Source organism: Burkholderia sp. MSh2 (assembly GCF_000731655.1).
Lineage (GTDB): Bacteria > Pseudomonadota > Gammaproteobacteria > Burkholderiales > Burkholderiaceae > Burkholderia > Burkholderia paludis.
Window position 1 is genome coordinate 113837 of sequence record NZ_JPGM01000009.1, and the last position, 56966, is coordinate 170802.

At 66.3% G+C, this 56966-nt stretch carries 52 protein-coding genes and 1 pseudogene (2 of these 53 running past the window's edge); 30 read left to right on the plus strand and 23 right to left on the minus strand.

All coding sequences use genetic code 11. The features are described from left to right. Positions 1 to 430, plus strand: the 3' portion of a protein-coding gene (locus tag GQ57_RS07845; RefSeq protein ID WP_031398075.1) for a glutathione S-transferase family protein. 215 nt of this gene lie to the left of the window's left edge; 430 of the gene's 645 nt are visible here — the last part of the coding sequence; its start codon lies beyond the left edge, outside the window; the stop codon is at positions 428 to 430. A gap of 187 nt (positions 431 to 617) precedes the next feature. Then, a complete protein-coding gene (locus GQ57_RS07850) occupies positions 618 to 1724 on the plus strand; it encodes an acyltransferase family protein (RefSeq protein WP_235215039.1) in 1107 nt (368 codons plus the stop codon). Here GQ57_RS07850 and GQ57_RS07855 read toward each other — a convergent pair. From GQ57_RS07855 to GQ57_RS07865, 3 genes are all read right to left on the minus strand, one after another. Beyond that, a complete protein-coding gene (locus GQ57_RS07855) occupies positions 1707 to 2192 on the minus strand; it encodes a hypothetical protein (protein WP_034197557.1) in 486 nt (161 codons plus the stop codon). The two genes, GQ57_RS07850 and GQ57_RS07855, sit on opposite strands and share 18 nt — an antisense overlap. Before the next feature lie 106 nt (positions 2193 to 2298). Continuing rightward, entirely contained in the window at positions 2299 to 2967 is a 669-nt protein-coding gene (locus GQ57_RS07860; RefSeq protein ID WP_031398072.1) for a hypothetical protein, read from the minus strand. Positions 2968 to 3124: 157 nt separating this feature from the next. Further along, positions 3125 to 4117 carry a LysR substrate-binding domain-containing protein gene (locus GQ57_RS07865; RefSeq protein WP_034197558.1) on the minus strand — a complete coding sequence of 331 codons (993 nt, stop codon included), beginning with the start codon at positions 4115 to 4117 and terminating at the stop codon, positions 3125 to 3127. Positions 4118 to 4174: 57 nt separating this feature from the next. Here GQ57_RS07865 and GQ57_RS07870 point away from each other — a divergent pair, with 57 nt between their 5' ends. The 3 genes from GQ57_RS07870 to GQ57_RS07880 all read left to right on the plus strand — a co-directional run bounded on the left by GQ57_RS07870 (position 4175) and on the right by GQ57_RS07880 (position 7259). Then, on the plus strand, positions 4175 to 5074 hold the full coding sequence (locus GQ57_RS07870) for a DMT family transporter (protein ID WP_031398070.1): 900 nt from the start codon (positions 4175 to 4177) through the stop codon (positions 5072 to 5074). A gap of 640 nt (positions 5075 to 5714) precedes the next feature. Beyond that, positions 5715 to 6869, plus strand: coding sequence for a branched-chain amino acid ABC transporter substrate-binding protein (locus GQ57_RS07875; protein WP_031398069.1), 1155 nt, complete (start codon positions 5715 to 5717; stop codon positions 6867 to 6869). Between the two features lie 87 nt (positions 6870 to 6956). Beyond that, positions 6957 to 7259: a hypothetical protein gene (locus tag GQ57_RS07880; RefSeq protein WP_031398068.1), complete on the plus strand. Its 303-nt coding sequence runs from the start codon at positions 6957 to 6959 to the stop codon at positions 7257 to 7259. A gap of 93 nt (positions 7260 to 7352) precedes the next feature. Here the strand turns inward: GQ57_RS07880 and ydiJ are convergent, their stop codons facing one another. Continuing rightward, on the minus strand, positions 7353 to 10412 hold the full coding sequence (gene ydiJ, locus GQ57_RS07885) for a D-2-hydroxyglutarate dehydrogenase YdiJ (protein WP_034197559.1): 3060 nt from the start codon (positions 10410 to 10412) through the stop codon (positions 7353 to 7355). Positions 10413 to 10565: 153 nt separating this feature from the next. Between ydiJ and GQ57_RS07890 the strand changes: the two genes are divergently transcribed. Continuing rightward, on the plus strand, positions 10566 to 11456 hold the full coding sequence (locus tag GQ57_RS07890) for a LysR substrate-binding domain-containing protein (RefSeq protein ID WP_031398066.1): 891 nt from the start codon (positions 10566 to 10568) through the stop codon (positions 11454 to 11456). Positions 11457 to 11475: 19 nt separating this feature from the next. Here the strand turns inward: GQ57_RS07890 and GQ57_RS07895 are convergent, their stop codons facing one another. Then, positions 11476 to 12327: a LysR substrate-binding domain-containing protein gene (locus GQ57_RS07895; RefSeq protein WP_031398065.1), complete on the minus strand. Its 852-nt coding sequence runs from the start codon at positions 12325 to 12327 to the stop codon at positions 11476 to 11478. 109 nt (positions 12328 to 12436) lie between these two features. On the opposite strand from GQ57_RS07895, the gene GQ57_RS07900 reads away from it, so the two are divergent. After that, entirely contained in the window at positions 12437 to 13084 is a 648-nt protein-coding gene (locus tag GQ57_RS07900; RefSeq protein WP_031398064.1) for a LysE family translocator, read from the plus strand. 91 nt (positions 13085 to 13175) lie between these two features. On the opposite strand, the gene GQ57_RS07905 is transcribed toward GQ57_RS07900, so the two are convergent. From GQ57_RS07905 to msuE, 4 genes are all read right to left on the minus strand, one after another. Beyond that, positions 13176 to 14624 (minus strand): APC family permease, encoded by a 1449-nt coding sequence (locus GQ57_RS07905; RefSeq protein WP_052001163.1) that lies wholly within the window; start codon positions 14622 to 14624, stop codon positions 13176 to 13178. Between the two features lie 121 nt (positions 14625 to 14745). Beyond that, entirely contained in the window at positions 14746 to 15975 is a 1230-nt protein-coding gene (locus tag GQ57_RS07910; protein WP_031398062.1) for an SfnB family sulfur acquisition oxidoreductase, read from the minus strand. Between the two features lie 136 nt (positions 15976 to 16111). Next, entirely contained in the window at positions 16112 to 17215 is a 1104-nt protein-coding gene (gene sfnG, locus GQ57_RS07915) for a dimethylsulfone monooxygenase SfnG (protein WP_031398061.1), read from the minus strand. Positions 17216 to 17250: 35 nt separating this feature from the next. After that, positions 17251 to 17811, minus strand: coding sequence for an FMN reductase (msuE, locus tag GQ57_RS07920; RefSeq protein ID WP_034197597.1), 561 nt, complete (start codon positions 17809 to 17811; stop codon positions 17251 to 17253). Between the two features lie 481 nt (positions 17812 to 18292). Between msuE and GQ57_RS07925 the strand changes: the two genes are divergently transcribed. Together GQ57_RS07925 and GQ57_RS07930 are read left to right on the plus strand one after the other, a co-directional pair. Beyond that, complete coding sequence (locus GQ57_RS07925; RefSeq protein WP_425322006.1) at positions 18293 to 19525, plus strand: acyl-CoA dehydrogenase family protein; 1233 nt, start codon at positions 18293 to 18295, stop codon at positions 19523 to 19525. After that, positions 19522 to 20610, plus strand: coding sequence for a sigma-54 interaction domain-containing protein (locus tag GQ57_RS07930; protein ID WP_034197561.1), 1089 nt, complete (start codon positions 19522 to 19524; stop codon positions 20608 to 20610). Before GQ57_RS07925 ends, GQ57_RS07930 begins: the two co-directional genes overlap by 4 nt. A 120-nt stretch (positions 20611 to 20730) precedes the next feature. Here the strand turns inward: GQ57_RS07930 and GQ57_RS07935 are convergent, their stop codons facing one another. Then, a complete protein-coding gene (locus GQ57_RS07935) occupies positions 20731 to 22029 on the minus strand; it encodes an MFS transporter (protein ID WP_081896619.1) in 1299 nt (432 codons plus the stop codon). Between the two features lie 668 nt (positions 22030 to 22697). Between GQ57_RS07935 and GQ57_RS07940 the strand changes: the two genes are divergently transcribed. After that, positions 22698 to 24398, plus strand: coding sequence for a dihydroxyacetone kinase family protein (locus GQ57_RS07940; RefSeq protein WP_034197563.1), 1701 nt, complete (start codon positions 22698 to 22700; stop codon positions 24396 to 24398). Positions 24399 to 24494: 96 nt separating this feature from the next. Further along, entirely contained in the window at positions 24495 to 24902 is a 408-nt protein-coding gene (gene mchS3 / locus GQ57_RS38130; protein ID WP_052001164.1) for an MchS3 family protein, read from the plus strand. Between the two features lie 159 nt (positions 24903 to 25061). Here mchS3 and GQ57_RS07950 read toward each other — a convergent pair whose 3' ends face one another. The 5 genes from GQ57_RS07950 to GQ57_RS07970 all read right to left on the minus strand — a co-directional run bounded on the left by GQ57_RS07950 (position 25062) and on the right by GQ57_RS07970 (position 28166). Then, positions 25062 to 25517, minus strand: coding sequence for a hypothetical protein (locus GQ57_RS07950; protein WP_152603216.1), 456 nt, complete (start codon positions 25515 to 25517; stop codon positions 25062 to 25064). A 58-nt stretch (positions 25518 to 25575) separates the two neighbouring features. Beyond that, a complete protein-coding gene (locus tag GQ57_RS07955) occupies positions 25576 to 25863 on the minus strand; it encodes a DUF1330 domain-containing protein (RefSeq protein ID WP_031398054.1) in 288 nt (95 codons plus the stop codon). 213 nt (positions 25864 to 26076) lie between these two features. Then, positions 26077 to 26817 (minus strand): hypothetical protein, encoded by a 741-nt coding sequence (locus tag GQ57_RS07960; protein ID WP_063934562.1) that lies wholly within the window; start codon positions 26815 to 26817, stop codon positions 26077 to 26079. Between the two features lie 74 nt (positions 26818 to 26891). Beyond that, positions 26892 to 27641 carry an NAD(P)H-dependent oxidoreductase gene (locus GQ57_RS07965; RefSeq protein ID WP_034197565.1) on the minus strand — a complete coding sequence of 250 codons (750 nt, stop codon included), beginning with the start codon at positions 27639 to 27641 and terminating at the stop codon, positions 26892 to 26894. A gap of 123 nt (positions 27642 to 27764) precedes the next feature. Further along, entirely contained in the window at positions 27765 to 28166 is a 402-nt protein-coding gene (locus tag GQ57_RS07970; RefSeq protein WP_052001168.1) for a c-type cytochrome, read from the minus strand. 518 nt (positions 28167 to 28684) lie between these two features. Here GQ57_RS07970 and GQ57_RS07975 point away from each other — a divergent pair. After that, positions 28685 to 29380, plus strand: a complete 696-nt coding sequence (locus tag GQ57_RS07975) for a TetR/AcrR family transcriptional regulator (RefSeq protein ID WP_031398050.1) — start codon at positions 28685 to 28687, stop codon at positions 29378 to 29380. A 16-nt stretch (positions 29381 to 29396) separates the two neighbouring features. On the opposite strand, the gene GQ57_RS07980 is transcribed toward GQ57_RS07975, so the two are convergent. Next, positions 29397 to 30257 carry an FAS1-like dehydratase domain-containing protein gene (locus GQ57_RS07980; RefSeq protein WP_034197566.1) on the minus strand — a complete coding sequence of 287 codons (861 nt, stop codon included), beginning with the start codon at positions 30255 to 30257 and terminating at the stop codon, positions 29397 to 29399. Between the two features lie 309 nt (positions 30258 to 30566). Between GQ57_RS07980 and GQ57_RS07985 the strand changes: the two genes are divergently transcribed. From GQ57_RS07985 to GQ57_RS41455, 8 genes are all read left to right on the plus strand, one after another. Next, positions 30567 to 31037, plus strand: a complete 471-nt coding sequence (locus tag GQ57_RS07985; RefSeq protein ID WP_031398048.1) for a MarR family winged helix-turn-helix transcriptional regulator — start codon at positions 30567 to 30569, stop codon at positions 31035 to 31037. Further along, complete coding sequence (locus GQ57_RS07990; RefSeq protein ID WP_031398047.1) at positions 31034 to 33166, plus strand: FUSC family protein; 2133 nt, start codon at positions 31034 to 31036, stop codon at positions 33164 to 33166. The genes GQ57_RS07985 and GQ57_RS07990 overlap by 4 nt, the downstream gene beginning before the upstream one ends. A gap of 34 nt (positions 33167 to 33200) precedes the next feature. Further along, positions 33201 to 33413, plus strand: a complete 213-nt coding sequence (locus tag GQ57_RS07995) for a DUF1656 domain-containing protein (RefSeq protein WP_031398046.1) — start codon at positions 33201 to 33203, stop codon at positions 33411 to 33413. Between the two features lies 1 nt (position 33414). Continuing rightward, positions 33415 to 34389, plus strand: a complete 975-nt coding sequence (locus tag GQ57_RS08000; protein ID WP_034197567.1) for an efflux RND transporter periplasmic adaptor subunit — start codon at positions 33415 to 33417, stop codon at positions 34387 to 34389. Then, positions 34386 to 35885 (plus strand): efflux transporter outer membrane subunit, encoded by a 1500-nt coding sequence (locus GQ57_RS08005; RefSeq protein WP_034197568.1) that lies wholly within the window; start codon positions 34386 to 34388, stop codon positions 35883 to 35885. The genes GQ57_RS08000 and GQ57_RS08005 overlap by 4 nt, the downstream gene beginning before the upstream one ends. A gap of 295 nt (positions 35886 to 36180) precedes the next feature. Further along, entirely contained in the window at positions 36181 to 36606 is a 426-nt protein-coding gene (locus GQ57_RS08010; protein WP_034197569.1) for a TOBE domain-containing protein, read from the plus strand. Positions 36607 to 36681: 75 nt separating this feature from the next. After that, positions 36682 to 37281 (plus strand): nitrogen fixation protein NifQ, encoded by a 600-nt coding sequence (locus GQ57_RS08015; RefSeq protein ID WP_425322007.1) that lies wholly within the window; start codon positions 36682 to 36684, stop codon positions 37279 to 37281. Positions 37282 to 37412: 131 nt separating this feature from the next. Continuing rightward, on the plus strand, positions 37413 to 37763 hold the full coding sequence (locus tag GQ57_RS41455; RefSeq protein WP_152603217.1) for a hypothetical protein: 351 nt from the start codon (positions 37413 to 37415) through the stop codon (positions 37761 to 37763). Between the two features lie 41 nt (positions 37764 to 37804). On the opposite strand, the pseudogene GQ57_RS43630 reads toward GQ57_RS41455, so the two are convergent. Both GQ57_RS43630 and GQ57_RS08025 read right to left on the minus strand, forming a co-directional pair. Beyond that, positions 37805 to 38005: pseudogene (locus GQ57_RS43630) on the minus strand (EamA family transporter); the annotation flags it as partial. A 626-nt stretch (positions 38006 to 38631) separates the two neighbouring features. Beyond that, positions 38632 to 39312: a ProQ/FinO family protein gene (locus GQ57_RS08025; RefSeq protein WP_031398040.1), complete on the minus strand. Its 681-nt coding sequence runs from the start codon at positions 39310 to 39312 to the stop codon at positions 38632 to 38634. Positions 39313 to 40073: 761 nt separating this feature from the next. On the opposite strand from GQ57_RS08025, the gene GQ57_RS08030 reads away from it, so the two are divergent. Then, on the plus strand, positions 40074 to 40658 hold the full coding sequence (locus GQ57_RS08030) for a DUF2889 domain-containing protein (protein WP_034197571.1): 585 nt from the start codon (positions 40074 to 40076) through the stop codon (positions 40656 to 40658). A gap of 113 nt (positions 40659 to 40771) precedes the next feature. On the opposite strand, the gene GQ57_RS08035 is transcribed toward GQ57_RS08030, so the two are convergent. Next, positions 40772 to 41263, minus strand: coding sequence for a flavodoxin family protein (locus tag GQ57_RS08035; RefSeq protein WP_031398037.1), 492 nt, complete (start codon positions 41261 to 41263; stop codon positions 40772 to 40774). Between the two features lie 208 nt (positions 41264 to 41471). After that, on the minus strand, positions 41472 to 42125 hold the full coding sequence (locus GQ57_RS08040) for a TetR/AcrR family transcriptional regulator (protein WP_031398036.1): 654 nt from the start codon (positions 42123 to 42125) through the stop codon (positions 41472 to 41474). Positions 42126 to 42208: 83 nt separating this feature from the next. Between GQ57_RS08040 and GQ57_RS08045 the strand changes: the two genes are divergently transcribed. Both GQ57_RS08045 and GQ57_RS08050 read left to right on the plus strand, forming a co-directional pair. Continuing rightward, positions 42209 to 43333, plus strand: coding sequence for an MBL fold metallo-hydrolase (locus GQ57_RS08045; RefSeq protein WP_034197572.1), 1125 nt, complete (start codon positions 42209 to 42211; stop codon positions 43331 to 43333). Between the two features lie 132 nt (positions 43334 to 43465). Next, positions 43466 to 44479 carry an AraC family transcriptional regulator gene (locus GQ57_RS08050; protein ID WP_031398034.1) on the plus strand — a complete coding sequence of 338 codons (1014 nt, stop codon included), beginning with the start codon at positions 43466 to 43468 and terminating at the stop codon, positions 44477 to 44479. Between the two features lie 509 nt (positions 44480 to 44988). Here the strand turns inward: GQ57_RS08050 and GQ57_RS41460 are convergent. Next, entirely contained in the window at positions 44989 to 45198 is a 210-nt protein-coding gene (locus tag GQ57_RS41460; RefSeq protein WP_152603218.1) for a hypothetical protein, read from the minus strand. A 1080-nt stretch (positions 45199 to 46278) separates the two neighbouring features. Here GQ57_RS41460 and GQ57_RS08055 point away from each other — a divergent pair. Together GQ57_RS08055 and GQ57_RS08060 are read left to right on the plus strand one after the other, a co-directional pair. Then, positions 46279 to 46974, plus strand: coding sequence for a ParA family protein (locus GQ57_RS08055; RefSeq protein WP_031398033.1), 696 nt, complete (start codon positions 46279 to 46281; stop codon positions 46972 to 46974). Beyond that, positions 46967 to 47998, plus strand: a complete 1032-nt coding sequence (locus GQ57_RS08060) for a ParB/RepB/Spo0J family partition protein (RefSeq protein WP_034197573.1) — start codon at positions 46967 to 46969, stop codon at positions 47996 to 47998. Before GQ57_RS08055 ends, GQ57_RS08060 begins: the two co-directional genes overlap by 8 nt. Before the next feature lie 93 nt (positions 47999 to 48091). Here the strand turns inward: GQ57_RS08060 and GQ57_RS08065 are convergent, their stop codons facing one another. Beyond that, entirely contained in the window at positions 48092 to 49408 is a 1317-nt protein-coding gene (locus GQ57_RS08065) for a replication initiation protein (protein WP_031398031.1), read from the minus strand. A gap of 1471 nt (positions 49409 to 50879) precedes the next feature. On the opposite strand from GQ57_RS08065, the gene GQ57_RS41465 reads away from it, so the two are divergent. Both GQ57_RS41465 and GQ57_RS08070 read left to right on the plus strand, forming a co-directional pair. Further along, complete coding sequence (locus GQ57_RS41465; protein WP_152601677.1) at positions 50880 to 51200, plus strand: hypothetical protein; 321 nt, start codon at positions 50880 to 50882, stop codon at positions 51198 to 51200. 778 nt (positions 51201 to 51978) lie between these two features. Next, complete coding sequence (locus GQ57_RS08070) at positions 51979 to 52290, plus strand: hypothetical protein (RefSeq protein ID WP_031398030.1); 312 nt, start codon at positions 51979 to 51981, stop codon at positions 52288 to 52290. A 180-nt stretch (positions 52291 to 52470) separates the two neighbouring features. Here the strand turns inward: GQ57_RS08070 and gcvA are convergent, their stop codons facing one another. After that, positions 52471 to 53376: a transcriptional regulator GcvA gene (gene gcvA / locus GQ57_RS08075; protein WP_034197574.1), complete on the minus strand. Its 906-nt coding sequence runs from the start codon at positions 53374 to 53376 to the stop codon at positions 52471 to 52473. Positions 53377 to 53516: 140 nt separating this feature from the next. On the opposite strand from gcvA, the gene GQ57_RS08080 reads away from it, so the two are divergent. From GQ57_RS08080 to GQ57_RS08090, 3 genes are all read left to right on the plus strand, one after another. Further along, a complete protein-coding gene (locus tag GQ57_RS08080) occupies positions 53517 to 54815 on the plus strand; it encodes an adenylosuccinate synthase (protein WP_034197575.1) in 1299 nt (432 codons plus the stop codon). A 290-nt stretch (positions 54816 to 55105) separates the two neighbouring features. Continuing rightward, positions 55106 to 56047 (plus strand): LysR family transcriptional regulator, encoded by a 942-nt coding sequence (locus tag GQ57_RS08085; RefSeq protein WP_034197576.1) that lies wholly within the window; start codon positions 55106 to 55108, stop codon positions 56045 to 56047. 258 nt (positions 56048 to 56305) lie between these two features. After that, on the plus strand, positions 56306 to 56966 hold the 5' portion of the coding sequence (locus tag GQ57_RS08090) for an aliphatic sulfonate ABC transporter substrate-binding protein (RefSeq protein WP_034197577.1). It continues 311 nt past the right edge of the window; only the first 661 of its 972 coding nucleotides appear in the window; its start codon is at positions 56306 to 56308; the stop codon falls past the right edge of the window.

The window sequence follows — 56966 nt, forward strand, 5'->3', positions numbered from 1 at the left end:
CCTCGCCGCGCGCTACGGCGCGCCCGCCTTCTGGCCCGCCGATCCGGCCGAGCGGTCGCGCGCCGACCGCTGGATGGACTGGTCGCAGACCACGCTGCAGCCGGCGTTCCTCAACGGCGTGTTTCGCGGCTATTACCGGACGCCGCCCGAACAGCGCGACACCGAGCGCGTCGCGCAGAGCATCGCGCAGTGCGCGCAGCATTTCCGGCAGCTCGACGCGGCGCTGGCCGGGCAGGCGTTTCTCGCGGGCGACACGCTCTCGCTCGCCGACATCGCGGCCGGCACGCATCTGTATCGCTATTTCGAACTCGACATCGCCCGGCCGGACCTCCCGCACGTGCAGGCATGGTACGAACGACTGCAGGCGCGGCCCGCGTACCGCACGCATGTGATGATTCCGTTCGACGACCTGCGCGGGCGGCTCGACTAGGCATCGCGCCGGCCATCGAACGACGGGGCGTCATGGCGGCGGCGCAGGTTGCCGAGCGCGACGCCCGCCGGATGTACACCTCTCGTCGCAATGCGGGTCGTGACCGGCCCGCCCCACTACGGGCCATGCCATGCGCACTCAGGATCTTGCGGTCGATTCGGTCTTCCGGCCGGACAACTTGGTTGCCGTGTCTCGCAACGCCGGGCTGGACGCATTGCGCGCCTGCCTGACGTTGCTGGTGGTGTTTCACCACTGCGCGATCACCTACGGTGCGGTCGGCGGCTGGTACTACCACGAGGTCGCCGCGGGCCCGTCGGTGCAATCCGCGCTGCTGACGCTCTTCTGCGCGATCAACCAGGCGTTCTTCATGGGCCTGTTCTTCTTTCTCGCGGGCTACTACACGACGGGCTCCCTCGACCGCAAGGGCCCCGCCCGTTTCCTGGCCGACCGGTTCCTCAGGCTCGGCCTGCCCCTGCTGGCATACGGCTTCCTGATCGGCCCCGCGACGATCGCGCTGGCGCAAGCCGGCGCGGGGCACCCGTTCGCGGCGACGCTGGGCCGCCTGTGGCGCAGCGGCACGTTCGAGAACGGCCCGATGTGGTTCGCCGAGGCGTTGCTGATGTTCAGCGTGGCCGCGGCGCTCTGGCGCACCGCGTTCCCGCGCACCGGGGCGCGCGGTGCGAACCGGCCCGCTCCGCCACGCTTCCCGTCGGACCGGACCCTGGCCGCGGCGGCCCTGCTGACGGGAGGCGCGGCGCTGGCGCTGCGGTCCCGATGGCCGGTCGGCGTCAACGTATCGGGGCTCCAGCTCGGGTACTTCGCCAGCTACGTCGTGTTGTACGCCGCCGGCTGCCGGACGGCGGGCGGACGCTGGATCGAGCGCCTTCCGGCGCGGCAGGTCGCCCTGTGGTGGCGCATCGCGTGGCTGGCGCTGCCGGTCCTGCCGCTCGCCTACCTGCTCGCGAAGCACGTGCCCGCGCTGCGCGGCCGTCCGCAGGCGGTGATCTATGCGTTCTGGGAGCCGCTGGTTGCGTGGGGCGCGATACTGTTTCTCGTCAGCCGTTTCCAGCGCCGCTTCGAACGGCTGAAGGGCGTGTGGCAACCGCTGTCGCGACGCGCCTACACCGTCTACGTCATCCATCCGCCCGTGCTGGTCGCCGTCGCCCTCGCGTGGAGAACCGTGCCGGCCGCCCCGTTCCTGAAGTTCGCCGTGACCGGCTGCATCGCGTGCGTCGCGTGCCATCTGATTGCCGGCCTGCTGCTTCGCGTGCCGAGGCTAGCGTCGATCCTGTAGCGCCGTTGCGCCCCGCCGCGCGGCGATACGCCAGACCGCCGCGGCCGTGATGCCGAATACCAGGTGAGCCGCCAGCGTGATCGCGCCACGCACCGGAATGAACCACGGAAAAATCGCGGTGAACCCGTACAGGTTGACGCCGTACAGCACGAGGCCGAACACGCCGCCCGCGAGTAGCGCGGCCGCTAGCGACAGGCGGCGGATCATCGTCGCCAGCACGGCTGCATAGGCGAGCGACAAGCCGAGATGCACGAGGGTCGCCGCGCCCAGGATCGACGCATCGAGGCCGGCGGCCGGGACGAGCACGTGACGCCCCATCACGATGACGGCCGTGAGGCGCGTGTCGCGCCACAGGTTCCCGATCGCGTCGTCGCCCACGGCCGACCAGAGCAGCAGTTCGGCGACGGTCGATCCGGTCGCGGCGCCGAAGGCAGCCCAGAGAACCGGAATCGGACCGGCCCGCTTCAACGGATCCTCCCATCGGGACCGGCACCCGCATCGAAACGGCAGGCACCCCGTTCGCCCGGAACGCGCGGCGTACGCGCGCGATACCGGATCGGGCGATCGCGCAAACTTACGCGCCGCCTTCGCAATCCGTCCAGTACGCGAAAGGATCGCGATGTTTCGGATAGTTCTCGTCCAGCCATTTCAGCAACGTCGCGCGGGCGTTGTCCATGTCGGCCTTCAGCGACGAGGTGGTCAGTTCGTGCACTTCGATGGATTTTTCGCGATCGACCACGAAGCAGTTCCAGTCGGGGCCGTCCAGATCCGGATCGTCGGACGCCTTCGACGACTTGCCCCAGCCGAACCCCTTGCGGGCGTCGATGTAGTAGCGCGGATGCACTTTCAGATACGACATCTCGCCGCCCTGCAGGCTGCTCTCCGCACGCAGCACGTCGTGCGTGTCGACGATCTGCGTGACTTCCGGCAGCCGGCGCGATCGCCATCCGGCCGGCAGCGTGGCGATTGCCTTGACGCTGTCGTACATGCCCCACTCCAGCCCCCAGGCTTCTGCCATGCGCTTCATGAAGGCGTCCGCGTTCGGATAGCCGCGCAGCTGGATCCGGGTCGACAGCGTGACGTCAACCCCGCGGCGCCCGCCCGGGCCGGCGGACGCCACGTTGCCATCCGTTTCGAACGGATTGCCCGGCCGCGACGCGCGCGTCGCTTCCGCGGGCGCCATGCCCGAAAACAGCTGGTCGAGCGCCGCACGCGCCTTCGACGACTTGTCCGGCCTGTTCATCGCTGACCTCCCGTGCATCCGCACGGCTGCAAACATGTTCGATTCTCGTTCATTTCTCTCCACCTCATCGTTTTTCGCGGTCGCATTGTCGTCGATCCGGCGGCCCAAGCCTAGCGCCGCGCATTGCGCGCCGTTTCCCGCGCCCCGGCCGGGGCGCCTAGCCGCCGTTCCCCAACGCCGCCCGCATCCTGTCCATCAACGCCAGCACCTCCGGCCGGTTTTCTCCCTTCGCATGCACGAAGTAATACCGGAGCACCGAATCGACCTCGTGCCGGCTCACGCGCACGAGCCCGCTGCGCGCGAGATAGGCGTCGGCGAGCGGCACGCGCGCCAGCGCGACGCCGAGCCCCGCCTCGGCCGCGGCCAGCACGAGGTTGTAGTCCTCGAAACGGCGGTCCTGCGCGCGCGGCTTGAACGGCACCCCCAGTGCATCGAACCACGTGCGCCAGCCGGTCACGTCGGAGTCGTGCAGCAACGGCATGTCGAGCAGCGCGGCATCGCCGCGACGGCGGCGCTCCCCTGCCAGTTGCGCGGCGAGCCGCGGATGCGCGACAGGATATAGCCGCTCGGGCATGAACGCGCGCGTCTCGAGCCTACGCCAGTTGCCGCGCCCGTACCGGATCGACAGATCCGCTTCGCCGCCGGCGATATCCACGTTGCGAAGCTCGATGCCGAGCTCGATCCGCAACGCGGGCGCCGCGTGCTCGAGCGCATGCTGCCGCTCGAACAGCCACAGCTGCGCGAACGCGGGCACCACGCTCAACCGGACCAGTCGCGGCGTGCGCGGCGAGCGCCACTGATCGGCCGCGCTGTCGATGATCGCGAATGCCTGCTCGATCCGGCCGACGAAACGCTGCCCGTCCGGTGTCAGGCGCACGCCGCGCGCATGCCGCTCGAACAGCATCAGGCCAAGCCAGTTCTCGACGGCGGCCACCCGGCGGCTGATCGCGCCGTGCGTGACGCCGGAGACTTCGGCGGCCGCCAGGAACGATCCCTCGCGCGCGACCGTGCACACCGTCTCCAGGCTCGCGAGCGGCGGCCGCGAGCCCGGCGCCGACGCCGGCACCGCGGCGGACACCGCCTCCGATCCCTGCTTCGCGCGGGCCGACGCACCGGCCGGCCGCCGGCTCGAGCTGTGAATCATGGTCATATCCGTGTGCTGATCTGTGCGCTAGCTTAACATCTCGCCGCGCCGCATCATGGCCGCATGAACACGCTCTCCAACCCTTCGCCGCGCACTGCGCGGCAGCCGCTGGCAGCGGCCGGCGCGGTCGCCTTCACGATCGTCTCGTGGGCGTCCGCCTTCCCGTTCATCCGGATCGGCCTGCACGGCCTGACCCCGCTCCAGCTCGCGGCGGCGCGCTTCGCCACCGCGGCCGTGCTGATCGCCGTCTGGCTGGCGGTGCGGCGGCCGAGCCTGCCGACGCGGCGCGACACGCGGCGCTTCCTGCTGTGCGGCTTTCTCGGCATCGCGCTCTACAACGCGCTGCTCAATACCGGCGAGCAGACCGTGTCGCCCGGCGCGGCCAGCTTCATCGTGAACACGCTGCCGATCTTCACGGCGCTGCTGGCATCCGTGTTTCTGGGCGAGCGCTTCAATCGCTGGGGCTGGCTCGGCTCGCTGGTCAGCCTCGCCGGCATCGCGGTGATCGCGAGCGGGCAGCCGGGCGGCCTGGTGCTCGGCGCGGGCAGCACGCTGATTCTCGGCGCGGCCCTGTGCTCGGCCAGCTACTTCGTGCTGCAGCGGCGGCTGATTCCGGTGTACGGCGCGCTGGCCTGCACCGCGTACACGCTGCTGGCCGGCGCGCTGCTGCTCACGCCGTGGCTGCCCGGCGCGCTCGTCGCGCTCGGCGGCGGATCGCGCGACACGCTGCTGGCGGTCCTGATGCTCGGCATCTTTCCGGCCGCGCTGGGCTACGCGACGTGGACCTTCGCGCTCGGCTACTTCGGCGCGGCGCGCGCCGCCAATTTCCTCTATCTGACGCCGGCGGTCGCGACGCTCCTGTCGATGGCGCTGACGGGCGAGCGGCCCGGCATCGAGACGGTATGCGGCGGCCTGCTGGCGATCGCCGGCGTGATCTTCGTGGCGTTGCGCGGACGCTCCTAGGATCGCGGCGACAGCGGCCGGCCCCATCGCTGCCCGATACCTTGCCGGCGAGCGGTCGAAGTGTACCCCGGCTTCCGCAAGACCGGATGCATCGCGCAGGCAGTTGCTTCGCGCCCGTTCGCAGGCGCGGCCGGATTTGACCGTTAGTTGCATAAAACCAGGAGATCGATCTCGATGAAACGCGGCTGCGCCATCGGCGGCACGATCGTGGGGTCCGAACTGTGCAGACAAATCGACCGAACAGTTCCGGATTGACCGCGCGTCAGTGTCCATGGCTTCGCCGCGTCGACCGGCCGAATAATGGATGCGTCCGTAAGGCCGCCGACAGCGAATCGCAGCCTGCAGTCCGCTGCGGCGCACGATTTCCGGCCTCCGCCGCGTACTGCATCGGGGCGCCGGGCGCGCCGTGGCCGCCTCGCGACGCGATTCGCTGCAGCGCGCCAATCCGGCTTCATATATATTCATACGAATTGCACGGCGCCGGGCGCCCGTCCACCGGCTCGACCGGGCGGCGCGGCGAGCGGCGGAACGCCGTGCAAGTGAAGCCCGTGATGGGTATGGAGACGCGTCCGATCGCCCCGACCTCGCCGTCGGCCGGTCGAGACGTCAAGAGAAAGATCATTCAATTCGGAGATGGCAGATGGAACGAAGCACTGTCGGCATGCGCTGCAAACCCCTGATCACCGTCGCGCTGGCTGCAGCCGCATTCGCGGCCGCATCGACCGCGATGGCCGACCAGGTCGTCAAGATCGGCAGCGTCGAACCGACGACGGGCGGCATCTCGCACCTCGGCAAGGACAACGAGAACGGTGCGCGCCTCGCGGTCGAGGAAATCAATGCGAAGGGGCTCACGATCGGCGGCAAGAAGGTCACGCTGCAGCTCGACGCGCAGGATGACGCGGCCGACCCGCGCCAGGCCACGCAGGTCGCGCAGAAGCTCGTCGACGACAAGGTCGTCGCCGTCATCGGCCACCTGAACTCGGGCACGTCGATCCCGGCGTCGAAGATCTACAGCGACGCGGGCATCGTGCAGATCTCGCCGTCGGCCACGAACCCGACCTACACGCAGCAAGGCTTCAAGACCACGTACCGCGTGGTGGCCACCGACGCGCAGCAAGGCCCGGCACTCGCGAGCTACGCACAGGCGAAGGGCGTGAAGAGCGTGGCGGTGGTCGACGATTCGACCGCCTACGGCCAGGGCCTCGCGAACGAGTTCGAGAAGAAGGCCAAGGCGCTCGGCCTGAAGGTGGTGTCGCACGACGCGACCAACGACAAGGCGGTCGACTTCCGCGCGATTCTCACGAAGATCAAGGGCGAGAACCCGGACGCGATCATGTACGGCGGCATGGACGCCACCGGCGGCCCGCTCGCGAAGCAGGCGAAGCAGCTCGGCCTGCGCGCGAAGATCCTGTCGGGCGACGGCGTGTGCACCGACTCGCTGGCCGAGCTGGCCGGCCCGGCGGCCGACAACGTGCTGTGCTCGCAAGCCGGCGCGGCGCTCGAGAAGATGCCGGGCGGCGCGGCGTTCGTCGCGAAGTACGAGAAGCGCTTCAACCAGGGCATCAAGTTCGACGCACCGTTCGCGTACGACGCGGTCTACATCGCGGTCGACGCGATGAAGCGCGCGAACTCGACGGATCCGGCCAGGATCCTCGCCGCGATGCCGGCGACGAAGTACGACGGCGTGATCGGCACGACGACCTTCGATTCGAAGGGCGACCTGACGCACGGGATCATCTCGATCTACGGCTACAAGAGCGGCAAGAAGACCTTCCTCGACCAGGTCAAGATGTAATCCGCCGCGGCGCCGGCACGACGGGAACGCCACCCGTCGGCGCCGGCGCCGCGCCGGCCGATTTCTGATTCACGGAGACGAAGCATCATGTGTGCAATGGCGTATGCGGAATTTCAACAGGAGTTGAAGAAGGCACAGTTGACGGCGCGCGAGTTCGCCCGCCTGATCCGGATGAATGAAAGTTCCATCACCAACTATTCGAGCAAGGGCACCGTCCCGTCCCACCTCGCGGTCATCGCGAAACTGATCGGCACGCTGGCCGCGCACGAGATCGACTTCCGGCGCGTGATCCGGCAGATGCGGATCGAACCGAAACGGCCGCGCGGCGTCGGCGTGTTTCCCGCGGCGGACAAGCCGCGCACCCGCAAGACGGTAAAAGCCGACGCCTGAGCCCGGCCATGCGTCGGCCGCGTCGGGACGCCCGCCGCGCGACGCCGGAATGGCTGTCGTCTCGCGGGCCGCGCGCTACGCGCCGCCCGATCGTCACCCCGCCGCGCGAACGTGGTCGAGCAGCGCCTGCAACGGATGGCGCACCCGCGTCGACGACAGGCGCTTCACCTGGCTGCGGCACGAATACCCGGTCGCCAGCGCCTCGCCTTCCGCGTCCGGCCCGTCGACGTGCGCCGCCCACGACTGCGCATAGATCGTCTTCGACGTCGCGAGATTGCGCGCCTCGTGCCCGTAGGTGCCCGACATCCCGCAGCACCCGGTCGCCTGAACCTGCAAACGCAGCCCGCGTCGCGCGAACACCTGCACCCATTGCTTGCCGCTGTCCGGCGCATTGGTCTTCTCGGTACAGTGCGGCAGCAGCCGGTACGAACCGGCCGCACGCGGCACGCCGCCGCCCGCCCCGGCCTCCGGCAGCGCCTCCAGCAGCCATTCCTGCGGCAGCGCGACCTTCGGCGCCTCGGAAAGCCCCGTCACCTTCAGGTATTCCTGCCGGTACGTGAGCGTCATCGCCGGATCGAGCCCGACCAGCGCAACGCCCGAGCGCGCCAGCGCGGCCAGCTGGGCGGCATTGCGGATCGCCGCCCGTTCGAACGCCCGCAGGAAGCCCTGCACGTGCAGCGCCTTGCCGTTCGGCGCGAGCGGCGCGAGCCACACCTGGAAACCCGTGCGCGCGGCCAGCTCGATCAGCGTCGCCAGCTGCTCGGTGTCGAAATAGCGCGTGAACGTGTCCTGCACGATGACGACGCTGCGCGCGCGCTGCGCATCGTCCAGCGCGGCAAGCGCGTGCGGATCGGCCGGCTTCACGCCCCACCGGTGGATCACCGCCGCGAGATCGAAGCGGCTCAGGAGCGGGCTGTCGACCATGCCGACGTGCCGCTCCAGCAGCGTGCGCACCCATCCCGCACGCATCAGCCCGTTGTACAGCGCGGGCACCCGCGCCATCCACGGCATCGTGAATTCGAGCGAGCCGATCAGGTAGTCGCGCAGCGGCCGCAGGTAACGCTGGTGATACAGCTCGAGAAACCGCGAGCGGAACTCCGGGACGTTCACCTTCACCGGGCACTGCCCCGCGCACGACTTGCATGCGAGGCAGCCGGCCATCGCGTCGTACACCTCGTGCGAGAAGTCGGCTGCGCCGCCGCGCGCCGCGCGGCTGTTGCGCCAGCGCCGGGCAAGGCCGCTCAGGAACGGCTGGCGCGCGCGCGCCGCCGCGACGACGTCGACGCCGGCCTGCCCCTGCAGGCGCAACCATTCGCGCATCAGCGACGCACGCCCCTTCGGCGAGTGCACGCGCTCGCGGGTCGCCTTCCACGACGGACACATCGCGTCGTCCGGATCGAAGTTGTAGCACGCGCCGTTGCCGTTGCAGTGCATCGCGGTGCCGTAGCTTTGCCACACGCGCTCGTCGATCTGCCGGTCGTGATCGCCGCGCGTCGGCACCTCGTCGATCTTCAGCAGCCGCATCGCGGGGTCGGGCGGCGTCGCGATCTTGCCCGGGTTGAACTGGTTGTGCGGATCGAACGCGGCCTTCAGCTGCTGCAGCGACGGATACAGCTCGCCGAAGAACGCCGGCGCGTATTCGGAGCGCACGCCCTTGCCGTGCTCGCCCCACAGCAAACCACCGTGCCGCTGCGTGAGCGCCGCCACCGCGTCCGACACGGGCCGCACCAGCGCCGCCTGCTTCGGGTCCTTCATGTCGAGCGCCGGGCGCACGTGCAGCACGCCGGCATCGACGTGCCCGAACATCCCGTACTGCAGCCCGTGGCCGTCGAGCAGCGCGCGGAATTCCGCGATGTACGCGGCGAGATTCTCGGGCGGCACCGCGGTGTCCTCGACGAACGGCTGCGGGCGCGCCTCGCCCTGCACGTTGCCGAGCAGGCCGACCGCGCGCTTGCGCATCGCATAGACGCGCTTCACCGCATCGTCGCCGGCCGCGAGCGTATGACCGAGGCGCTCCACGCTCGTATCGGCGCGCAGATGCGCGACGAACGCGCCGACGCGCGCATCGACTTCGTGTTCGTCGTCGCCGCTGAATTCGATCAGGTTGATGCCGAGCGTCGACCGCCGGTCGTCCTGCGGAAAATACTCGGCCACGCCGCTCCACACGAAATCCTTCATCGCGAGCATCAGCACCTTCGAATCGACCGTCTCGATCGACAGCGGCCGGTGTTCGAGCAGCGCGCGCGCGTCGCGCAGCGCGTCCATGAACCCCGCGTAGCGCACGTTCACCAGCACCGAGTACTTCGGGATCGGCAGCACGTTGAGCTTTGCCTCGACGACGAAGCCGAGCGAGCCTTCCGCGCCGCACAGCACGCTGTTCAGGTTGAAGCGGCCGTCGGCTTCGCGCAGGTGCGCGAGGTCGTAGCCGGTCAGGCAGCGGTTGAGCTTCGGAAACTTCGCGTCGATCAGCGCCGCCTTGTCGTCGCTGATGCGCCGCGCGGTGCGATACACCTTGCCGACGCGATCCTGCCGCGCGCAGCGGCGCGCCAGTTCCTCGTCGTCGAGCGCATCGCTGTGCAGATGCTCGCCGCCCATCAGCACGAAATCGAGTTCGAGCACATGATCGCGCGTCTTGCCGTACGTGCAGCTGCCCTGCCCGCTCGCGTCGGTGTTGATCATCCCGCCGACGGTCGCGCGGTTCGACGTCGACAGTTCCGGCGCGAAGAACAGCCCGTGCGGCTTCAGCGCCGCGTTGAGCTGATCCTTGACGACGCCCGCCTGCACGCGCACCCAGCGGCCTTCGACGTCGATTTCGAGGATCCGGTTCATGTTGCGCGACAGGTCGACGATCACGCCGTCGGTCAGCGACTGCCCGTTGGTGCCCGTGCCGCCGCCGCGCGGCGCCACCGCGACGTCGCGATGCGCGGGCTCGGCGAGCAGCCGCGCCAGCAGCCGGACGTCGTCCGCATGCGCGGGGCAGAGCACCGCTTGCGGCAGGCGCTGGTAGATCGAATTGTCGGTGGCCTGCACCGTCCGGTTCGCATGGTCCGTCCGAATTTCCCCGGCGAATCCGGCGGCCCGCAGCGCGGCGAGAAACTCACGGTAAGCATTCGCGGGCGGGCTGGCGGGGCGGGGCAACGGGGCGATCGACATGGGAGGGACGCGCATTAGGGGTGGAGCCGGCGGATTCGCGCGTACCGAAACATGAGTTTTGAGCAAGTTTCCACGCGACCGGGAATTCCAGTATCTTTGGAATCTCCGCGAGGAACAAACGAATTCTCACCCGGCGAATATTGCATAAAACTCATGAATTACCGTCGTCTCACCCCGTCGATGTCGCTGCTGCTCGTGTTCGAGGCGGCGGCGCGGCACGAAAGCTATACGCGCGCCGCCGAGGAGCTGTCGCTGAGCCAGAGCGCGATCAGCCGGCAGGTCCAGACGCTCGAGGATCAGCTCGGCGTGCCGCTGTTCCGGCGCGAGGGCCGCTCCGTGAAGCTGACGGAAGTCGGGCGCCGCTACTTCGCGGAGTTGAGCGGCGCGCTCGGGCGCATCCGCGGCGCGACGCTGCAGGCGATGTCGCACCAGGCCGGCGCCGGCACGCTGCGGCTCGCGACGCTGCCCACCTTCGGCTCGAAATGGCTGCTGCCGCACCTGCACGGGTTCTACGCCGCGCATCCGGGCGTGACCGTGCACCTGCATTCGCGCATCGGCGGCATCGATTTCCTCAACGACGAGCTCGACGCGGCCATCACCGTCGGCGCGGACGACTGGCCGGGCCTCCACGCGCATCGGCTGTACAACGAATTCCTGATCGCGATCGCGCCGCCCGACGCCGGCAGCCGCCGCAAGGCCGACGCCCACACGCCCGCGTGGGCCGCGAAGCAGACGCTGCTCGGCGTGACGAGCAACCAGCAGGCGTGGGCGGAATGGTTCACGCACTACCGGCTCGACCATCGCCAGATGCGCATCGGCCCGAGTTTCGAGCTGACGTCACACCTGATCCAGGCCGTACGCGCCGGGATCGGGATCGGGCTGGTGCCGAAGGTGCTGGTGGAGGACGAACTGAGCCGCCGCGAGCTGGTATCGATCGGCGACGCGATCGTCAGCCGGCGCAGCTATTACCTCGTCTACCCGCCGGAGAACGAAACGCTGCCGTCGCTCGTCGCGTTCCGCGAATGGCTGCTGGAATCCTGCTGATACGCCGCCGCCGGGCCGGTCAGGTCCGCCATTCGCCCAGGATCTGCTCGGCGAGGTAGTCGCACGGCGGGCGCGCGGACTGCGCGCTGCGCGCAAGCACGACTTCGAGTTCGCCCAGCGGCGGCAGCCCGTGGCTTTCAGACAACTGCACGAGATGATCGGGAATGCAGCAGCGCGCCAGCGGCGCGACCGCCAGCCCGGCCTCCACCATGCTGAGCAGCCCGAGGTGGCTCGGGCTTTCGTACGACATGCGGAACGGGATGTTGTGCCGGTTCAGCGCCTTGACCGCGTGATCGCGCGCCATGCTGCCGCCGTGCGTGAAAAAGGCTACCGGCAGCGGCCGCTCCTCCCACACGTTGCGTTTCGGCGAGCCGACCCAGACGAGCGGCTCGAGCCGGATCAGCTCGCCGGTCACGCCCTTGATCCGCGTGAGGCACGCGAGGTCGACCGTGTTGTCCTTCAGCATCGGCACGAGCGCGCTGCTCGGCTGGCCGATCACGCGCACTTCCACGCGCGGATGCATCGCGGCGAATTTGCCGAGCACCTGCGGCAGCAGCGAGGAAATGTAGTCGTCGGGCACGCCGATCGTCACGCGCCCGCGGATCTCCGGGCGCACCACCGACGCCCACGCCTCGTCGCGCATCGCCAGCATCCGGCGGCCGTATTCGGCGAGCGTCCGGCCGTCGTCGGTCGCCGTCACGTTGCGCGTGTCGCGGATGAACAGCGGCTTGCCGAGCGCCTCCTCCAGCGCCCGGATCTGCATGCTCACCGCCGACGGCGAGCGATGCACGGCCTGCGCGCCCTGCGCGAACGATCCGGATTCCGCGACGGCCACCACCATCGCGAGCACATCGAGGTCGAGTTTTTTCATTCTATTCAGAAAAACTGATCAATCTATTCAGTTTATCCCGTTTTACTGTTCGACTCCACGGCCGGACAATCCATTCCGTCAGCCCTTACTCGTTGCAGGAATCGGAACCATGCATACGTCCGGATCGATCTACGGATTTCTCGTCATTGGCGGCATGCTCGCGGTCACGCCCGGCCCGAACATGGTCTACGTGATGTCGCGCTCGATCGCGCAAGGGCGCACGGCGGGGCTCATTTCGCTCGGCGGCGTGATGATCGGATACCTGTTCTACATGTTCGGCGCGGCGTTCGGCATCACGACGCTGTTCATGAGCGTGCCGCATGCGGGCAGCGTGCTGGCCGCGATCGGTTCGGCCTACCTGCTGTATCTGGCGTGGCAGGCCGTCCGGCCCGGCGGGCGCTCGCCGTTCGAGATCCGCGCGCTGCCCGGCGAACGGCCGCTCCGGCTGCTGGCGATGGGGGCGACGACCAGCGTGCTGAACCCGAAGCTCGCGATGCTGTTCATTTCGTTGCTGCCGCAGTTCATCGACTACCGGAACGGCAGCGTGCTCGGTCAATCGCTGTTTCTCGGCTCGCTGCTGATCGCCGCGTTCGCTTGCGCGAACGGGCTGGTGGCGATCTGCTCCGGCAGCCTCGCGACGTTCCTGCAGGGACGCCCGACGCTGCTGCTCGCGCAGCGCTGGGCGATGGGGCTCGTGCTCGGCGGGCTCGGCGTGCAGATGGCAGTCGAGGCGTCGAGGATGGCGGCAGGCGCGTGAGCCCGCCGCGCGGCATCGAAACGGCCGACCGGCACCCTCGCCGGCCGGCGCCGCCGCGGGCCGCCCGCAAGCCTCCGGCGGCCGCGCGCCGTCATTTCGTCAGCAGGTCGGCCTCCAGTTCGCGCAACCGCTCCGGAAACCGCACCCGCAGCACCAGGAACCAGCCGAGCCCGATCGCCAGCAGCGCGACGAACACGTAAGGCAGCCACGCATAGACGCCGTCCGGCACCGGGTACACGCTGCCTGCCAGCGGAATCGCGAGCAGCACGACCGCGACCGCGCTGATCGCCACATGCCGCGCGCGCAGCCTGCGCTGGCGGCGCAGGTAGAGCGGCGCGCCGATCGCCACCAGCACGTAGGCGAGCAGCCAGCCATACGTCGCGATCGAGCTGAGATAGCCGTACGCATCGAGCAGCGCCGTGCCGCGCGCGGTGAACACCAGCGCGGTCGCCAGCGCCAGCGCCGCGATCAGCGCCACCGCGACGTGCGGCGTGGCGTTCCGCGCGTGCGCGCGCCCGGTCGACGCGTGCAGCACGCCCTGCCGTCCGAACGTATAGACGATGCGCGCCGCCGCGTTGATCGACGAGAAGAACGCCGCGAAGAAGCTCAACGCGACGCCCGCGTCGATCAGCACGCCGACCCAGCCGGCGCCGAGCCGATGCGCGAGCACCGCGAGCGGGCCGTCGACCCGGTCGAGCGGCGGCGTCTGCCCGTGGAACGCGCTCACCATCCCGTACGCGCCGATCACGAACAGCAGCGCGGGCCCGACGACGCTGATCAGCACCGCGCGCGGAATCGCGCGGAATGGATCGCGCGCTTCCGCGCCGAGCACGGTCGCGCTCTCGAAGCCGGTGAAGCTGAAGAATGCGAGCACCATGCCGAGCTGGAGCTGCGTGGGCTTCACGCCTTCGAGCGTCAGTTGCGCGTGGTCGACGGGACGCCCGCCGAACGCGATCGTCGCGATCACGACGACGGCGATCAGCAGCAGCGTCGCCAGCTCGACGAACAGCGTGAAGCGCGTCGAGAGCCGGATGTCGCGAAACGCGATGTACCACGCAGCGAACGCGGTCGCGACCGTGAGGGCGAGCACCGTGCCGACCGGCGTCGCGCCGCCGAGCAGCCCCGTTTCGCGGCCGAGCACGAGAAACGTGTTGATCGTCCCCTGCAGGATGCCCGCGGCGGCCACCGCATAGGCGATCAGCAGCGACCAGCCGCAGATGGCGCCCCAGATCGGCCCGATCCCGGCCGACACGTACGCATACAGCGCGCCCGGCGACGCGGAATCGCGCGCGAACACCGCGATGCTCCACGACGAGAACAGCAGCGCGACGATCGCGAACAGGTAGGCGAGCCAGGTGCCGTTGCCGGCCGTCGCGAACACGGCGGGAATCAGCACGCCGATCCCGCCCGACACGCCGACGAGGCCGATCGACTGCGCGATCAGCTCGGGCAGGCTCAGGTAATTGCGCCGCAGGCCGCCCGCCTGCGGTGCGGCGTCGTGCGCAGGCAGCGCCTGCGTGGAAGTTGCCGGATGACTCATCGATCTGCCTTGTCAGGAATGCAACGGCGCGGCGGCGGCATCGGCGGCGGCGCCAGTCGCCGCTGCCGATGTGCGCCTGCGCGCCGCCGTGCGTATCGGAAAACCGTGCGCGGCGCGCCGGTCAGTTCCAGGAATGGCGCGCGGGCTTCACGCCGTTGAGGTAGTAGTTGCCGATCGCGTGATACTTCCAGCGCACCGGGTCGTGCAGCGTGTGCACGCGTGCGTTGCGCCAGTGGCGGTCGAAGTTGTATTTCGCCAGCGTCGACTTGCTGCCGCCGAGCTCGAACAGTTTGCTCGCGGCGAGCAGCGACACCTCGGTCGTCGCGATCTTAGCCTCGCCCACCGCGATCGCCGCCTGCGCGACCGTTCCTTCGTCCGGCTCGCGCTTGGCCGCGTCGACGAAGCGCCCCGCTCGCGCGAGCAGCGCCTCGGCCGCGTGCACGCGATATGCGATGTCGCCAATTTGCGCGACCGTCAGCGGATCGTCGCTCGCGCGCGCGACGCCGCTGTCGATCCACGGGCGCGCGTGCTGCTGCACGAACTCGATCGTGTCCTGCAACGCGGCGCGCGCGATGCCGAGGTCGATCGCGGCAGTCGTGATCTGCGCGAACGGGCCCGCGAAGGTCGGGCGATCGTACGAACGCTGCGTGTGGAAGATCTCGAACGGGCTCACCCGCACGTTCTCGACGATCACCGTGCCGCTCGCGGTCGTGCGCTGCCCGAAGCCGCTCCAGTCGTCCACCACGGTCAGCCCCGGCGCGCCCTGCCGCACGAACGCGAGCACGGCCTGGTCCGATTCGTCGAGCGCAAGCACCGGGATCCAGTGCGCGTACAGCGTGCCGGTCGAATAGAACTTGCGGCCGTTCAGCACGAAGGCATCGCCGTCGCGGCGGACGCGCGTGCGGATATCGAGCACGTCCTTGCCGCCCGCTTCGGAAAACGCATTGCCGTAGCGCGTGCCCTTCAGCACGAGGTCGAAGAAGAAGCGCTTCTGTGCATCGCTGCCCTCGAGGCGGATGTCCTCGATCAGGCAGTAGTGGTTCTGCGGGATCTGGCCGAGCGACGGGTCCGCCTGCGACACGATCGCGATCACTTCCGCGAGCGTCACGTTCGACACTTCCGCGCCGCCGTACTCACGCGGCACGGTGATGCCCCACAGGCCGCTCGACGAGAACAGCTCGATCTCGTCGAACGGCAGCTTCCGCTCGCGGTCGCGCAACGCGGCGTGCTCCGCCAGTTGCGCCGCCACCCGGTGCGCGACGTCGAGCGCCTCGGCGTCGGAGCCGATGACGGGAACGGGCGTCGCGCCCGCCTGCAATTGCGTGTTTTCCTCGATGATTTCCGTAGCCATGAAATGTCCGGTGAAGCCCATGAACCGGCCGGCGACGCCATGCAGGCTGCCGCCGGCCTCCTGTTTCGATATCCGAAACGTCAAGCCGGGGATGCGAACGGCGCGTGCCGCCCATCTCCCCTTCGCCCGCCCCGCGTCACGCAGCGAGCGCCTGTCGCCTTGCCTCGAGTTCGCGCACGAGCGGCAGCACGCGCCGGCCGAAGTACTCGACCTCCTCGATGAAATGCAAGAAGCCCGCGAGCACGAGATCGACGCCGATCGCCTTCAGCGCGACGATCCGCTCGGCGATTTGCTGCGGCGTGCCGATCAGGTTGGTACGGAAGCCGTCGTTGTACTGCACGAGATCCTCGAACGTCGATTTCGCCCAGTTGCCTTCGCCTTCCGGCGACGCGCTGCCGGCCTGCTTCACCGCATCGCCGAACGCGTGGACGGCCTCGACGTGCGCATGCCGGATGATGTCGTCGAGCACGGCCTTCGCCTCTTCCTCGGTGTCGCGCGCGATCACGAACGCGTTGACGCCGATGCGCACGCGATGGTGGTTCGCGGCCGCCTTCGCGCGGATGTCGTCGATCTGCGCTTTCAGGTTCTCCGGCGTATTGCCGTTCGTGAAATACCAGTCCGACACGCTGGCCGCGTTGTCGCGCGCCGCGCGCGAGCTGCCGCCCTGGAAGATCTCCGGATGCGGCTTCTGCACCGGCTTCGGGCTCAGCGTGTAGTCGTTGAAGCGGTAGAAGTCGCCCTTGAACGTGAAGTTGTCCTGCGTCCAGATGCCCTTCAGCGCCTGGATGAACTCCTTCGAGCGCCGGTAGCGCTCGTCATGCTCGAGCCACGGCTCGCCGATCGCGGTGAATTCGCCCTTGAACCAGCCGCTCACCACGTTGATCGCGATGCGCCCGTTCGAGATGTGGTCGATCGTCGCGAGCTGCTTCGCGACCACGGCCGGATGCCACGGCCCCGGCAGGATCGCGGCGAGCACCTTGAGCCGGGTCGTCGCGTGCAGCAGCGCCTGGCTGAACGATACCGACTCGTGCTGGTATTCGGCGCCGTAGCCGGCCGTGAAGCGGATCTGGCTCAGCGCGTACTCGAAGCCGGCGGCCTCGGCCGTGCGCGCGAGCTGCTGGTTGTATTCGAGGCTCCAGTCGGTGCGCTGCTCGATCGTGCTGACGACGAGGCCGCCGCTGACGTTCGGCACCCAGTAGGCGAACTTGACGCCGTCGGCGGAAGGGTCGGTATGGCTCATGAGTGTGTCCTGGTCGGAAGAAAAACGCGGACGGCCTAGGCGGCCGCGACGGAAAGCGCGCGCGGGCGCAGTTGCGGCACGGCGCGCTCGACGGCCAGCGCGATACGCGCGCGCAGCGCCGGGTTCGCGATCCGGTAGCGGTCGAAATCGCTTTCGGACGCATATACGCCGATCGGCAGCGTGCGGGCCTGGAAGAAGCTGAACAGCGGGCGCAACTGATGGTCGATCACGAGCGCATGCCGCTCGCTGCCGCCGGTGGCCGCAAGCAGCACCGGCACATCGGCCAGTGCCTCGTGATGCACGAGATCGAACAGATGCTTGAACAGGCCCGTATACGACGCGCGATACACGGGGCTCGCGACAACCAGCGCATCGGCCGTCTCGATCGCGCGAATCAGCTCGTCGAGGTCGGCCGGCGCCTGCGCGCGCGTGAGCGCGCCGCCCAGTCGGCCGCCGATCTCGCCGAGTTCGATCAGCCGCGTGTCGATCGGCAGCGCGGCGCCGAGCGAAGCGACGATCGCCTCGGTCAGCGCCAGCGTGCGCGACGGTCGTTGCAGGCCGCCGGATATCGCGACCACGTTGATTGCCTGGCTCATCGGTTGCATTCCCATTGTCGAGTCGGGCGCCGCTGCACCCGTCACGCCAGGGTTCAGCAAGGAGCGTGCCACTCCGTCCGCGGCGGCCCCGGGGCAATCGTCTGCATGACGAAATGCGTCGCGATCGCCGGCCTGTCATGGCCTTTTCGCGAATCGTCGCGGACGGATATGCGTGCCAGCCGCCGCGTCACAACCTTATTCCGCATGAAGATGAACCCGGGGAAACAGCCATGCTGATTCGCTGCTGCGTGATCAGCAGCGCGGCGCGGGCCGCGCCCGCCTTTCCGCTTCGGCGCGGATTCCGGCAGGCACGCGGCGCGCATCGCTGCGTCCAGCGCAGCAATCCGGCATTGGTTATCAGAAATCGATGTTTCCAGCGTTACGCAAAACGTTGAACACTCTGCTGATCACGCAGCACCCGGTCAGCCACGCCGGTCGCGGCCCGGCCGTTGTCGCGCAGCGACCCGACGCACTCATCGCCATGACATCCATTTCCGTATCGCCACGCGCGGCCGACCTGCGCGTCGTCGCGCCGTCCCGCGACGAACCGGACCACGACGGGGCCCTGCAGACGGCCGAGCGCCTCGCGGCCGGCTTCGCGCGCACCGCCGCCGAACGCGACCAGCAGGGCGGCACGCCGAAGGCCGAGCGCGATCTGCTGCGCGACAGCGGCCTGCTCGCGCTCAGCATTCCGGCCGCTTACGGCGGCCTCGGCGCGAACTGGCGCACGACGCTCGACGTGGTCCGCGTGCTCGCGGCCGCCGACAGCTCGCTCGCGCACGTGTTCGGCTTCCATCACCTGATGCTCGCGACCGTGCGGCTGTTCGGCGCGCCCGCGCAATGGGAATCGTGGTTCGAGCGCACCGCGCGGCAGCAGTGGTTCTGGGGCAATGCGCTGAACCCGCTCGACGAGCGCACGGTCAGCCGCTCGCACGGCGCGTGGCGCGAATTCAGCGGCCAGAAGAGCTTCTGCTCGGGAGCGCTCGATTCGCAGATGCTGATCGCGTCCGCGCACGATGCCGATACGCGCGCGTTCCTGATCGCGGCCGTGCCGACCCAGCGCAGCGGCATCGCGATCGCCGACGACTGGAACAACATCGGCCAGCGCCAGACCGACAGCGGCACGGTCACGTTCGAGAAGGTACGCGTCGAGAGTCACGAACTGCTGACGGACCCCGGCCCGCTGACGACGCCGTTCGCATGCCTGCGCCCGCTCGTCGCGCAGCTCGTGCTGACGAACGTGTATCTCGGCATCGCCGAAGCCGCGTTCAACGACGCGCGGCACTACACGCTGCACGAGGCGCGGCCGTGGCCCGCCGCGCAGGTCGCGAGCACCGGCGACGATCCCTACATCCTCGGCCAGTACGGAGAATTCTGGATCGGGCTCGAAGGCGCACGCGTGCTCGCCGACCGCGCGGCCGATCGCCTCGATGCCGCATGGGCGCGCGACACCGCGCTCACCCACGCGGAGCGCGGCCAGGTCGCGCTCGCGACGGCCGCGGCGAAGGTGTCGGCCGCGCGCACCGGGCTCGATCTCTGCACGCGCATGTTCGACGTCGCCGGCGCGCGCGCGACGCACGGCGCACTCCGGCTCGACCGCCACTGGCGCAACCTGCGCACCCACACGCTCCACGACCCGCTCGCGTACAAGCTCCGCGAGCTTGGCGAATGGGCGCTCAAGCGAACCTGTCCGACGCCGGGCTTCTACTCATGAACCATTCCCCTTCCGATGCGTGGCCCGCTGCGGCGCCCGTCCTCACGATGCCCGACCGCCCGGCGCTCGCGACGTCGATCCGCGCCCGTGCGCAGGTATTCGTCGATCCGCGTTCGGTCGCGCTGCTCGAACGGATTCGCCTGGTCGCGCCGAGCGACGCGAACGTGCTGATCGTCGGCGAGACAGGCACCGGCAAGGAACTGATCGCGCGACACGTGCACAGCCTGAGCCGCCGCAGCGACCGGCCGTTCGTCGCCGTGAATTGCGGCGCGTTCTCCGAGACGCTGGTCGAGAGCGAGCTGTTCGGCCACGAGAAGGGGGCGTTTACCGGCGCCTTCAGCGCGAAGCCCGGCTGGTTCGAGGCTGCCAACGGCGGCACGCTGTTTCTCGACGAGATCGGCGACCTGCCGCTGTCGATGCAGGTCAAGCTGCTGCGCGTGCTGCAGGAGCGCGAGGTCGTGCGGCTCGGTTCGCGCACCGGCGTGCCGATCGACGTGCGCGTGGTTGCCGCGACCAACGTGGATCTGCAGCAGGCGGTCGCGACCGGGCAGTTTCGCGGCGACCTGTTCTACCGGCTCAACGTCGTGCAGCTCGCGGTGCCGACGCTGCGCGAGCGTCCGGGCGACATCCTGCCGCTCGCGCGCCACTTCTTCGACGACTACCGCAGCCGCCTCGGCTACGGCCCGCGCAGCATCGATCCGCGCGCCGAGCGCCGGCTCGAGGCGCACGGCTGGCCCGGCAACATCCGCGAGCTCGAGAACGTGATCCACCACGCGCTGCTCGTGAGCCGCCACGATGCGCTGCAGGACTCCGACCTGCACATCGCGTCGCCGGGCTTGCCGCCGGACGCCGTGCGCGCGCCGGAGCCGGACGCCGGCGCGCAGGCCGCGCTCGAACGCGCGCTGCGCGACCTGTTCGACGAGGATCACGGCAACCTGTTCGAGCGCATCGAGGACACCGTGATGCGTGTCGCGTTCGAATTCAGCCACCGCAACCAGATTCAGGCCGCACGGCTGCTCGGCATCAGCCGCAACGTGCTGCGCGCACGGCTGATTCGCGCGAAGGCGATCGCGGCGGCGAAGTAGCGCGAAGTAGCGCCATGCGGGCCACGGCCGGCCGCCGCCTGCCGTAGTCGCGCCCACGCTGCGTGTCGCGACATCCTCGATGGCACGTCGGATCAACACCTCATGGAATTCACCAACGCTTTAACCCTTGAAAGCATCGGGATACATTCGACCATACAGCCCTCGAAGCTCACTCTCCGGCATTGTCAATATGCGCACTGTATTCCTCGATATCAACAAGCCGATTTGGGACAGAATGATCGCAACTCCTGCGATCGCCATCGCACGCCCGAGGAAGACGATCGAGCCGGTCGCAACGAAATATCCGAACACCCAGCTTCCGATCGGAATCGACGCAACGCAGCATGCAAAGACTGCAGCTTCCAGCCGTCCCCGAATGTCATTTGGGGCGGCATATCCCCTGAGCGAGCCACAGGTAACATTGCCGAGACTCAGCGCGAATCCGATTGTCGTCACAACGAGTCCCCGGATAGCATCGGAATTCACGAAAATCACGATCACCATTCCGGCTCCCACCATCGAATTCCCCGATATTATGATCTTCAATCGGGACATACCGTATTCAATTAACCTCGGTGCGGAAAATGCACCAAGCAGCATTCCGGCGCCAAACAGAATTTCGGCCGCGGCCAGATAGCTGACCGGTGCATGCAGCATGGACTTTATAAACACCGGAATCACTATTGACAGAAATGGCGTCAGCACGAAATTGATTACAACCGACGAAACACACAGCCATTTTTCCGGGTCTATTTTCAGTAGCGCACGAAACCCCATGAAAGTTTCCCTGAGCACCCCTCGAGCAGACGCATTCCGATCCCGAACACAATTCCTTGACGACATCGACCACACGGCACATACCGAGGCGGCAAACAGCACGAGAATCAGAAGTAGCGCCCCCGTCACTCCGATCGCGACGACCGAAGCGCCCCCGATGATTGCGCCAACGATGACCTGCAAGGAGTTTACGCCGGCGGCGTATCCAAGATAGCGGGTTAGCTGCTTTCCTTGAACAAAACTTGCAATGATTGCATTCGGGGAAATTGACATCATTCCGTCGAGAGCAGACATCGCTATCAATACGCTAGCCGCAACGACCGGATTGAACGCACCCGATAGCTGCTGCCCAAAAAACACCAGCACGGCCACAAACGATGCCGTTACCGAGAATCTCAGGGCCCTCACCCCGCCATATCGGTCGATCATCATCCCGCTCAGCGGGAAGGCCACGAGATTGACGATCCAGGACGCCGCGACCACGGCCGCAAGATATTTGGCCGCACCATCGCCACGAAGCACGATCCATGCAAATAGAAGCTGAAACGCCCGGAAAGAGAATGTCGAAGCGCCATGTGCGAACAACAACCTCGCGACCTCGATCACTTCGCGCCGCTGATCCGACGATCGATTCTTGAGCATCCTGTTCTTCCGCAATGTTCATCGAGCAACATACAGCCGCTCGGGATTTTCCTGCCGAAGTCGGTGACTTTACCTGACCGCGCTATCGCTTCGGTCGTCTGGAAAGCTTGTCTACAGCATGTGCGCCCAGACGTCGATTCGGAAAAGAAAGACAGTCGATACAGATTCCACTTTCGCCCACGGCCCCGGGAACGTCCGGAATTTCCGCACGGAAGAAACTTTGCGGATGAAAGAAGTCGCCCCGTATTGTTCGCTCCTTCAAGCCCGATCTTTGCAGCAACAACGCCCATCAATCTACCCGGAGGAAAGACTTCAGGAAATCAAAGTCTTTGTTCCGGGTTGAAAGAACCGGATCCAGGCCGCACGGCTGATTCGCGCGAAGGCGATCGCGGCGGCGAAGTAGCGCGAAGTAGCGCCATGCGGGCCACGGCCGGCCGCCGCCTGCCGTGATCGTGCCCCACCGCATGCCGCGACATCCGAACCTGATGTATCGTGGCGCAACGCGCGCGCCCGTCGTCGCCTGCCGTGTTCCACCGCGTGGCCGCATGCGCCCGGCGATGCCGGCCATGCCGATACTCGGGCGCCCGCACGAACCTCCGAAACCACGACGCCGTCCGGCGCCCGAGCGGGCCCGGTCGAGCGTTGTTCACCCGTCCGGAACCCTGGCCATGAAAAAGCTTGTCAACCGCCCGTCCGATGTCGTTCGCGAAATGCTGGAAGGCATCGCACGACAGTCGCCGCATCTCGCGATCCTCGGCGACGAGCACGTGCTCGTCCGCCAGCCGCTGCCCGAGCCGGCCCAGCGCTCCGTCGCGATCCTCTCCGGCGGCGGCAGCGGCCACGAGCCCGCGCACGGCGGTTATGTCGGCGAGGGGATGCTGAGCGCGGCCGTCTGCGGCGAAGTCTTCACGTCGCCGTCCACCGACGCCGTGCTCGCCGCGATCCGCGCGAGCGCCGGCCCGAACGGCGCGCTGCTGATCGTGAAGAACTACACGGGCGACCGGCTCAATTTCGGGCTCGCTGCCGAACTGGCGCGGGCGGAAGGCATCCCGGTCGAGACGGTCATCGTCGCCGACGACGTGTCGCTGCGCGGCCGCGTCGAACGCGGCCAGCGCCGCGGGATCGCCGGCACCGTGCTGATCCACAAGCTCGCCGGCGCGGCCGCCGCGCGCGGGCTGCCGCTCTCCCGCGTCGCGGCGATCGCACGCGACGCCGCGGCCGAGCTCGGCACGATGGGCGTCGCACTCGACGGCTGCACGATCCCGGGCGCGGACAAATCGGGCTTCAGCCTCGCCGATCACGAGATCGAACTGGGCCTCGGCATCCACGGCGAGAAGGGCATCGAACGCCGCGCGCCGCTGCCCGCCGACGCACTGGTCGAGACGCTGCTGTCGAGCATCGCCGCCGATCTCGTACTCGACCGCGGCGAGCGTGTCGCGCTGTTCGTCAACGGCCTCGGCGCGACGCCGGACATGGAACTCGCGATCGTGCTGCGCGCGGCGTACGACAACCTGAGCCGGCGCGGCATCGTCGTCGCGCGCGCCTGGGCCGGCACGTTCCTGTCGGCGCTGAACATGCCCGGCTGTTCGATCTCGGTGCTGCGGCTGAACGACGAACGCGCGGCGCTGCTCGACGCGCCGACGCAGGCGCGCGCATGGCCCGGCGGCGGCGCCGTGAATACGCAGATCCGCGTGGCGTCGGCAGCGGCGCACGACGCGCCGCCGACGCCTCTCGACGCGGCCGGGCAAGCATGGGCGGCCCGCCTGCAGCCGGCGCTGCACGCGGTCGCGCAGACCCTGATCGATCACGAGCAGACGCTCACCGATCTCGATGCGGCGGCCGGCGACGGCGATCTCGGCGCAAGCATGCTGCGCGCCGCGCAGGCGATCCTCGCACTGCCCGAGACCGCGTACGGCACGCCGGCCGGTGCGCTCGCGGCGCTTGGCGCCGCGTTGCGCCGCGCGATCGCCGGCAGTTCGGGGCCGTTCTATGCGACCGCGCTGCTGCGCGCGTCGCGCCGGCTGGCCGACCTCGCCGAACCGTCGCCGCGCGACTGGGCCGCGGCATTCCGCGGCGCGGTGGATTCGATCAGCGAACTGGGCGGCGCGCGCGCCGGCGACCGGACGATGCTCGATGCGCTGGTGCCGGCCGTCGCGGCGTTCGAACGCGGGCTCGACAACGATCGCGAACCCGCGGGCGCCTGGGCGGCTGCTGTCGAAGCGGCCGAGCACGGCGCGCAGGAAACCGCACGCATGACGCCGCGCGCGGGGCGCGCGAGCTATCTCGGCGAGCGCGCGATCGGCACGCCGGATGGCGGCGCGGTGGCGGTGTCGTACTGGTTGCGGGCGTTGCTGCCGCACGTGCGGTAAGCGGGCACGCGCACGGTTGATCCGCCACACGTCGACGCATGAGGTGTGGCGGAATACCGGAAATTCCGATATCTCCGCACGGAACAAACACCGCCCTTGAAAAAAATTCTCGTCGTATTGCTGGCTCTTTCAAGCCCGATTCTTGCGGCGCCCAGTCCCTCTCAAGCCGATCCGAAGGCGAGCTTCCAGGAAATCGGTGTCTTTTCCCTGGGAGCGACAGGGTTTGCGGGCCACGTCAGCCCGGAGGAAAAAATCTATCGGGAAATACTGGCAACGCCGGGCGCGCAAACCCGCTTCGTCGAGACACTGCAATCCAGGCACGCAACCGTTGAAGCGAAGCTGTATGCGATGTGCGGGCTTCGCGAAATCGCGCCGGCATCATTCAATCAACACAGGCGCGATTTCCAGCCGTCCGTCAAAGCCTCCACCTTGAAAGGAGACATCCTGAACAAGGAGGAAGTCGCCGACATCCTGTATCGAATCGATCGATTCGGATGCAATTGAGGATTGCCGGACCGGCATGATCGACCGGCTTGTCTGCGCACGTGAACAGGCGCGACAGTGGATCGACCGGCGGATCCGGCACGCGGTCCGACCGCGTGCCGCTCTCGGGCGTTGCCCCGTTCATGAGACAAGTGGAAGCGCATGCGGCTGCACCGCACGCTACCGCTTCCGCCCCGGCAACAGCACCGCGCCGACCACGGCTGCGGTAAAACTCGCGAGCCAGCACCAATAGCCGATCGCGTCGAGATGCACGGGTTCGACGTCTCCCGCTTCGTTGACCGCAATCTGGTGCTGCGACAGGAAGCTCAGCCCGAACAGCAACGCGAGCACGGCCAGTACGACCGCCTGCGTCCGGTAACGCCTCGCCGTCAGCAGCCATGCGCCGAACACGAGCGGATTCGCGAGCCATGCGTAGATGCCGCCGAGCACGCCCATCCAGCCGGTCAGCAACACCTGCCAGCCGGCGGCCCATGGGTGCGGATCGGGCGCGCCGGTACGGAACGGCACCGCAAACATGGCAACCAGATACAACGCGACGCTGATCGCGAGCAGCGCAATCGCGGCGCGGCCCATCGGCGGGCGAACGGCTGCGGTGGCGGAAGTCGATGGATTCATGGGCAGGCCGGACGTCCTGCGTCGCAAGGCTCCACAGGATGCGCCCGATGCCGGGCGTTCAGACGCCTTCGACCAGCACGGCGCGATAGCGCGCGCCCTTGAACCGGTGCTGGACGACGGTCTGGTAGTCGGGGCCGTGATACCACGCGTGCGCGGCCTCCTTCGACGGGAACTCGACGATCACGACGCCTTCCGGGCCCTCGCCCTCGAGCGTTTCCTGCGGCCCGTAGGCCGCGAGCACCTTCACCGGATGCCCGGCGAGCGTCGCGCCGACCTTGCTCTGGTAGACGTCGAGTTCATGCTGGTCCTGCGTGCTTTCCCGCGTAAATACAATGTAGGTGGCCAAGATGGGGGCTCCCGAATCAGTACGTGGATGGGCTGGCCGAACGGCGTGCGGCGTGCGGTGTGCGGCCGATATGCAGCTTACAGCGGTTCGCCGCAACGCGTGCCGGTCGCCGCCCGGTCGGGCCGACGCACGGCATGGCGGAACCCGGTCTCCCATAAACGGCATCCCATTCGTCGCCCACCGTTCGACACCGAACGGAGGGCGACGCACGGATCACGGCCGGCCGCCGCTCCGCGCGAAACCGTCGACGATTGCGCGGTCGTCCGCCCGGCGCAGCGCCCCGACGCCGAACCGGATCATCCACAGCGGCAGGATCACCACCACGGCCATTTCGAGGCCCGCCGTCACGCCGTTGAGCTGCGGAAACAGGCCCGACACGAAGAATGCGCCGACCAGCACCGCCAGGAACTGCAGCAGACTGCCGCCGCCCCATGCCGCCTGCTTCAGGCGGCTGCCCGTCGTCGCCATCCAGAAGGCCATCACCGGCCCTTCGAACCACCAGAGCCCGCGTTGCGCGACGTGCGCGATCGTCGTCCACGAGACCGCCGCCGCCGTCCTCGCTTCGGGCGTACCGCGCACATACATGTCGGAAAGCGGACCGAGCGCCGCCATCTGCAACGCCGCGCCGCACACGCCGAGCGTCACGAACATCGCCAGCGCGGCCAGGCCGGTCACCCGCTGCGCGGCGGACTCCCGATCGAACGCGTGCCACAGCCACGCGCCGACCGGCAGGAACGAAAGATAGAACCCGAACACGTCCGTCACCATCGCCCACCTGAACGCGGCGAGGGATCCGGCGGGCAGCGCCAGCATGTCGTCGCCGCGGAACACGAGTTCGGTATCCAGACCTGTCGCCATCGTCGACAGGCCGGCCGTGACATAGATCAGCAACGCGCCGACGATGGCGCTCCATCCGGCGAAACGCGCGGAGTCGAGCGGGGTCTTGCTGGACATCATGTGCTCCGGTACGGGGAACGTTGAAAGTCGAGGTCCGCATGCACCGCGATACGGCAGTGCTTGCGCACGATTCAGCGCGATGCCCCGCCCGATGCCGCGCGCGGATACAGGCGTTCGTCGAAATCGTCCAGCGACGGGAACGACAGCGTCGGCCGCGTGCGCCAGTTCGCGACCTGATCGCGAAACGCATCGAAAATCTCCGCGCGCGCCGCTTCGTCGAGATACGGAATGTGATAGCCGAAGAACGGCTCGAGTACGTCGAAGCCGACGTAGCCGAGCGTGCCGCGCAGCAGGTGCGCGAGCATCGCGTCGAGTTCCCCATGGACGGCATCCTTTCCGAACATGTGCGGCCGGCCGCCGAGGGTTGCCGTGACCCACGCGCGCTTGCCCTTCAGCCCGCCGCGATCGTAAAAGCGCATGCCGCCGTAGAACGGGCCCGACAGAAAGACGCGGTCGATCCAGCCCTTCAGGATGGCAGGCGTCGAGAACCAGAAGATCGGAAAGTTGAGGATCACGAGATCGGCCCACAGCACCTTGTCGACTTCCTCGGCGATATCGGCCGCCAGCACGCCCTTGTCGCGCGCCGACCGCTGCTCCTTCGCATAAACGAGGTAGTCCGGGTTGTCGCGCGCGACAAAATCCGACGCGCTCGCCACCGGATTGAAGTCCAGCGCATAGAGATCCGAGGTCCGGACCTCGTCGCCGGCCTGCAGCAGCACATCGCGCGCCGCATGGAACATCGACGACGTGAACGATTGAGGTTCCGGATGAGCGTGCACCAGCAGCACCCGGCGCGGGATATTGTCTTTGAGTAGCGACATGAATGTCCTCGTTGGTGAAAGGCGTGTTACGGCGTATCGAGTCGCGGCGTGACCCAGGTGTCGCCGCCATCGTCGGTCGCGAGAACCGCGCCCCACTGGCTGACGGCCCAGCCGGGACGCGCGTCAGCGCATTCCCCTCTGGTAGCAGATCGTCGACGCGCGCTGCGTGTCGTTCCCGACGCCGGCAAACGGCATCGACGTACCGGGCCGCTCGACGGCCGGCGCCTTCAGGAACAGGTCGAGTTCCCGCACGTCCCACTTGCCAGTCGACGCCGCCGGCGCCCGACTGTACGTCAAGCCCGGCAGCTTGCCGACGGGCCTCCCGAACACGCCGAAGAGGCTCGGGCCGACAATCGCGCCCTGCGACTTGTCGATCGCATGGCACATCGCACTGTCGATCCCGAATGCGCGCCGGCCGGCATCGGGCAGGCACCCGGGTTCGGCCCTGGCGACGGCCCGCAGCATGGCGAGCGACAGCGCGGCCGCCGTTCGTCGGGTCACGCCGGGAATTTGCGTCCCTGCCATCTTCCTCGCCTCCAAATTGAGTCATTCGACCTATTTAGCGTTATACGCATGGCCATTCAATGCCACAAGTCGGGTGAAACCCTTGCACGCCGGCACAATGCGTCACGTGGAAAAGTCACATCGAATTCAGCATATTTAGCGGAATTTTTAACGCCTTTTCTTCTTGATCCGGATCGCAGCAAGCTGTAGGTGGTTACCGCCAAATCCGACCGGCACACCCGATCATCGCATTCTACCTTCTTATTAGGTTAATTGACCTACAAACAACATGACGTCGCAACGGGCTGCATGACAGGCATGTCGGTCGGCAAACAGACGGAAATCGGGGCACTCGAACGAGGTATCGATGCGCGTAAAAATCACGCACAGCTCACGCGCAAACGAACTCAGGCAACGTCTCCTGGCCGCCGCGCGCCCGCACGCAACCGGTTCGTCTTGAGCCGATAGGTCGCTTAACCTACAATCAGCTTGACATCTGGATGAGCCGGGCACGCGTTGCCCGTGAAGGAGAGACTTCGATGGAACCGAAATCGACGAACCCTGACGACATTCGCGCGGACCCCGCGTCGCCACGTCGATCGGAATCCCCGTCGGATACGAAGGCAACCGACGGTGCGCGCACGCTGACCCGGCGCGGCCGCAATACGGTGGGCCGCATTCTCGAGAGCGCGATCGAGATCTTCCTCGTCGACGGCTACGGCGGCCTGACGATGCGCAAGGTAGCGGCCGGCGCAGGCATCGCGCTGTCGAACCTGCAACACTACTTTCCCGCGCGCGAGGATCTCTACGCGGCGATCATCGCCGAATCCATCGCGGAGTATTCGAAGACTTACGACAGCGTCCGGACCGACGATGCGCTGTCTCCGGAGGCGCGGCTGGAAAAGGTGGTGCGGCTGCTGATCGAGGATGCGAAGCTGCCGAGAACGCAAAGCCTGTTCGTGAACTTCTGGGCGCTCGCGCACGCGCACGAGTTTGCGCGGCAGGCGATGGAAGACGCCTACCTGTTCCAGCGCCAGATGATTGCCGGCTTCGTCGCGGCGATCAACCCCGGGCTGTCGCCGCTGCACCTCGCGCGCCGATCGGCGCTGATCACCGCGCAGATCGAAGGGCTGAGCGTATTCATCCCGCAGCGCAACCGCTTCCCGTCCGATATCAAGGGCATGGAAGACGAAGTCGTCAAGGCCGTGCTCGCCGTTGCCGCGCTGCCTGGTTGAGCATCACACGCCCGCGTTACGCCAGCGTGGCCTTGGCCTGCATCGTCAGCCAGCCGTCGCGATCCTTCGCCCATAGCTCGATCGTCGTGCCGTCGTCCGACGGCTTGCCGCACAGCGTGAACGGCTGCCCGTCGAACGTCGGGCGCACCGCGCGAAACGCGAAGCTCGTGAGTGTCGCGCCGGGCCGTTCGCGGTGCACGAGATCGACGAGCAGCGTCGCGATCAGCGGGCCGTGCACGACCAGCCCCGGATAGCCCTCCTCCTGCGTCACGTAACTGCGGTCGTAGTGGATGCGGTGCCCGTTGAAGGTCAGCGCCGAATAGCGGAACAGCATCACGGCATCGGCCGTGACGGTGCGCGACCACGTCTCGCCCGCCGGCGCCGCGACCGGCTTCGGCGCGGGGGCGCCCGGCCGCGGCGCGTCGCGATAGACGATGTCGTGCTCCTCCTCGACGCACAGCGCGCCGTCGCATTCGATCCGGTGCTGCACCGTCACGAACACGAGCCGGCCGCTGCGCCCGGTCTTGTCCTCGAGGTGCGCGATCGTCGATTCGCGCGTCGCGCGCCGCCCCGTGCGCAGCGGCGCATGGAACGTCAGGCGGCCGCCGGCCCACATGCGGCGCGGCAGCGGCACGGGCGGCAGGAAACCGCCGCGCCTCGGGTGGCCGTCGGGGCCCAGTTCGGCCAGCGGCGCGACCGGCAGGAAGTAAAGCCAGTGCCACATCGGCGGCACGATCCCGCCCGGCGACGGGCGGTCTAGCGTGGCGGCCAGTGCGTTCAACGGGAACGCGGTAATGTCGTCGGCGAAGGTTTCGGTCTTGCCGAGCCATGCGTCGAGCGATGCCGGGGCGGCGGACTGCGAGGATGAGGGGGTCACGTGCGGCGTCTCCGGGATGCTTGCGACAGCCACAATATGCACGCCGCGCGCCGTTTCGCGAAGCCGGTTTTCCCGAACCCGGCCTTCGCATCCGCCTGACCCGCTCGACGCGCCCGCCGGACGGCTTTCATCTGATCATTCGAGCGCGGCCGCCGCCCGTTCTTCCGGGCCGCAAGCTTACAGCTTGACCATCCCCGGCACGCCGCCTAAATTGCTTCAGACCGGCCGGCCGAACCGCGTGCGAGATGTCGTCCGGGTGACAAAAACGATAGTTTGCTATCGAATGTTTTTGCCCCTATCATCTCGCCCATGACCAACCTGCACGATCTCCGCCTCGCCGTCAGCAGCCTGCTCGTGCTGTCCGCGCGCAAGTGGCGCCGCACCAGCGACGGCGTCCTGAACGCGTACAACGTGTCCGAGGCCTGCGCGACGCCGCTGCTGATCGCCGGCCGTCTCGGCGAAGGCGTGCGGCAGGGCGCGCTCGCCGAACACGTCGGCATCGAAGGGCCGTCGCTCGTGCGCCTGCTCGACCAGCTGTGCGCGGCCGGCCTCGCACGCCGCGACGAGGATCCGCACGACCGCCGCGCGAAGACGATCTCGCTGACGGCCGCCGGCCGTGCGGTCACCGCCGGGATGGAGCAGGACCTGCGCGTGCTGCGCGCGCAAGTCCTCAAGGGCGTCACGCGCGCCGATCTCGAAGCGACGCTGCGCGTGCTGAACGCGTTCAACAGCGCCGAAGCGGCACCTCCCGCACCGCCCGCCGCCGATCCCGCGTCATGACCTATCCGAGCCTTCGCGACTGGCTGTTCTCGGGCAAGACGTTCGCCGCGTCGATGCTTGCGCTGTACCTCGGCCTGTACTTCCAGTTGCCGCGCCCGTACTGGGCGATGGCGAGCGTCTACATCGTGTCGAACCCGTTCGTCGGCGCCACGCGCTCGAAGGCGCTGTATCGCGCGCTCGGCACCGCGCTCGGCGCGGCCGCCGCGATCTTCTTCGTGCCGCCGTTCGTCGAGACCCCGTTGCTGTTCGCGATCATCGTCGCCGCCTGGTGCGGCACGCTGCTGTACCTCGCGATCTCCGACCGCACCGCGCGCAGCTACGTGTTCATGCTCGCCGGCTACACGATGCCGCTGATCGCGCTGCCGACGGTGACCGATCCGGGCACCGTGTTCGACGTCGCGATCGCGCGCACCGAGGAAATCGTGCTCGGCATCGTGTGCGCGAGCGTGGTCGGCAGCGCGATCTTCCCGAACCGGCTCGCGCCGACGCTGATCGAGCGCACCGACGCGTGGTTCAAGGACGCCGCGTTCTATGGCCGCGAAACGCTGTCCGGGCACATTGCCGGCAAGGCGCTGTCCGCATGCCGGCAACGCCTCGCGGCGACCATCACGGGCCTCGAATTCCTGCTGAGCCAGCTGGGCTACGACCACGCGCACCCGCGCATCCTCGCGCGCGCGCAGGCGCTCGCGGGCCGGATGCAACTGTTCCTGCCGCTGATGTCGTCGCTCGCCGATCCGTTGATCGCGCTGATGCGCGACCTGCACATCCGGCCGCCCGGGCTCGACGAGCTGCTCGCCGACGCCGCGACATGGTTCGATGCGCCGCTGCCCGCCGTCAGGTCCGGTGCAGACGGCGACCTGATCGACGACCCCGTCGCGGAACGCCTGCGCGAACGCATCGCCGCGCTGCAGCCGGCCGACCACGCGCTCGCGAGCTGGGACGGCGCGCTGCTGTCGAACGCGCTGTGGCGGCTGCGCCAGGTCATCGACATCTGGCAGGACTGCCGCTCGCTGCGCGCGCTGATCGGCAACGAATCGGGCGTCTGGCAACCGCGCTACCGGCACTGGCGGCTCGGCGGCACCGAGCGCTTCTTCGATCGCGGCATGATGCTCTTCTCCACGCTGACCGTCGCCGCCGCGATCGTGTTCGCGAGCTGGCTGTGGATCGCGTCCGGCTGGCACGACGGCGCCGCCGCCGTCACGCTCGTGGCCGTGTCGTGCAGCTTCTTCGCCGCGCTCGACGAGCCGGCGCCGCTGGTGTTCAAGTTCTTCCTGTCGACCGCCGCGAGCGTCGTGTTCGCCGGCCTGTACCTGTTCGTCGTGCTGCCTCACGTGCACGATTTCGCGATGCTCGTCGTGATGTTCGCGGGCCCGTTCATCCTGATCGGCACGCTGCTGCCGCGCCCGCAGTTCAACATGGTAACGATGCTCGTCGCGGTGAACACCGCCACCTTCATCAGCATCCAGGGTGCGTACGACGCCGATTTCTTCGTGTTCCTGAACAGCAATCTCGCGGGTGTCGCCGGGCTGCTGTTTGCCTACGTGTGGACGCGCGCGACGCGCCCGTTCGGCGCGGAACTCGCGGTGCGGCGCCTGCTGCGCTCGGGCTGGGAGGATGTCGCGCGCTCGGCATCGACGCAGCCGCTCGACGACCAGCGCAATCACGCATCGCGGATGCTCGACCGCGTCACGCAGTTGCTGCCGCGCCTCGGCGCATCCGACGACCACCGCCACCCGTCCATCGAAAGCTTCCGCGACCTGCGCATCGCGCTGAATGCGCTCGACCTGCGCCGCTCGCGCCGCCGGCTGTCGGGCGACGTGCCCGATGCGATCGATCGCGTGCTGGCCGGCGTCACCGATCACTACGCCCGCTGCGCGGCCGCGAACGCACGCCAGCCCGCGCCGCCGGCACTGCTCACGACGATCGACGATGCGCTGCGCCGCGTAGCCGGCCGCACCCTGCCGGGCGCCACGCCGGCCGAAGCCGAAGCCGCGCCTGCGGCACCGGCCACGCCTGCGACGCATCGCCGGCTGCGCGACACGCTGCACGCGCTCGTCGGCCTGCGCCTGTCGCTGTATCCGGCCGCTGCGGGGCAACCGCCGCAGGCGCAGGACGGAGCACACGCATGATCCTGTTCCCCACCCCGTCTTTCCGAGTGCGACCATGATCGGCGAAATCGACCTCTTCGGCGTCTTCGTGCCGGCTCCGCTCGTGCTGATGCTGATCGCGTACCTGATCAACATCGTCGTGCGCGCCGCGCTCGAGCGCGTCGGCTTCTACCGCCTCGTCTGGCACCGTTCGATCTTCGACCTCGGCATCTACGTGTTCGTGTTTGCCGCCGTCGTGATCGTTTCCCACCATCTCGTGGCTACCTAACGTGAAAAAAACCTGGCTCTCGGCAGGGCAAATCCTGCTCACCCTGATCGTCGTCGTCGTGGCCGCCGTCGTGCTGTGGCGGATCGTCAATTACTACATGTTCTCGCCGTGGACGCGCGACGGCCACGTGCGCGCCGACGTGATCCAGGTCGCGCCGGACGTGACGGGCCTCATCACGTCGGTCCAGGTCGCCGACAACCAGGAAGTGCGGCGCGGGCAGGTGCTGTTCGTGATCGACCAGGCGCGCTACACGCTCGCGGAACGGCTCGCCGAAGCCACGCTCGCGCAGCGCCGCGCGACGCTCGCCCAGGCGAAGCGCGAATACGCGCGCAACCTGCAGCTCGGCAACCTGGTCGCGAGCGAGCAGGTCGAGGAAAGCCGCACGCGCGTCGAACAGGGCGAGGCCGCCGTCGCCGATGCGCAGGTATCGCTCGACACCGCGAAGCTCAACCTGCAGCGCACGACGATCGTCAGTCCCGTGGACGGCTACCTGAACGACCGCGCGCCGCGCGTCGGCGAATACGTGCCGGCCGGCCGCGCGGTGCTGTCGGTCGTCGACCGCAATTCGTTCCGCGTCGACGGCTACTTCGAGGAAACCAAGCTGCGCGGCATTCACATCGGCCAGCCGGTCGACATCGTCGTGATGGGCGAGCCGCACACGCTGCGCGGCCATGTGCAGAGCATCGTCGCCGCGATCGAGGATCGTGACCGCACGCAGGGCGCGAACCTGCTGCCGAACGTGAACCCGGCGTTCAGCTGGGTGCGGCTCGCGCAACGCGTGCCGGTGCGCGTCGTGCTCGACGACGTGCCCGACGATTTCCGGATGATCGCGGGCCGCACCGCGACCGTGTCGATGCGCGACGACGACACGCGCCGCCGCAACGACGCGAAGCCGGCGGCCGGCGCAAGCGCGGCGGCATCGGCCGCATCGACGGCTTCCGGCATGGCCGCAAGCACGGCGGGAGCATCGCAATGAAGCGCCACGGTCTGCGCCTCGCGGCAACGCTCGCGCCGCTCGCGCTTGCGCTCGGCGCGTGCAAGTCCGTCGGCCCCGATTACACGCTGCCGCAGCAGGCGTACGTGAATGCGCCGCTCGCGAACCATGCGCTCGACGACGCGAACGGCACGCTCGTGTCGCGCGATCCCGTGCCCGGCAACTGGTGGCAGCTCTACGACGACCCCGTGCTCAACGGGCTCGTGCGCGATGCGCTGAAATCGAACACCGACCTGCGCGTCGCCGCGGCCAACCTCGCGCGCTCGCGCGCGGCGCTGGAAGTCGCGAACGAGCAAGGCGGATTCTCGGGCGGCGCAACCGCCGCCGTGCAGCGCGCACAGGAATCGGCCGAGCAGTACCTGCTCGAGAACAAGCTGCCGGTCGTCAACGAAGGTGCGGTCGGCATCAACGTGTCGTACGAGATCGACCTGTTCGGCAAGCTGCGGCGCGGCGTCGAAGCTGCGCGCGCGGACAGCGAGGCCGTCCAGGCCGCCGGCGATCTGGCGCGCATCACGGTCGTCGCCGACGTCGTGCGCGCGTACGTCGAATCGTGTTCGGCCGGCGACGAGCTGGCGGTCGCGAAACAGTCGCTCGCACTGCAGAAGCAACGCGTCGCGCTGTCGCAGCGGCTGCGCGATGCCGGCCGTGGCAACCAGACCGACGTGACGCGCGGCGTGACCCAGGTGCGCACGCTCGCCGCCGACATCCCGCGCTTCGAAGGCCGTCGCAAGGTCGCGCAATACCAGCTCGCCGCGCTGCTCGCGCGTGCGCCGGCCGACCTGCCGAAGGCCGTCGCCGAATGCGAACGCCTGCCGAGGCTGCGCCAGCCGATTCCGATCGGCGACGGCGCCGCGCTGCTGCGCCGCCGCCCCGACGTGCGCGAAGCCGAGCGGCAGCTCGCCGCCGCGACCGCGCGGATCGGCGTGGCGACCGCCGCGCTGTATCCGTCGGTCAGCATCGGTGCGTCGGCCGGCTCGGTCGGCGTCGCCGCCGACCTGTTCTCGTCGACGACGAACCGCTGGTCGTTCGGCCCGCTGATCAGCTGGTCGTTCCCCGTCAACGGCCAGCGTGCGCGCGTGCGCGAAGCCGAAGCGTCGACCGGCGGCGCGCTCGCGCACTTCGACGGCGTCGTGCTGAACGCGCTGCGCGAAACGCAGTCGAGCCTTGCGACCTACGCGGCCGACGTGCAGCGCACGGAAGCACTGCGCACGGCCTACGAATCGGCCCGCAACTCCGCCGACGAAACGCATCGTCTCTATGTGGCCGGCCGCGAGTCGTTCATCTCCGACCTCGACGCCACGCGCACGCTGACAAGCGTGCAGGCGCAGGTCGCGGCCGCCGAGGGACAGGTCGCCGCCGATCAGGTGCGGTTGTTCCTCGCACTGGGCGGTGGCTGGGAGGGCGACGCGACGCCCGATGCGGCGAAGCAGACGTCGGCGGCCGGTGCGCCGGCCGTCACACCCGCTGCGGCCAAGTGACGCCGCGGCGAAGGTCCGCGCCGCCGGCTCCAAACGGCGGGGCGGGCGTTTCGCGACACGCAGCGGTTCCTGTCGGTCCCGCAGTGCAGCACGCTCTCGGCAAGACCGCGCCGCCTCCGATCCGCCTGTCGGACGATCCTTGCCCGGGCCGCGGCCTGCCCCGCCGTCGTTCGTAACCGGAATGCCGGGCATCGCAAACCGGTGCCGCGCGGCGAGCGCATTGACGGTAAACTGGTTCGCTGTTCCCGTCTTTCACTCTCCGCCCGCCGGGCGGCTCAATTTCCGGAGATCCATCATGCGAACCAGCGCCCGCAACCATTTCGCCGGTCAGGTCAGCGCCGTCAAGCCCGGTGCCGTCAACGACGAAATCACGCTCCGCACGCAGGACGGCCTCGACATCGTCGCCGTGATTACCCACGGCAGCGCGGCTTCGCTGGGCCTCGCGGCCGGCACGAAGGCGTTCGCACTCGTCAAGGCGTCGTCGGTCATCGTGATGGTCGACGTCGACAGCAGCAAGGTGTCGGCACGCAACTGCGTCGCGGGCACCGTCTCGACGGTCGAGAAGGGCGCGGTCAATTCGGAAGTCGTGATCAAGGCCGTGGGCGGCGCCGAGATCGTCGCGATCGTCACCAACGACAGCGTCGCGCGCCTCGGCCTCGCGAGCGGCACGGCCGCATCCGCGATCTTCAAGGCCTCGAGCGTCATCGTCGGCGTCGAATGAGCGTGTGACGATCGCGATGGCGATCCGTCTGGCGTCGCGCGTTCGCGCGGCTCGCACGGTGTGGCCTTCATGCGGATGCTTGCGATGACGGTCGCGTCCGATCCTGCACAACAACGGGCGCTGCAGTCGCTGCTGTCCACGGCGGCCAATGCCGATGCACCCGACGCGCGCCTGTTCGGCGCGCTCGTTGCGGCGCGCGCGTGCCGCAACGAACTCCCGCTGCTTGGCCTGTCCCCTGCGCAACTCGCCGGCCTGCTTGCGCGGCAGTTTCCGCACCTGTCGTCCGCCGATGCGTCGGCACTCATGCCGATGGCCGCAATTGCATTGCTGCCGGCTGCTCATGCGGCATTCGTCACGACGCTGCACACGCGGCTGATGGACGACGCGAATCCCGCCGTTGCCCGCGACGACGCCGACTGTCTCGCATCGATCATCGCGCATGCGTGCCTGCGCCCCGATCACCTGTGGCGCGATCTCGGTCTCGACGGGCGTGAAGCGGTATCCGCCATGCTCGCTCGCCATTTTCCTGCGCTCGCCGCACGCAACGTTGCTCGGCTGCGCTGGAAGAAATTCCTCGCGCAAGAAACAGCAGCGGCGCTCGGCGTCCCGCCAGGGCCCGCACCCGGATGCCCCGGCTGCGAGGATTTCGGTTTCTGCTTTCCCCCGGCGCCATAGTCGCCGCGGCGGCCCGTGCCGCCCACGTGCGTCATCGCACCGTCAATCGAGCAACCACCTTCCGCCCTCCTGCCGCCATGCGGTTTTGAAGCCATGTCCCGCTTCTGCGTAAAACCGGCTTGTGCCGAACGATGGCGAACTGGACGGTCGTCACGCGCAGCGACCCGTTGCCCTGGCGACATACTGACCGCATCCCGACCTCGATGCAGGCAACGAGCTGGATCGGTTGCAGCTTGAGTATTGTCGATGTCGATGCGCTGTTCGACGACGTGCTCGCATCTGCATTCCGGATACGAGCGATCGACTGGCCGCGCGCATGCGGATCGACAGGCGAAGCACCCGGCAACACGCTTCGCGCTCTGATCGCTCGGTGCGCTTCGCTGATCCGAAAGATTCGAACCGTGGCACGGGCCCTGCTCACGCTCCGTCGCGATCGCTCAACGATGAAAGCGGGTGCGTGCGATGCGCCCCACATCCCATAAATGGTCACCTTTCGATATGCATCGTCGCCGTCGCGATGCCGTCAATGCCGATGACGATGATGGATGCCCGGAAAATACGCATGGCTGTGCGTGATCGCCAGATGCACATGCGGATGCGTGTGCGGTTCATTGCCGTCGTACGCAAAATCGTGCGCATGCCGGTGATGTCGATCGTGCCGATGCCGATGCGTGTGCTCGAGCCGGTCGTGCGAATGGGTGTGCGCGTGTCGTTCGCGCAAGTGCCGCCCGATGCTGAAACAAGCCGGCGACCATGAACGGCGGCATCATGCCGACCAGCGCCCTGGCAAGCGATGTCGCAGCGCCGAACAGTGCGGCGGCAGCGTGTGCGACGAGAATAGAGGAACGTCTCGGATTCTTGATCCGGTTGGAAGGGGCAGTAAGGAGCGATGGCCGCGACGTCTGATTATGTGACGGCCCCGTCACTTTCGAAATGCAGGCAGGCTCGAACGAACCGACGTATGCGGTGCCTGACGATCCGCTCGATACTATCGAGCCATGATGCTGTGACACGCGGATACGGTCGCCCGTGCAACGATCAACGATTCTTGCAATGAAATTTTCAGGAAACCGAATTGATTAAATCAAGCATCGCTGCACTCGAGACCTGTGTCCCTGTCATGCGCAAAGGGCAAGATCGAAACATCGCATGTGTCGTGCCGATCGACGAATATGCTTCGTCAAGCCGCGCGATGCATGGAGGGAGAGTCTGTGCAGGTCCGACGCCTCAGGCGCCGGCGGGAGCAGTCCTGGCCCGCCTCTGTCGAGGCAGGCCGGCCTGTCGGGGAATTCGCCGCATGCGATCTGCATGCGGGCACGCGCCGTGCGGTACGCAACGGCGCGGTCTGCGTTACTCGTTTCCGGCCGTTTGCTGCTCGACCTGCGGCGCCGCGTCGGCCTGCACTTCCGCGTTCGCCGGTTGCTGCGCGTCAGCGGCTTCGGCCTGCTGCTCTGCCTTCGGCTGCTGCGGTTGCGCACCCTTGGCCGATTGTGCCGCGCCCTTGCCGGGGCGACGTGCCTTCAACCGGCGCGCCCGCGCCGCATCGTCGTGCGTCACGCGGCCTGCTTCGTTACCCTGCAGATCGACCCGTACCGCGTCTTCCACGAGGCACGACCAGTAACGGTTGCCGCGACACCACGTCGACATGGCTTCGCGCAGTTCGGCTTCGTTGAGGCCGACCGCCTGTGCTTCGCGTGCGAGGTCGTCCCAGATACCGACCTTGAGCGGCACTTTGGGGGCCGGATTCTTCGGGAACGCGCGCGGAAATTTCCGCTGCAGTTTGCCGATCGCAACGATCACCGGATCGACCGGTGCCGACGGTTTCGCCGAAGCGGGCTTCGCGCGATGCGGCGCCTTTGCGTCGGCACCCGGCTTCGTGCCGGTACGCGGCTTCGCGTCGCGGCGCGGCTGGTCGCCGGACTTCGGCTTCGCGCCGGCGTCCGTCGGCGCTGCCGGCCGCTTTGCGTTGCGCTCCTGCTTGGCCTTCGCTGCGAGCTGCGCCCGCAATTCGGCAAGTTGTTCAAAACCCATAAATTCAATCCACCAGGAATATAAGGTGTGGTTCGTGCGGCCACGCGGCACAAAAGCTGCGCCGTCTTGCGTGCACCCCGTCCGCCGCCGATGCGGAGCACTACGGGGCCGCATCGCACACGCCACTCTGTTTTCAGGCACCCGGCCACGATGCCGGACAAGGCAGGAGTGGAAGTATACCGGTACGCGCGACAGCCGGCTGACTCGCCGGTCCGCATGGGCCCGATTCAGGGTGCCGGAAAAGCGTCCGCGTGGTCGTGTTGCGCATTATATGGATACGCTCCCGGAAGTCACGCTGTTCGCCGTCATCGGCAAAAATCGGGACAGTCTCGTGCAAGCGGATCGATTACGCCGGCGACAGCGCACATCGACGTCCGGTGCAGGATGTTGGCGTGCCGCGCGCAGCGAATGCAAAACGATCGTGACGCGTGCGTGCGTCGCCTGCCATGGCTGCGCCCCCCGGTCGCGGACACCGCCGCGACTGCGCACCGGCCGGCGATCGCGGCGACGTGACGCACACGGCCATCGCTCGTTACAACGTCCCGCGATATGCCGCCACGCGTGTCGACCGCATCGCTACCCGTACGCGACTCGTTGCGTCCGCATCGATCCCGCTGCGTACGCGGATGCCGGAAAGTGCGTAGTATGGCCGGATCGATGTCGCCGGCTGCACGCATCGGCCCGTTTCAATGCGCGTGCGGTCAATCGACGATATCCGCTTGCCTGCGAAAAGAACCGGTTGTACGAAACGGAGCAGTGACATGGTCCCCCCACAAGACATCTCGCATGACGGCGTCACGCGCGAGGAGATTCACCATCGGCAGATCGACATGCGCGGCTATCGGCGCAGCGACGGCCTGTTCGAAGTGACGGCCTGCCTCGCGGACCGCAAGACCCGCGATTTCACGCCGCCGGGCGGCACGCGAACGGTTGCCGCGCTGGCGCCGATCCACGATCTCGGCGTGACACTGGTTTTCGACGCAGACATGGTGGTGCGCGCCGTCTCCACGTTCCTCAGGTCGCATCCGTATGCGCAGTGTCCGGGCGGCGGCGACTCGCTACAGGCGCTCGTCGGGCTGAACATCGGCGCCGGCTGGAACAGCGAGGTACGCAAGCGCCTGCCGTCCTGCGATACCTGCACGCACCTGAAGGAATTGCTCGGCCCGATCGCCACCACGGCCTATCAGACGATGGTCGGCATGCGACGGTCGTCGCTCGAGGAGCGCGACAGCGCGGGAAAGCCGCTCAAGATCGACAGTTGCCATGCGTACGGCGCGTCGCGCGATCTCGTGAAATTGCTTTGGCCTGAATACCACCGGCCTTCAGGATCGGTCAAAGGCAGCTAGGATTCCGGCACTCGGCCGGCCCAGTGTTCATGGGAACGGTACCGCACGAGATCGTGCATGTGTCGTATGCCCATATCGCCCTCGCCCGGTTGCCGCTACCGCCGTGCCGGTCGTCAGAACACGCCCAGCGCGAGTCCCGCTGCAAGGCCGGCTCCCAGTTCGGCGCAGCGGGCGAGATCGTCGTCGTCGATCGTCTTCGGCGCGAGGATGCGCTCGGGCGTCTGCGCGCGAGTACAGACGATCAGGCCCGGCGCCACATTCTTCAACCGCCATCCGGTCGCGATCCGGTCGATCTGGCGCAACGCGTTCTGCCCGTCGCTGCCCGCGCAGATCATCGCCGCATACGGGCGGCCGTTCACGCGGTCGAGCGCCGCGTAGTAGCAGCGATCGAAAAAGTCCTTCATCAGGCCGGACATCGCCGCGAGATTCTCCGGCGTCGCGAACAGGTATGCATCGGCGGCCAGCACGTCGTCCGCGCTCGTCGCGTCCGCGCGCTGCAGCCTGACGTCGACGCCGGGTTGCTCGCGCGCCGCACCGGCGGCCGCTTCGGCCATCTGATGCGTGCCCCCGGTCATCGTGTGGTAGACGATCAACAGCCTCTTCATTCGTCGTCGCTCGCGTTCGGCTTCAGGTGTATCGGCAGTATCGCCGGTCGACGCCGGGTAGCCGGCCAGCATGGGTTTCGGTTCCGCGCCTGCCGGCGCGGATCAGGTGGTTTTGCCGCCGCGTCGGCGCGCTGCGTTTATCGAGTCCTGCACGGGTTGTGCGTATGGCACCGCGGCCTCGATACATGCCGGCATGCCCGGTGCACGGTCAGCCCGGTGCCGCGTGCGATGCATCGCCGTCGTCCGGCCGCGCGTAATACGCGAGAAACATGTCCGCCGCGGATTCCGCGACTTTCTGTTGCTCCGGCGCCGCGAGCGGCGGCTGGCCCATCGTGATCTGCGGCCAGAACGCGAATGCCTTCACCACGCCGTGCAACTGATGCGCGGCGAACACCGGATCGGTGACCGACAGGCGCCCGGCCGCCGCAGCGGAACGCACCCAGACCGTCATGTCTTCCTCGCGCTCGCTGAGACGCTCGACCATGTCGCGCGCGCGGTCAGGCGAATGGATGGCCGCGCCGATCGCGACGCGTGCGAGCGCAAGAAATGCCTCGTCGGTCATCAGGCGCAATTTGCGATCGAGTAACGCAAGCAGTTGCTCGCGCAGCGGCACGTCGGCGCGATAGGCCGGCGAGCCGCCGGACCGGGTCGCATCCCAGAGCTTTTGCAGGATCGCGGCGAACAGCGTTTCCTTGCCCGGGAAGTGGTTATAGACCGTGCGCTTCGACACATCCGCGCGGGCGGCGATGCGATCCATGCTCGTCGCGTCGTACCCCGCGGCGAGAAATTCCTCGATGGCCGCGTCGACAATGGCCGCGCGCTTTCGATCGGTGAGGCGCTGAGGGGGAGTGCTGGTTTCCATGCAGAAATTTTACACCGGGCAGTTTACTTCCCCAAAAAATAAACTACACTGTTTAGTGTACTTTCTATTCCGGACGAACCGACATGGCATCGCCTCTCGTTTTGATTCACCGCATTCTGGGTTTTGCAGCCGCCAGGCGCGGTCGCATGCTGTCCGGCGGTTCGCCTCAGCACAATGGCCAGCGCTTCAGCAATGTCGCGCCGCGTCCTGTCGAAGGATTCGGCAAGACGCTCGGGATCGTATGGAACATGCTGGTCAACAAGCCGCGCGATACCGTGCCTGCAGGCGGCCTGCCCGTCGATCCTCTGACCCGCGCGGATCTCGATGCGGCCCCCGATCGCAGCCTGTACCGGCTTGGCCATTCGACGCTGCTGTTCAAGCTGCGAGGCGAATTCTGGCTGACCGATCCCGTATTTGCCGAACGTGCGTCGCCGTTTCGGCGCATCGGTCCGAAACGTTTCCATGCGCCGCCCATTGCGCTCGAAGATCTTCCGCCGCTGCGCGGCGTGATCCTGTCGCACGATCATTACGACCACCTCGACCGTGAGACGGTGCTCGCGCTCGCGGCAACCACCGACGTGTTCGTGACCACGCTGGGCGTCGGCGATCGCCTGGTCGAATGGGGCATCGACGCCAAGAAGGTTCGCCAGCTCGATTGGTGGCAGAGTGTCAACGAGGCCGGCCTGACGCTGACCGCAACCCCCGCCCAGCACTTCTCGGGGCGCAGCCTGTTTGACGGCAACAGCACGCTCTGGGCATCCTGGGTCATCGTCGACGACGACTTGCGTGTGTTCTTCAGCGGCGATACGGGCTACTTCGACGGTTTCCGGGAGATCGGCGAGCGCCTCGGTCCGTTCGACGTCACGCTGATCGAAACAGGCGCCTACGATGCGCAATGGCCGTACGTGCACATGCAGCCGGAAGAAACCGTGCAGGCACACGTCGATTTGCGCGGGCGCTGGCTGATCCCGATCCACAACGGCACGTTCGATCTCGCAATGCATCGCTGGCAGGAGCCGTTCGAACGCGTCACCGCGCTGGCGCTCGTGCGCGGCATCGAGTTGTCGACGCCCAGGATGGGCGAGCGCCTCGACCTCGACAAACCGCACCGTGGCGAACGATGGTGGCGCACGGTGGACGAACGCGCGGCGGCGCCGGCAACCCAATCGCGCCGCTGGCAGCTTTGCCAGTCGCAGCCAACGAAGTAGTAGCCCCCTTCCACCCGTTGTAGCACATGCCTTCCGGGAGCACGGCGACGCGCCGGCTCCCGGCAGCACGTTGTCGGCCCGGCCTTTCGTCGATGGCCTGCCCGTCGATTCGATTACCTGAATAAAGAAGTCATGCCTCCGGCCTCTGCCCGATACATCCCCCACCCACAAGGCAGCGTTGCCATCGCTGCGCTCCCCTCCTCAATCCGCCAGTCACCCGGACACAGCCGGGAGAACACGCTGCGGCAGACGCTCGCCGAGCGCGTCGCGCGGTGGACCGAGGGCGTCGACCACCTCAACACCGCCATTCCGAACCTCAGCTTCCATCGCAGGGAGGCGCCGACGCAGCCCATGGACTGCATGGTCGAGCCAAGCTTCGGTCTCGTCGTCCAGGGTGCGAAACGGGTTATTCAGAGTGGCGACATGTACATCTACGATGCAAACCGCTTTCTGATTACGTCGCTCGATTTGCCCGGTTCGACGCAGGTCATTGAAGCCAGCCGCGAAAAGCCGTTTCTCGGTCTCGGGCTCAAACTCGATTTTCGCGTCATGGCCGAACTGATGATGCAGGTCGCGCCAGATCACGATGAGGCCACCGCGGGTCGTGGCCTCGTCGTCGGCGATATGACCGAGCCGCTCTACGACGCACTGAGCCGGCTGCTCGCGTTGCTGGATGAGCCGGGCGCCATTGCCGTTCTCGCGCCGTATATCGAAAGGGAAATCTACTACAGGCTTCTGACCAGCGATCAAGGTGCTCGTCTGCGTCAGATTGCGTCCGCCGGTAGCCAGGGCCACCGCGTGTCGCGGGCGATCCAATGGTTGCGGATGCACTTCGACGAGTCTTTGCGAGTCGACGATCTCGCCGCTCAGGTTCAGATGAGCAGTTCGACTTTTCATCATCACTTCCGTCAGCTCACTGGCATGAGCCCGCTGCAATACCAGAAGTGGATACGGCTCAATGAAGCACGTCGACTGATGCTGTCGGAGAGACTCGACGCGGCGTCCGCGTCGTTCAGGGTCGGATATGCCAGCCCGACCCAGTTCAACCGCGAATACAGCCGGTTGTTCGGGAATTCACCGCGACGAGATATCGACAGTCTGCGGAGCGGGACGGACGCTGCCTTATCTATTGCTGCAAGTTATTGACCGCTGAGAGCCGCACTGAAGACATCGGGTGCTGACTTTGTCGGAGCCGGCCGAATAGCCGGATCGCCCGCGCAGCGGATTGAACTGGTTGAATCGAGGGTGCGCGACGAGTTGCGTGCAATCGGCCGTTCGATGACGGATTGCTCGGCGCCTTTCCGGAAAGGTGCCTTCGACCGGTGCCTGCCGAACCGTCGGTTGTCCCTCTCTCAAAGTCGGTCGCACGCTCGGGCTCGCGAGCATCGCATTCGACAGGCACTCCCACACCGGCCAGTTTGAATATGCGACGCAGCGCCCTGCTTCAAAGAGCACATCTCGTTTGCCGACCTCGTAACCGTCTACCCCGAATTTTCCGGTGATCCGCATACAGCGAGGTTCGCCAGATCAAGGAAACGATCAACCGGAGCATGCGTTGTCACGTGACAACTCGCGTCGCATCCATAACCGGACAGGGAGCAAAAATTTGGGAGAACACCCTCGAGCCATGGACCTCGAAGGTGAACTCAACCATATTACGTATCAAAAACCACAAAATACGTATTTAACAAACCCTTTTGCGCCGCACTCACATCAATCTTCAAGCGCCACACGCCGCACATCCATACGCCCCCATTTCCCAAGGCAATCGGGCTCATTTTTCGTGAAACAACATGAGAAAGATCGCGCAAGCCCTTGCCAGATAAGGGTTTACTTGAGAGCCCCATTTTTCGAAAATGTTTCACGATCCGGTCCCTCCGAACAGACACACGTTCCTAACGCGCAAATTTGCGTGTCAATTGAAGCCCGCTTGCGCGGCTGACGCTTTGCGCCGTCAGACCACTCTTGCAATGGTACGGAATTCTCAAATCGTAGCGACTCCCCTGCCCTGACAAATGCGGCGTGTGAGAACCCCGATCCGAGCACCTCATTTTAATGGGGCCATATCATTCAACGGTCTCTCGGAGCATGTTTTCGCGAGCATCCCGGGTATTACGTTGATCCTGCATTCAGCGGTCACTAATGAGAGCATTGGTCCGAAAAGCCATCGGGATTTCGGCTACTCCACCTAGCCATGCATTCGCACACGGTTTCCCGGGCCACCTTTTCAGTTGGATTCCCGGATCCGGCGCTTCTGTTGTCACGTGACAACTCGACAACCAACCCGCACTGCAAACCAAATGCACCGACTCGGTATCGTCCGCCAATCCTATCCTGATCGCTCCTTCAACTCACCGATCAGTGACGGTACTGTTCGCCCAAAGTAGCCTGTTGAAAATAGTCGGGCATCTACGTTGGTTTGCTCGCCGAGTCGATTGTCACGTGACAACTCACCTCGCTGCTCGATAATTCCATTGGGCCTCAGAACCGCAATCGGATATCGAGTTGGTGTCGTGATGCTTTTCCGTCGAGATCGGGACGCCATTTCTCGTATAGCGCACCGCAGATCAAACTCATGCTCTCTCATGCGGTTGTCACGTGACAACGGCTTCCCGGAATGCTCTCTACGACCTAAAGCTGTTTGAGTTCCAGTGTGCGGAATCGGAAGAAAAGATGCAGTGGGATGCCCAGTCGCCACGCTCGAATGTCGTCACTGATGTTTGATGCCGTTTCAATCCATTCAAATTTTCACGATCTCCTTTGAACAGAATCGGAGATGCTTTTTGTATTTATTCGACGATCATTTGCGATGGACTCGTTGGCCATCCAGCGGACTTGTCACGTGACAACCACAGCGCTCGTCAAAAAATACATCCCGTCGAAGGCTTTTCTGGACATTTTCGTAATATCTGCATATATTACGCAGAAATCCGTGGAGGAATTTAATGGCTTTCAAGATCGCCGTCAGCAATCAAAAAGGTGGGACCGGGAAGACAACCATCTCCGTCAATATCGCGGCTGCGTTCGAAGCCGGCGGCAACAAGGTCGCGCTGATCGATGCCGACCCTCAAGGCACTTCAGTCCGCTGGGTGACGAGTGGTGAAAACACCTTGCCGATGACGGTTCTTTCCCTCGCACCGGCCGGCCGTGGCATCGGCGGCGAGATCAAGAAGCAGGATGCAAACTTCGACGTGATCGTCGTCGACTGTCCAGGCAACCTCGAAGATCCGCGCATTGCGTCCGTACTCGAAGTCGCTGACTTTTGCCTCGTACCGCTGTCTCCATCGCCGGCTGATCTGTACAGCACCGTCGCGATGATCCGCATGATCGAATCGATGCGAGCCGTCCGTAACCCGAATCTTTCTTCCGCATTGATGCTGAATAGTGTCAATGGAAAAACTAAAATGCGTGAAGAAATTTTAAAAATTCTAAGGGCTGAAGAAATAGGGGAGCATCTGCTCGACAGCCAGATCGCACAACGCGAGGTCTATCGTCAGACGTTCGCGCTCGGCACGACGATCCATCATCACAATCGATATCTGAAGGGGCTCAAGGAAGCTCGCGCAGAGATCGAAAAGCTGGTCACGGAAATGGCCCAATACATCGCGTCGACGCGCGCTACCGGAGCCGCCCATGGCTAAGGACACATCGAAAGACAAGAAGCCCACCGGCAACCTGCACCTGGCGGCCGGCCTGCTGCGCGGGCTCGCTCAGGAAAATGCAGCGCTCGAAACGCGGCTGCCCGAGCCGGCAGCCGCACCGAACATCGCCGGCGAATCGGCGCCCGTCAGCGCACCGGTTGCGGCCACGCCTGCCGGTACGCCCGATCTCGGCGCGCCGCAGAGGGTGCTGGTCAAGGATTGCATTCCGAACCCGTTCAACCCTCGCGTGTTCTACTCGGAATCGAGCCTGCACGAACTCGCCCTGACGTTGAAACGGGAAGGGCAGATCGAGCCGATCAAGGTCACGCGGCTTCCGGAGTTTCCCGGCAAGCTCGTCGTGATCGACGGGCAACGTCGGCTGCGTGCAACGAGCATCAACGGCGACGAAACCATCAACGCCACGTTCCGCACGGACCACACGCCCGAGCAGCTCTACACGATCGCATATCGGGCCAACCACGATCACGAACGCCAGACAATCTTCGACGACGCGGTCGCGTGGAAGCGCCTCCTCGACGAAAAGGTCTTTGCCGACCAGAACACGCTGGCGGAAAAAATCGGCAAGGACAAGGCATCGATCAGCAAGACGCTGTCGCTCAACGCGCTCCCGAACGCACTCCTCGAACGGATGGCCAGCGCGAACGACGTGGTCGGCCTGCAAGCGGCGTACTTCCTGAAACTGATCTTCGAACGCCTGGGCGAGCCGACGGCCGACCGGCTGCTGACCGCCGTGATCGATCGGAAAAAATCGGTCCGCGATCTCGAGAATTTCCTGCGGGCGCAGAGCGACGGCAACAAGAAAACGGGACGGACGCGTTACAGCGTTCGTCACGACTTCGCGCTCGACGCGCGAGCGATCGGTCAATTGAAGACCTATCCGGACGGACGTCTGGACCTGCAGCTCAAGGGCGTCGACGCGTCGCACCAGGAGGCGCTCGCCGACAAGCTCAAGACCGTCATCGACGCGTACGTCGCCGAGCTGGCGACGGTCACGCAAAAGTAGCGCTCAACCGGACAAAGGCCTCGCGTCGAGATTGCTCCGCGCGCCGGACGACGACGTCCGGCGCGCGACGCTCACCCGGCCGCGAGGCCTGGATCAGTTGCCTGCGAGGCTGCTCTTGAGCAGGAATTCCAGCAAGTCGTCCGAGGTCGGTTCGCCCCAGGTATCCAGCGCCAGCCAGCGGAAGAAACTGGTCTGCGCAAGCTTGCTCGCCTTCTTCTTCGGCGACAGCGTCAGGTCCTTCGAGCCGGCCACCGTCTCGTTGTAGCGCTCGATCAGCCTGGTCTGATCGTCGATCTCCAGTTCGCGGAAATAGGCGCCGGCTTCCTCGACCTTCGCCGCCAGATATTTGTCGCGAATCTGCTCCTGCTTGCTCTGGCCGGACTCCTTCGCCGGAGCGGCCGCTTCCGTTCCCTGCCCGTCGGCCAGCGTATAGCCGTGTGTCAGCGCCTTGCGGAAATACGCGGCCACGTTGTCGACCGGCGCAGCATTCTTCTTCGTAGTCCGATTGAGCGTATAGGCGATCGCCGCCTTGATGCGCTGCACGCCGTATTGCGTGATCAACCTGCGTGCTTCCGAACGCGGAATGCCGAGCTTGGCGACCTCCTCGACCAGCGCTTCGTTCTTGACGTCGCCGTCCTCCACCGTGTCGGCGCTCTGCTTGCGCGTCACCTTGAACTGAACGGCTTCCACGCTCCGGCCGGACTTGTGTTCGATCAGCTCGAGCGTGTGATCCGATACTTCGTTCACCTCCTGAATGCACGGCACGAGGACCTTGCTCTTGAACAGCTTGTATTCCTTGTACGATTGCGATGCCTTGTCCTGGCCGAGAATGAGGTCACGGAATTTAGGCAGCGGGATCTTCGCGGTGATGCCGATCCCTTCGTAACGCACCGTGTTTTCCCACAGCGCGAGCGAGTGCGACCGCCGGAATTCGCGGGCAATCCGCATGTCGATCAGCGCGTAGATTTCGGGGTTGAGCAACTCGCTGCGAATCTGGTCGGAGAAGCTGTACTTCAGCACCGACTGCTCGAGCTCCGCACCCGCCAGCAGGCCGGACGCTTTCCAGACGGTCGAACGGTCCGCGGCCAGGTAGTCCCAGTTGACGACGGTACTGATCAGCGAGTTGACCGTATCCTTGACGTATTTCGTGTTGTTGCTGTTCAAGCCGCTCTCGTGCGAAAGCGACGCGATCGAGATCGAGAAACTCGTCCGGCCGGGCTCGAACGCCTCCTGCCGAAGCGCGTTCTTGATCAGCGAGCTGAACATCTTGCGCTGCTGCAGACCGATCTTCCCCGACTTGGGCGCGATGTGAATCGCCTGGACCGCCTTGCGCAGCAAGTCGGGAGGCTCTGGTGTCTGAAACAGCGAAACCTGTTTGTCTGAGCCTTTGCTTGCGGGCTTGCGCGGCATCGTAATGTCCGGATAAGGTCACCTTGTTGATAGCGGACTTTATACCTTTTCTCGTCGAGGGGCAACGCCCTTGCTCCAGCACTACTTGCACTATCGCAGCTAACCTTCAGACACAAAAGGGAAATTCAGGATCGAACGATCTGTTCGGAGCCCCATATTCATCTACCTTTAGCCGAAAACGCCTCCCACAAGTCACTACCTTTCATGCCCGGACACAAAAACCGGACGGTGGCTTGCACCCGGTAAGGTAACCATCCATGGGAAGCATCCGGACGAAATCGCCATCGCCGGACAGATTCGTGATGCCCTGCAGCAGAAGTGCGCCTCCCTCCCATAACTTGCTACCTTCATCGATTCCCATAAGCGGGTACCTTCCGATCCGCCTCTGCTTCGGCGATGACTGCAAGTTGGAACCTGTGGCTCGAAATCGCTCCCATAACCGGCTACCAATCAAATTCCCCATACATGGTCACCTGTGGGCGGTACCGATCCCGCCTATGGGAGGTGCTGACGGAGAGGAACGGGAAAATGGAATCAGGAGGCCAAGAATTCGCACCCATAAACGGATACCTGTGCGGAATCCCATAACCGGCTACCGAAAGAAAAACGCTGTGCGCGTGCCGGCTCATGGATCGCAAGGAACGCCCCATAAACGACAACCTGTCTTCGTTCCCATAGGCGGCTACCTGATGCATTTCCGGGCTGATTTCCCATAACCGGCTACGCATTCCCCATATCCACAACCCTGAATCCCCACAACACGGTACCCCTCACCCCAAATCCACAGACCTGAAACCCCAGACCTTTCTACCTGTGCTCCCATAAATGGGTACCGAACACCTGCCAAACCCTTGTCTGATAAGGCTGTGAGCCGTCTAAAAGTAGTTAAAGAAGTAAACGTGGTTTACAAAAGATGTAAACACACGTGTGCTGCCACAGAAAGACGAACCCCATAAACCGCTACCAAAGGGAGCCGTCTCTGGTGCCGCAAGCGAGCGAATACTCCGGCTAACGCGTGAAGATCCACAGCCTGATGGCTTGTTTCGCCCACGCTTCAGGCCTGATAAGGCTCCCGAGAGAGGTGAGTACACACTCACAACGGCTGATACGTATAAACCTATGGGAGAAAAACTGGGAAAACCGACCGTTTTCAGACACAGGTTCCCATTTATGGGAGCCAGGAAAACGTTCCTCGACCTTGCTTGCCCCAGCGATCGACCGTCAAAACGGATCGTCTACCTGACATGCGAATCTCGTCGGTGTCGCTCACGGCAGTTCGAAATCGTCCCGGACGGCAGGCGGATGGTTTTTTGCACTCGTGCTGTCGCGTCCGCGAACAAGTTTTTTCCGAGGCGTCATCCACACCCGATGCCAGATCCAGACGGTCGACTGTACACAGAGAAAAATGGAGCGACCTGCTTCGACCTCCCGGAGTCCTCCAACTTTCTACCTTTGGATCAGCCGAAGGGAAATGCTGTGGTTCAGGGGCACCAAAACCGGCAACCAGGCTCCCTGGAAACCTCCGTCGCATCCGCTGCCACTCAAGCAAACCAAACGCTCATGGGTCGATTTCGTAGACGCGGTCGAGCAACGTGAAGTGATGGAGGGCGAAGAACTCACCGCAACCGAGCATGCTTGCCGATCCCGAACCTTCTCACCCTTCGCCTTTTCCTTGAATCCCGTAAAGGCTCACCGACCCGACGATCACAAAAGGATCTGCACGCTGTGCATGGCGGACGAAGTCATCGAATCAGAAATCTGTGCCCAGGGTTGCGACCAAATGCATTTTTGAACTGCATCGGCTGGATTCACAGGTGTTACTTTGCGGTTCCCGCAACGCACGACGTACGAGGCCAGCCAGACAGGCGTCGCGGCATCCGAGTGCCCTTGGCGCATTCGTGACGCAATTCGGGCATGGATCCTCACCACAAGTAACGCGCCCGTCCTTTTCCTCACATGGATCTGCCTGCGACGCGTTTTACGGCTCCGGATAGCCCTCCGTGTCGCGCAGCTATGCCGCGGCCGGTTAAGGAACGGCCACCGTGCGTCACGGCGATGCAATGCGATCGCCTTGAGCGTCATTCGAACCGAATCGTGGCCGTTTATGGGAGGAACCGTCGCCCGAACCGGGTCGACCGGCAACGTGACACACAGGTTGCCTGCTGCTGCAGAGCGCATGCATCGCAGGGCGAGGCTCTCGCCAAGCATGCGCGTGTGCGGACAAACCACATCACACCGCCCATGAGACGACCACGGGTACGCTCCGTCGCACGGCCTGCCCATGACCCGTCCTCCGCACCGATCCGCACGCGACACCGGTCGGTGCTTGCGCCTGTCGCACGGCACGCCGATACGCGACACGTCGCCGCGCCTTCGCCGACCGACCGTCGGGCGGCGTCCACGTTTTCTCCCATACGTGTATCCCCAATCGCGTCTTCACGTTCGCGCCAGGTTTTCCGCGACGCGGTTATGATGCACAAGTCCTGATCGCGACATGACAACCGATCGGGACAGGGGCGGTATCTCGATGGTCTTTCAATCCGTGATAAACCAGAAAAGAGAGTTCAGCGATGCGAATCCAGATCAGAAAACTCACGTTGGCTGCTACCGCAGCCGCGTTCCTGTTCGGCGCGGCAGTTCCTGCTTTTGCACAGACCGACGCTGACACGTCCGCTGCGCAGGACGCCAAGGCGGCGAAGAGCCAGGCGCGCAAGGCGGCCAAGGCCCAGCGCAAGGCAGAGCACAAGGCTGCGCGTGCGAAGAACACTGCCGAGCTGAAGAAACTCGAAGATGCCGGTTACAAGCCGGCGGCCAATGATCCGAACTATCCGCAGAACCTGCAGAACGCAGAGAAAAAGGCCGGCGTAGGCGCAAGCCAGTAACCGTCGTCCGGCGGCAGGCTGCGGTTCGATCCGCGGCCTGTCTCGTGCATCCTGGTCCCAACGCGCGGATCGCAAGCAGTCTCCCCCCGCATCGACGAAGACAAACGCGTTTCTCACGCAAGCGTGATTCGATTCGTCATCCTGTCTTTCTTCGCGTACTTGACCGGCCCGCCGATGCGGTCAGTTCCGCCCACCCGACGCAGCCGCATTGCCCGCCACTTTCAGCCAGTCCTTGAATGCCCGCACGGCGTCGTCGTTCGCGCGCGCGGAAGCCACGTACGTGAAGTAGCGCCACGGCGGCAGCGCCGGTTCGCTGAACGGCTGTACGAGCCGACCTTCGGCGATGTCGTCCGCGACGAGCGCGATCGGGCCCATCGCGACGCCCAGTCCGTCGAGCGCGCCTTGCAGCGTCAGGTAGAAATGCTCGAGCGTGAGCGCGTGTCGCGGCACGAGATTCGGATGCCCGGCCGCCGCGAGCCACTCCGGCCACATGCCGGGATAGGTTGCCGCGTGCAGCAACGTGAAGCCGGCGAGATCGGCGGGTGTAAGCAACGGGCGCCCGTCCAGCAGCTTCGGCGAGCACACCGGCAGCCGCACCTCGGACAGGAATTCCTCGGCGACGAAGCCGTCGATCGCCTGCGGGCCGCCGCGAACGATCAGGTCGACCTTGTCGCGCAGCTTGTCGATCGGATCGTTCGACGTCGACAGGCGCACCTCGATGGCCGGATGGGCGACCTGGAACGACGACAGCCTGGGCACGAGCCAGCGCAACGAAAACGTCGCCGGCGCGCTGACGCGCAGCACGCGCTGTTGTGTGTGGCCGAAGTGCTGCGCCGTGGCAAGCGCGATCCGGTCGAACGAAGCACCGACCTCGGCCAGGTATGCGCGGCCCGCGTCGGTCAGCTCGACCCGCCGGTTGTGGCGTTCGAACAGCGGCCGCCCGAGCCACGCCTCCAGTTGCTGAACGTGCCGGCTGATCGCGCCGTGCGTCACGCACAGTTCGTCGGCGGCCAGCGTGAAGCTGCCGAGCCGCGCGGCCGCTTCGAACGCGCGTAGCGAGTTCAACGGAGGGAGTCGTCGTGCCATCGATTCGTTTCGCGTGAAATTTACTCACACGAGAGTTCAGGTTTAATCGTTTGATCGGGTGCTTCAGCTTTGCCAATATGGCACACAAACGGCCGGCTTGGCCGAATGACTGTCTGAATTTCTCACATGGAGTACAGAGCATGCCGAACGTGGTGGTCGTGGGGGCCCAATGGGGCGACGAAGGCAAGGGGCGCGTCGTGGACTGGCTGGCGGCGCAGGCCGATCTGGTCGCCCGCTACAACGGCGGCCACAACGCGGGCCATACGCTGGTCGTCGGCGGCAAGACGTACAAGCTCGCGCTGCTGCCGAGCGGCGTCGTCCGCGGCAAGCGCGGCGTGATCGGCAATGGCGTGGCGCTCGATCCGGAGGCGCTGCTCGCGGAAATCGGGCGGGTTGCCGAGCTCGGGCTGTCGGTGACGCCGCACAATCTGTCGATCGCGGAGAACGCAACGCTGGTGCTGCCGATCCATCGTGCGCTCGATGAGGCTCAGGAGCGTCTGCGCGAGGAACCCATCGGCACCACGCTGCGCGGAATCGGCCCGGCCTACGAGGACAAGGTCGGGCGTCGCGGCCTGCGGGTCGCCGATCTGGCGGAGCCGGACCGGCTCGCCGCCAGGCTCGATGTGCTCGTCGACCATCACAACGCGTGGTTCCGCGGCCTGGGGCTTGCCGAGCACTCGCGCGACGCGATGCTGGCGACGCTGGTCGATCTCGCACCGAAAATCCTGCCGTTCGTGCGCCCCGTCTGGGCCGACCTCAACGACGCCATCGACCGCGGCGAGCGCATCCTGTTCGAGGGGGCTCAGGCCGTGATGCTGGATATCGACTGGGGCACGTACCCGTTCGTGACCTCGTCGGGCACCGTCGCCTCGGCGGCCGCAGCGGGCACGGGGCTCGGCGCGTCGAAGCTCGGTCACGTGCTGGGCGTGACCAAGGCGTATGCGACGCGTGTCGGCGGCGGGCCGTTCCTGACCGAGCTGTCCGACGCCACCGGCGAAACGCTGCGCACGCGCGGGGGAGAGTTCGGCGTCAATACCGGGCGTCCGCGGCGCTGCGGATGGCTCGATGCCGCGCAGTTGCGTCAGGCCGTCAGGATCTCGGGCATCGATTCGCTGGTGCTCACCAAGCTCGACGTGCTCGACGGTTTCGAATCGATCCGGCTATGCGTCGGCTACGAGCTCGATGGCGCACGGGTCGATCATCTGCCCGCGAGCCTCGATACGCAGTCGCGCGCGACGCCTGTATACGAGCAGTTCGACGGCTGGCAGGGCACCGTGAAGGGTGTCCGCGAGCGTGCGGCGCTGCCGCGCGCCGCGCAGGATTTCATCGCACGTATCGAAGCGGTCGCAGGCGCACCGGTGTCGATGATCACGACCGGCGCGGAGCGCGACGACACGATCGTGTCGGGCAATCCGTTCGACGTAGCGCCCGCCTCGTAATGCACTACACAGGAATGTGAAGCGCGGGGCGGCATCGTGGTCGCGGAGGCGTTTTTGCCGAGCCGGTGCCGCCCGCTTGCGGGCGCATTCGCGTCGCGCCCATATACCGCACGCCTGGCGGCTCGACCAGACGATTCGGCATCCGGATCACGCTGCATACGGCGAACTGGACATGCCGGCAACGCTGCTGTACTGTTCCGCACAATTCGCGCCAGACCGGCCAGTGCCGGAGCCGCCGGCACCATGGCCGCTCGGTGGCGCGACGTGATCTCAATCCCGGGGACAGGTCGATGGACACGTTACAGATGATGCGCATTTTCGTCCGGGTCGCGGAGGAGGGGAGCTTCACGAGCGCGGCCCATCGCCTGGACATCACGACCGCCTATGCATCGCGGTCGGTCGCGCAGCTCGAAACGCATCTGCGCACACGCCTGCTCAATCGCAGCACGCGCCGCATCGCGTTGACCGATGCCGGGCAACGCTATCTCGACCGCTGCCAGCGCATCCTCGGCTATATCGAAGAAGCGGAAGCCGAGGCGGCCGACGCCCAGGCGAAGCCGTCAGGACGGCTGCATGTTCACGCGACCACGAGCTTCGGGCAGGCCTACGTGGTGCCGGCGGTGGTGCGATACCGGCAGCGCTATCCGGCGGTCGCGGTCGAGCTGACGCTGTCGCAGCACGTGCCCGACATCATCGACGAAGGCTACGACGTGTCGCTGCAGTTGAGCGCGACGGAGTTGCCCGATTCCGGGCTCGTGTCGCAGCGGCTCGGCGACGTGCACAGCGTGCTGTGCGCATCGCCCGCGTATCTGAAGGAGCGCGGTACGCCGCGCACGGTGGCCGAACTCGCGAATCACGCATGTCTGCAGATCGTCACGCCGGTGTTCCCGCGCGATCGCTGGCATCTCGACGGCCCCGACGGTCGCAAGACATTCGACCTGCCCCAGCCGGATTTCCAGGTGAACATCGCCGATGCGCTTGGCGCCGCGCTGCGCGCCGGCCTCGGGATCGGTTCGTTGCCGATGTCGTCTGCCGTGCCCGCGCTGGCGAGCGGCGCGCTGGTGCGCGTGCTGCCCGACTACCGGCTGCAGAAGCTGACGGTCTACACGCTGTATCCGTCGCGGCAGTATCTCGACGCGAAGATCCGTACGTTCGTCGATTTCCTGCGCGAATGCGTGCCTGAAATGCTGGCCGCCGACGAGGCGGCGCTGCACGCCTCCTGCCATTCCTGAACGCACCGCCGGCGCGGTGCGTGCGCCGCCTCGATTCGTCGAGGCAAATAATCTGCAGTCCTGCATTTGAAGCCGGTGCCGGTCGTGTCGTCATGAGTGCGCGCGCACCGGCACGCCCTTATGAACAGGCTTGCTTTCGATATCGGACATCGTTGGTTCGATGCACGGCGCCCACCCCCTAGAATCGATTCGACCCGCTTCACCGCGCCCCGGATGCCTGCGCGCGAAGCCACACCCCGTCATCGAACCCGACACGACATGGCTGATCGACAATTCATCAACCGCCGCCGGCTCCTTCAGGCCGGCCTCGCGATCGCGGCGGGCGCCGCCGCGCATCCCGGCTTCGCGCTCGCGAGTACGGCCGGGGCGCGCACGCTGCGCATCGGCTACCAGAAAGGGCCGCTCAGCCTGTTGAAGGCGCGCGGCACGCTGCAGGACAAGCTTGCGACACTCGGCGTGAGCGTCACGTGGGCGGAATTCCCGTCGGGGCCGCCGCAACTCGAAGCGCTGAACGCGGGCTCGATCGATTTCGGCGATGTCGGCGAGGCGCCGCCGATCTTCGCGCTCGCGGCCGGCGCGCCGCTCGTCTATTACGCACAGACGCCGGCCGGCCCCGCAGCCGAGGCGCTCGTCGTTCCGAAGGATTCGCCGGTCAGGACCTTTGCCGACCTGCGCGGCAAGCGCATCGCGCTGGTGAAGGGATCGAACACGCACTTCCTGCTGGTCCGGCTGCTGCAGGCCGCGAAGCTCGGCTATGCGGACATCACGCCGGTCTGGCTATCGCCTTCCGACGCGCGAGCGGCGTTCGAGAACCGTTCGGTCGATGCATGGATCATCTGGGATCCGTTTCTCGCGGTGGTTCAGCAAGCGTTCGGCGCGCGCATCGTCGCGGACGGTACCGGGCTCGTCGAGAATCGCG

Excerpts from the sequence above, each read along its gene's own strand:
- GQ57_RS07860 (WP_031398072.1), bottom strand. The coding sequence starts at position 2,967 with ATGAACAGGCCGGACAAGTCGTCGAAGGCGCGTGCGGCGCTCGACCAG.
- GQ57_RS07865 (WP_034197558.1), bottom strand. The coding sequence starts at position 4,117 with ATGACCATGATTCACAGCTCGAGCCGGCGGCCGGCCGGTGCGTCGGCC.
- GQ57_RS07870 (WP_031398070.1), top strand. The coding sequence starts at position 4,175 with ATGAACACGCTCTCCAACCCTTCGCCGCGCACTGCGCGGCAGCCGCTG.
- GQ57_RS07875 (WP_031398069.1), top strand. The coding sequence starts at position 5,715 with ATGGAACGAAGCACTGTCGGCATGCGCTGCAAACCCCTGATCACCGTC.
- GQ57_RS07880 (WP_031398068.1), top strand. The coding sequence starts at position 6,957 with ATGTGTGCAATGGCGTATGCGGAATTTCAACAGGAGTTGAAGAAGGCA.
- ydiJ (WP_034197559.1), bottom strand. The coding sequence starts at position 10,412 with ATGTCGATCGCCCCGTTGCCCCGCCCCGCCAGCCCGCCCGCGAATGCT.
- GQ57_RS07890 (WP_031398066.1), top strand. The coding sequence starts at position 10,566 with ATGAATTACCGTCGTCTCACCCCGTCGATGTCGCTGCTGCTCGTGTTC.
- GQ57_RS07895 (WP_031398065.1), bottom strand. The coding sequence starts at position 12,327 with ATGAAAAAACTCGACCTCGATGTGCTCGCGATGGTGGTGGCCGTCGCG.
- GQ57_RS07900 (WP_031398064.1), top strand. The coding sequence starts at position 12,437 with ATGCATACGTCCGGATCGATCTACGGATTTCTCGTCATTGGCGGCATG.
- GQ57_RS07905 (WP_052001163.1), bottom strand. The coding sequence starts at position 14,624 with ATGAGTCATCCGGCAACTTCCACGCAGGCGCTGCCTGCGCACGACGCC.
- GQ57_RS07910 (WP_031398062.1), bottom strand. The coding sequence starts at position 15,975 with ATGGCTACGGAAATCATCGAGGAAAACACGCAATTGCAGGCGGGCGCG.
- sfnG (WP_031398061.1), bottom strand. The coding sequence starts at position 17,215 with ATGAGCCATACCGACCCTTCCGCCGACGGCGTCAAGTTCGCCTACTGG.
- msuE (WP_034197597.1), bottom strand. The coding sequence starts at position 17,811 with ATGAGCCAGGCAATCAACGTGGTCGCGATATCCGGCGGCCTGCAACGA.
- GQ57_RS07925 (WP_425322006.1), top strand. The coding sequence starts at position 18,293 with ATGACATCCATTTCCGTATCGCCACGCGCGGCCGACCTGCGCGTCGTC.
- GQ57_RS07930 (WP_034197561.1), top strand. The coding sequence starts at position 19,522 with ATGAACCATTCCCCTTCCGATGCGTGGCCCGCTGCGGCGCCCGTCCTC.
- GQ57_RS07935 (WP_081896619.1), bottom strand. The coding sequence starts at position 22,029 with ATGCTCAAGAATCGATCGTCGGATCAGCGGCGCGAAGTGATCGAGGTC.
- GQ57_RS07940 (WP_034197563.1), top strand. The coding sequence starts at position 22,698 with ATGAAAAAGCTTGTCAACCGCCCGTCCGATGTCGTTCGCGAAATGCTG.
- GQ57_RS07950 (WP_152603216.1), bottom strand. The coding sequence starts at position 25,517 with ATGAATCCATCGACTTCCGCCACCGCAGCCGTTCGCCCGCCGATGGGC.
- GQ57_RS07960 (WP_063934562.1), bottom strand. The coding sequence starts at position 26,817 with ATGTCCAGCAAGACCCCGCTCGACTCCGCGCGTTTCGCCGGATGGAGC.
- GQ57_RS07965 (WP_034197565.1), bottom strand. The coding sequence starts at position 27,641 with ATGTCGCTACTCAAAGACAATATCCCGCGCCGGGTGCTGCTGGTGCAC.
- GQ57_RS07970 (WP_052001168.1), bottom strand. The coding sequence starts at position 28,166 with ATGGCAGGGACGCAAATTCCCGGCGTGACCCGACGAACGGCGGCCGCG.
- GQ57_RS07975 (WP_031398050.1), top strand. The coding sequence starts at position 28,685 with ATGGAACCGAAATCGACGAACCCTGACGACATTCGCGCGGACCCCGCG.
- GQ57_RS07985 (WP_031398048.1), top strand. The coding sequence starts at position 30,567 with ATGACCAACCTGCACGATCTCCGCCTCGCCGTCAGCAGCCTGCTCGTG.
- GQ57_RS07990 (WP_031398047.1), top strand. The coding sequence starts at position 31,034 with ATGACCTATCCGAGCCTTCGCGACTGGCTGTTCTCGGGCAAGACGTTC.
- GQ57_RS07995 (WP_031398046.1), top strand. The coding sequence starts at position 33,201 with ATGATCGGCGAAATCGACCTCTTCGGCGTCTTCGTGCCGGCTCCGCTC.
- GQ57_RS08005 (WP_034197568.1), top strand. The coding sequence starts at position 34,386 with ATGAAGCGCCACGGTCTGCGCCTCGCGGCAACGCTCGCGCCGCTCGCG.
- GQ57_RS08010 (WP_034197569.1), top strand. The coding sequence starts at position 36,181 with ATGCGAACCAGCGCCCGCAACCATTTCGCCGGTCAGGTCAGCGCCGTC.
- GQ57_RS08015 (WP_425322007.1), top strand. The coding sequence starts at position 36,682 with ATGCTTGCGATGACGGTCGCGTCCGATCCTGCACAACAACGGGCGCTG.
- GQ57_RS41455 (WP_152603217.1), top strand. The coding sequence starts at position 37,413 with ATGGCGAACTGGACGGTCGTCACGCGCAGCGACCCGTTGCCCTGGCGA.
- GQ57_RS08025 (WP_031398040.1), bottom strand. The coding sequence starts at position 39,312 with ATGGGTTTTGAACAACTTGCCGAATTGCGGGCGCAGCTCGCAGCGAAG.
- GQ57_RS08030 (WP_034197571.1), top strand. The coding sequence starts at position 40,074 with ATGGTCCCCCCACAAGACATCTCGCATGACGGCGTCACGCGCGAGGAG.
- GQ57_RS08035 (WP_031398037.1), bottom strand. The coding sequence starts at position 41,263 with ATGAAGAGGCTGTTGATCGTCTACCACACGATGACCGGGGGCACGCAT.
- GQ57_RS08040 (WP_031398036.1), bottom strand. The coding sequence starts at position 42,125 with ATGGAAACCAGCACTCCCCCTCAGCGCCTCACCGATCGAAAGCGCGCG.
- GQ57_RS08045 (WP_034197572.1), top strand. The coding sequence starts at position 42,209 with ATGGCATCGCCTCTCGTTTTGATTCACCGCATTCTGGGTTTTGCAGCC.
- GQ57_RS08050 (WP_031398034.1), top strand. The coding sequence starts at position 43,466 with ATGCCTCCGGCCTCTGCCCGATACATCCCCCACCCACAAGGCAGCGTT.
- GQ57_RS08055 (WP_031398033.1), top strand. The coding sequence starts at position 46,279 with ATGGCTTTCAAGATCGCCGTCAGCAATCAAAAAGGTGGGACCGGGAAG.
- GQ57_RS08060 (WP_034197573.1), top strand. The coding sequence starts at position 46,967 with ATGGCTAAGGACACATCGAAAGACAAGAAGCCCACCGGCAACCTGCAC.
- GQ57_RS08065 (WP_031398031.1), bottom strand. The coding sequence starts at position 49,408 with ATGCCGCGCAAGCCCGCAAGCAAAGGCTCAGACAAACAGGTTTCGCTG.
- GQ57_RS41465 (WP_152601677.1), top strand. The coding sequence starts at position 50,880 with ATGCTGTGGTTCAGGGGCACCAAAACCGGCAACCAGGCTCCCTGGAAA.
- GQ57_RS08070 (WP_031398030.1), top strand. The coding sequence starts at position 51,979 with ATGCGAATCCAGATCAGAAAACTCACGTTGGCTGCTACCGCAGCCGCG.
- gcvA (WP_034197574.1), bottom strand. The coding sequence starts at position 53,376 with ATGGCACGACGACTCCCTCCGTTGAACTCGCTACGCGCGTTCGAAGCG.
- GQ57_RS08080 (WP_034197575.1), top strand. The coding sequence starts at position 53,517 with ATGCCGAACGTGGTGGTCGTGGGGGCCCAATGGGGCGACGAAGGCAAG.
- GQ57_RS08085 (WP_034197576.1), top strand. The coding sequence starts at position 55,106 with ATGGACACGTTACAGATGATGCGCATTTTCGTCCGGGTCGCGGAGGAG.